Below are 56,607 nucleotides of genomic sequence, written 5' to 3'. Positions count from 1 at the left end.
GATCTTCGCGCGCGGGCTGGGCGTGTGGGACCGTTTCCCGGAGGCCGACCGTCACCAGCAGCTCCTCCACATGGCGACGCTGCTCGACGACCTTTATCCCACCTTCCGCCTGTTTCTCTATGACGGGCGGATGCGCTATTCGATCCCCTACACCATCTTCGGACCCTATCGCGCCGCCATTTATGTCGGCGACATGTATCTGGTGCTGAACGCCACCCAGCCAATCCGCACCCTGACCAGCCATTTCGACAATCTGATCCGCGCCGCAGACGTCAACGCTCATGAGGCGGCCAGCTTCACACGAAAGCTCGCGGAGATGCGATTTTGACCGGTTGTTTCTCGCGCCGACATTGACGCCACATAAAGAATTCTTTATATCTTTATCTCAGTTATTCTCCGGGAAGGCGTATTTCATCATGACCAATCCGATCGACGCGCTGCTTGCCGAAAAGGGCGTCCTGCTCGCCGATGGCGCCACCGGCACCAATCTGTTCGCCATGGGACTTGAAGCCGGCGAGGCCCCCGAGCTCTTGAACGAGACCGCGCCCGACACCATCACCAGCCTGCATCAGAACTTTGTCGATGCCGGCGCCGACATCATCCTGACCAACTCTTTTGGCGGCACCCGCCATCGGCTCAAGCTGCACCATGCACAGGACCGGGTCTACGCGCTGAACAAGCGCGCGGCCGAGATCGCAAGCGCCGTTGCAAAAAAGGCCGGCCGCAAGGTGATCGTGGCCGGCTCCGTCGGTCCGACCGGCGAGCTGCTGGTGCCGCTCGGCGCCATGACCTACGACGAGGCGGTCGAGGCCTTTGCCGAACAGATCGAGGGCCTGAAGGCTGGCGGCGCCGAAGTCGCCTGGATCGAGACCATGTCGGCGCCGGACGAGATCCGCGCCGCCGCCGAAGCCGCCATCCGCGTCGGCCTGCCCTATACCTATACCGGCTCCTTCGACACCGCCGGCCGCACCATGATGGGGCTGCTGCCGAAGGACATCCACGGTGTCGTCGACGGCCTGTCGCAGACGCCGCTCGGTGTCGGCGCCAATTGCGGTGTCGGCGCCTCCGATATTCTTGCTTCGCTGCTCGACATGACCGAGGCGAAGCCGGAGGCAACGGTGATCGTCAAGGGCAATTGCGGCATTCCCGAATTTCGCGGCGCTGAGATCTACTATTCCGGCACGCCCGAGCTGATGGCCGACTATGTGCGCCTCGCCGTCGATGCCGGCGCCAAGATCGTCGGCGGCTGCTGCGGCACCTCGTTCCAGCACCTCGCCGCCATGCGCAAGGCGCTCGATACACACATGAAGTCGGATCGCCCGACCGTCGAGCAGATCGTCGAACGTATCGGCCCGATGCGCAACAAGCAGGCGACAGCAAACGTCGCCGAGACCAGCGAAGCCCGCCGCGAGCGCCGCCGCGGACGCGCCTGATGCTTTCGGCTGCGCAGCATTCCGCGCGAAGCGGTGCTGCCACAAAAAAAGGCCGGCAAGGTTTCCCTCGCCGGCCTGCCTCACCCGCCCGTAGGCCGGCTCCCCCTATCAGAACGATCCCATCTGAAAGAAACCGGCCGTCATTGCCACTACCGGTTACCGCCGATCGCCGAGGCAAGGCGCACGAGCGAGAGGAACTCGGACCGGTACCCAAACGGGTCGGCTCCTCTGGCGGCGGTGGCAATCTCCGTGATCTTGTCGTAACCGAACTTCGCGGTCGCATCCTCGTCGCGCAGCTTCTGGCCGAAGGCAGCGATGGCAACGGAGAAACGCTGGTCGGTGCTGGCCTGGTCGAACGACGCCACCTCGTTGGCTGACGTCACCGGAGTGGTGATCAGCTTCGAAGTGTCCTCGTTCGGCAGCTTGTAGCGGATCTTGAGGAAGGCATACTCGTCGGCATTGGCGACACCGCCATTGTTCACCGAGGCCTGACCATAGCGCAGCTGATCAATCTGTTCGCCGCCGCTGCCCTTAGGCGTGATCTCGTAGATCGCGGTGATCGAATGGCCTGAGCCGATCTCGCCGGCGTCGACGCGGTCGTTGTTGAAATCCTCGCGGTTCAAGGCACGGGTTTCATAGCCGATCAGCCGGTACTCCGAGACCTTGTTCGGGTTGAACTCGACCTGGATTTTCACGTCCTTGGCGATGGTGAACAGTGTCGAGGAGGCATCCTCGACGAGCACCTTCTCGGCCTCCGCCAAAGTGTCGATATAGGCGGCGGTGCCGTTGCCGTTCTGAGCGATGGTCTGCATCATCTGGTCATTCAGATTGCCGCGGCCGAAGCCGAACACCGACAGGAACACGCCTGTCTTGCGCTCCTTTTCGATCAGCCGCTTCAGATCGTCGTCGTCGGTCTGGCCGACATTGAAGTCGCCGTCCGTGGCGAGCATCACACGGTTGATGCCGTCCTTAACGAAGGATTTCTGCGCCAGCCTGTAGGCTTCCTTGATGCCCGCCTCGCCCGCCGTGGAGCCGCCAGACGTCAGATTATCGATGGCGGCGAGGATCTTGTTCTTCTCCGAAGCCTTGGTGGGCTCCAGCACGGTGCCGGCATCGCCAGCATAAGTGACGATCGAGACGGTATCGTCGGGTCTTAGCTTGTTGACCAGCAGCCGGAAGGCCGACTGCAGGAGCGGCAGCTTGTCCTGCTCGTTCATCGACCCGGACACATCGATCAGGAAGACCAGATTGGCCTTGGGCTGCTCAGCTGGCTTCACGTCGAACCCCTTGATGGCGACATGCATCAATTTGGTGTGCTCGTTCCACGGCGTCGGCATGACGCTGACGATCGAGTTGAATGGCGTCGACGCGGAGTCCGGGCCTTTCCAGTCGTAGGGGAAATAGTTGATCATCTCCTCGACGCGCACCGTATCGGCCTGCGGAATAAAACCTTCTTTCAGCGAGCGCCGCACGAAGGAATAGGAAGCGGTGTCGACATCGATAGAGAAGGTCGAGACCGGGTCTTCCATTGCGGCATGCACCGGATTGGTCTTGAAATTCTCGACGCGATCGCGGTTTTCCTCTTGCGGAAGCATCTGGTCGGCCGGCGCAGCGGCAGGCTGCTGTGCCATCAGCTTGGAATCGGCAACCGTGCCAGGCATGCGTCCGACCCGCGCGCCGCCATCGACGGCCGGAGCCGCGGTGCGGGTGCCGTCATTCAGCACAAACTCGCCACTCTGCGCCGGTTCGGGAGCATTGCGGGTGAGCGCCTCCTGCTGCGTCAGCCCACCGACTGCGGTCGATTCCGCTTTCGGCGGCGATGTCGGCGCCACAAGCGCCTCGCCGACGTCGCGATTTTCACTGTCAGCATCCGCCTTCTTCTGCTTGTCCGCTTCGGCCACGACCGGCGGTTTGACGGTCGCCGGCTTGTCAGCCAGCGTTTCGGTGATCTTATCGTCCCCGCCGAATTCGGGCCCACCGAATTTGGATTCCCCGAGCATATAGATGGTGGCATATCCGGCGATCGGCAGGGCAACGAGCCCGGCAATGGCCGGCGTGGCGAAGAGTTTCTTTTGCATGATTTCGCTCCAGAGCTTTCGTGCTCGCTCTGTGAGACGAAGCCCGCTCACCGATCCTTGGGCGGCAGGTGAAGTTTTTTCGTCCATGTCATAGGCGCGCATGGCGGCATGGAAGGCACGCGCCTTTGCGTCCGCGTCCGGCGCCGGTGCCGCGATATCGCGCAGCCTGTTCAGTTGGTTGTCGTCGACCATGGTCACACTTCCCCGGCTGAACGCATCAGCGTCTTCAACCGTTTCTTCGCCTCATGGATGTGCCAGGAAACCGTCGTCTCCGAGATCGCCATCGCCTCGGCGGCGGCCGCGTGGCTCAGCCCTTCGCCATAGACCAGCAGCACCGCGTCGCGCTGCTTGTCAGGAAGCTTGCGCACCGCTGCCCAGAGCGCCTCGGCCGGATCTTCCGGCTCGACCGAGGTTCCCCCCGAAATCAGCGCATAGGCGCCATACGCCTCGGTCTTGGCAGTGTCGCGGGCGGTCTTGCGCATCACGTCACGCGCCGCATTCAGCGTCATGGCGTAGAGCCATGTCGTGAAGGCGCCGCTGCCATGATAGTCGCGGATCGCCCGGCCAAGCCGGACGCAGACTTCCTGGGCGATATCCTCGGCGTCGGCCTTTTTCCCGCACCAGCGATAGGCGGCGCGATAGACGAAACCGTAGTGCCTTTCGAGCAACTTGCCGAAAGCACCCCGATCTCCGCCCTTCGCCCGCCCGATCAGTTCAGCGTCGGAGGCTTCGCTTTCGTCCAGCATCATCGCCATCATTGCCTGTTGGACGAAGGCTAATGGCTGTTCCTTGGGGCGATGGAAAGAATTTTTTGGCGCGCCGTCACGTCGTAACGGTTGGCGTGCCCTGACCGAGCGTCTCCGCGAACAGCGTCGTCAGCCGCTTCCAGTGGCGCTCGGCGCCGGCTGCATCGAAGGCGCTGTGGTCCGGCACGCACCAGCCATGCGCCATGCCGGCATAGTTCTCTATCACATGGTCGACCTCAGCCGCGCGCAGCGCTTCGGCCAGCCGCGCCGCTTGTGCGGGCGGAAAGCTGCGGTCGACACCCGCAGTGCCGATATAGACCTTTGCCTTCACCGAGGCGGCCTTCCGGTGCGGACTGTCGGCAGCGTCACCAGCCAGATTGCCGCCGTGGAAACTGGCCGCCACAACGATGCGGTCGGGATGGCTGGCCGCCGCGTTCAACGCCCGCGCTCCACCCATGCAGTAGCCGACAATGCCGACCGGCCCGGTCAGGCCTTGGGCAGCAAGCGCATCGAGGAAAGCGCCGCTGTCGCGGATTGTCATCTCCTGGGTCGTGCCGCCGACGAGACCCGTGATGGCGGCCTTGCTCTTCTCTTCGCTGAACGCAGTCTTGGGATCGAAGGTGCCATAGGGCGCATTGCGGTAAAAAAGATCCGGCACCAGCACCGCGTAGCCCTCGTCCGTGAGCCGCTCTGCCATTTGATCGAGCGCCGGTCGCGGGCCGAAAGCGTCCATGTAGAGGATGATCGCTGCCTTGGCCGGGGCTGCCGAGCGGAGCAGCCCGGCTTTGGCCACGCCGTCGCTTGTCTTGATCTGCATCGCTTGCTTGGCCATCATCCGCTCCGTTGACGTGTGGTGCGATAGATATCTGCGCTGACCGTCGCGGCAAGCTGTAATGCAGCGAACTCCTTCAAGATTTCGTGCGGCATTCGGCGACGCTACAGACGCGCGAATGCTGCCATGTGAAAGGCCTGAACCTCGGCCGGATAGCGATAATCGGTGCCGTAAGGACAGGCGTTGCGATCAAGGCAGCCGCCGGTCCGGCAAGGTCCGCCGTTTTGCCCACGCACATGCGCCAGACAAGTTTCATGCACAAAACCATCCGCAGAATAAGCCACGACCGGACAGGATTTCAGGCAAGGTTTTTCCAAGCACGTATCGCAAAGGTGAATCACGTCGCGAGGTTCGTGGAGCGCAATCTCGTTTTCGAACAGCAGCGCGCCGCGATAGGCATGCCAGAGCCCGTATTGCGGATGCATGAGGATGCCGAGCGGCGACGGCTTCAGCCCCTCCGCCCGCATCGCCCATTGCTGGAACGGCAGATAAGGCCTGTCGGACGGCGACACCGCGCGTGCCCCGAATTTTTCGGCCACCGCGCCGATGACGTCGCGCGACCATGTGTCGAGCGGATTGGCGAAGGATTGTGATCGTTTCTCCAGCCAGCGCAGGAAGTGCGGCCAAGGTGCGGCACCCGCCTGCCCCACCAGCAGGACGGATCTGGCAGCAGCGCCGGAGAGACCGGAAGGTGTTTCCTCACCGCCCGCAAAATTGAAGCCGCCGCGCAGGATGAGGCCGTGGGCGGAAAGCGCAGCCGCAATGGTTTCGATCATGCTGCCCTCGAGGATCATCCCTTCTTGTCCGGGTCGGAGAAGGCGCTCCGCCAGACTTCTTTGTGGATGATGTCGGCGACTTTAGCCCCGCCTGATTCGGGCTCCTTTCAGGTGAAGGCGTCGGCCATCGACGCCTTCTTCCTGGCGATGAAGTCCTTCAGCCCGTCGTCGATGCCCGGGTCGAGATACGGCGCCTCGTAGCTCTCCAACCAGCGGCGGGCGAGCTCGTTGGCCCGCTGCGGCGCGGTTTTTTCGCCTTCGGCCAGCCACTGCTCGTAGGAATTGTTATCGGCGATGTTGGAACGGTAGAACGCGGTCTGGAAATTGGCCTGGGTGTGATCGCAGCCGAGATAATGGCTGCCCGGGCCGACCTGGCGGATGGCATCCATCGCCTGGCCATTTTCCGACAGGTCGACACCTTCGGAGAACTTCTGCGTCATGCCGAGCTGGTCGATGTCCATCACGAACTTTTCGTAGCAGGAGGCCAGACCGCCCTCGAGCCAGCCGGCCGAATGCAGCACGAAATTGGTGCCGGCGAGGATCGTCGAGTTCAGCGTGTTGGCGCTCTCATAGGCCGCCTGCGCATCGGGGATTTTTGAAGCACAAAGCGAGCCGCCCGTGCGGAACGGCAGGCCGAGCCGGCGGGCAAGCTGGGCGGCGCCATAGGAAACCAGCGACGGCTCCGGCGTGCCGAAGGTCGGCGCGCCAGACTGCATTGAGATCGACGAGGCGAAGGTGCCGAACAGCACCGGCGCGCCCGGCCGGATCAGCTGCGTGAACGACGCGCCGGCCAGCACTTCGGCCAAAACCTGCGTCAGCGTACCGGCGACCGTCACCGGGCTCATCGCACCGGCAAGGATGAACGGCGTGACGATGCAGGCTTGGTTGTGGCGCGAATAGACTTTCAGCGCTCCCAGCATGGTTTCGTCGAACACCATCGGCGAGTTGGCATTGATCAGGCTGGTCAGCACCGTGTTGTTCTCGACGAAATCGTCGCCGAACACGATCTTGGCCATTGCCACCGTATCTTCGGCGCGCTCGGGCGCAGTCACCGAACCCATGAACGGCTTGTCGGAATATTTGATATGGCTGTAGACCATGTCGAGATGGCGCTTATTGACCGGTACGTCGACCGGCTCGCAAACCGTGCCGCCCGAATGGTGGATCGACGGCGCCATATAGGCGAGTTTTACGAAATTCCGGAAATCCTCGATCGTCGCATAGCGCCTGACCCCGTCGAGATCGCGCACGAAGGGCGGTCCATAGACCGGCGCGAACACGGTCGCGTTGCCGCCGATCTGCACCGAGCGCTCGCCGTTGCGGGCGTGCTGGGTATAGACGGACGGAGCGGTCTTCAACAGCGAGCGGCAGAGGCCCTTGGGGAAATGCACGCGCTCGCCCTTGACGTCGGCGCCCGCCTCTTTCCAAAGCTGCAGTGCCTCGGCGTCGTCGCGGAAGATGATGCCAATCTCTTCCAGCACCGTGTCGGTGTTCTTTTCGATCAGCGCCAGCCCTTCCTCGTCCAACACTTCATAGACGTTGATCTTGCGCTTGATATAGGTGAGCTGTGTGCCGGGGCCGCCGCCCGAACGTGCAGCTCGTCGGGCTGCGGCGCCACCGCTGGCAGCGCGCCCGCGCCGTGCGTTTGACGCTTCCTGATCGACCGGCGCGTTCTCACTCATGATCGTTCTTCCCTGGCTCTTGTTCCGGCCTGAAATCCGTTTGCGGCCGCATATTGCGGTCTCTGGCCGGATCGTAGCCATGCACCCTATTCGAAACGGCCCGCCAGCGCCAACGCCTGTCGCAAAATCGACAAGAATTCTAAGAGATTTACGGTCGCTTTCCTTTTGCGGGAAGTCGCAAATCAGCTATGGACAACCGGCCCGCGCGGGTTAGGTATTGACGCGATATTTTTAAGCTGCCGCGATAGTTGTAGCCGGCAAGGAGCCTGAGAAAAAATGGCCGACGACGAGATCATCCTTTCGGAACTCTCCGACGACGAGTTGGTGCAGCAGATGCACGACGACCTTTACGACGGGTTGAAGGAAGAAATCGAGGAAGGCACCAACATCCTTCTCGAGCGCGGCTGGGCGCCTTACAAGGTTCTGACCGAGGCTCTGGTCGAAGGCATGCGCATCGTCGGCGAGGATTTTCGCGACGGCATCCTGTTCGTTCCGGAAGTGCTGCTATCGGCCAACGCGATGAAAGCCGGCATGTTCATCCTGCGTCCGCTGCTTGTCGCCACCGGCGCGCCGAAGCAGGGCAAGATGGTGATCGGCACCGTCAAGGGCGACATCCACGACATCGGCAAGAACCTCGTCGGCATGATGATGGAAGGCGCTGGCTTCGACGTCATCGACCTCGGCATCAACAATGCGGTCGAAAAATACCTCGACGCCATCGAAAAGCACCAGCCCGACATCATCGGCATGTCGGCCCTGCTGACGACGACCATGCCTTACATGAAGGTCGTCATCGATACGATGAAGGAAAAGGGCATTCGCGACGATTATGTCGTGCTGGTCGGCGGCGCACCGCTTAACGAGGAATTCGGCAAGGCCGTCGGCGCCGACGCCTATTGCCGCGACGCCGCGGTGGCGGTCGAGACCGCCAAGGACTTCATGAAGCGCAAGCACAACGTCCGCGCTTCGGCCTGAGCCAACAAATTCGGCTCCGACGAGAAAAGCCGCGCCTTGCAGTGCGGCTTTTTTATTCCCAAATGTTCGAAACCGTGCAAATCAGGGTTTCTTGACGGTATCGTCAACGGCCTTCGCAGTGGATTTGAGATCCTTACCGACGCCGCGCACCGTGTTGGCGCAAGCCGAAACAGCCAAGGCGCAGGCGAGAATAGCGATTGGCGCAACGCGGAACAATTTCATGATTGATGTCTCCCTCAGCATATAAATTTGCTGGACAGCAACGAAGATCGATTAGACTGGTTCCATGAGTACCGCGCGAAAACAACAATCCGATCAAGGCGACAAGCTGCTCGTCATCGCCTGCGGGATGATTGCGCGCGAAGTTCTGGCGGTCAAGGAGCAGCTCGGGCTCGACCATCTCGACCTGACCTGCCTGCCGGCGGAGTTCCATTTCTATCCGGACCGCATCCCGCCGGCCATGGACAAGGCTATCGAGAAGGCCAAGACCGACGGCTACAAACACATCTTCGTCGGCTATGCCGATTGCGGCACTGGTGGCCTGCTTGACCGCATCTGCGAGAAGCACGGCGTCGAGCGCATGGCCGGACCGCATTGCTTTGCCTTCTATCAGGGCATGGATGCCTATGCGAAGGTCGCCGATGACGACATGATGTCGTTCTATATGACCGACTTCCTATGCCGGCAATTCGATGCTTTCTTCATGAAGCCGCTCGGCCTCGACAAGCACCCGGAGCTGATCAAGGACTATTTCGGCAACTACGAGAAGCTGATCTATATCGCCCAGACCGACGATCCGGAGCTCGACAAGGTCGCCGAAAAGGCCGCGAAAATGCTCGGCCTCGCTTATGAGCGCCGCTCGACCGGCTATGGCGACCTGACGAAGGAGTTGGCCAGCGCTGCAGTCCTGGCTTGACGATAATTCTAGGTAACGCCCTCTTCAGCTTCTAGCCCGGCGAGCACATCGGCAAAGCTCGTCTTGCAGACGAAATCCAGCCGGTCCCTCGCACGCGAAGCATCGTAGATCCGGTCGATCGACGAAAACATCGTCCAGCCTTTCTTCGCGTAGAGCGCCGGATAATCCGGGAAATAGCGCGCCACGACCGACGGTGCGTCGGCGATCAATGCCGGGCAATCGTCGGGTTGGAACGGTGTTGGCGCCGAAATGATGAAGATGTCGAAGCCCAATTGCGGTGCTTTCTCCAAGGCGGCGATATGGGCATCGGCAGCATCCTCCACCGTGAGCCGGCGAAACAGCAGTTCATTTGCCTTGGTGTTGACGTCCGACTGTTCGATCACATGCGCCATGTCATCGGTTTCGGGGAAGAAACGGGCGGTGCGCAGCACAATCACCGGAAGGCCGAACTCGAGCTGGTAGAGGCGACAAAGATGTTCCGCCGCGAGCTTGGTGATGCCGTAGATGTTGCGTGGCTCGGGCGACGTGTCTTCCGTCAGCCATGCCGCCTTGCGCGCGCCGCCGGTAAAGCCGGCGCGTATAGCCTGGGAAATCATCAGCGACGTCGTCGACGTAAAGACGAAGCGCTGAACGCCGAATGCAGCGGCCGCGTCGAGCAGGTTGAGCGTGCCGCGCACATTCGTCTCGACGAAATCCTCGTTGCGATGATGTTCGATGTCAGGCTTGTGCAGCGCGCCGCTGTGGATGATGGCCTCGATACGGTTCTCCTTGACCGCGTGCATGACCAGGTCGCGATCGGCGACTGAGCCGACGATTCGCGTTTCCGAGGATGAGACGGGATCGAGGCCGGTGACATCATGGCCGAAGGCCCGCAGGCGCGGCGCCAAGGCGCTGCCCAGCCAGCCCGATGATCCAGTCAGCAAGATCCGCATTCGTTCCGCCTCGTTTCTGCTGTTGATGCTGTCAAGCATGGATGACAGAGCGCTGCGAAACATTAAGGTATGCGCCAGACAAGAAAACAGGCTGCTCGAAGCGGGAAACGCCACCAATGATCGCTCGCCTCATGTTTGCCGCAGCAGCTGTCCTCTGCTTGACCCTGCCCGCGTTCGCCGACGGCGAAGTGCAGAAGCTGATCACGACTGCCGACAAGGCGCGGCTCGACAAATATGGCGAGACGCGCAAGGCAGCGCTTGACGAGGCGAAGGCCGGCGACCCCGCCGAGGTCAAGCAGCTCGATGCGTTGTTGGCAAAGCCCCTGGTTTCCTTCTCCGACAAGGACCTGACTGGCAATTGGCAATGCCGCACCATCAAGGCCGGCGGGCTCAACCCGCTGGTCATCTATGGCTGGTTCAAATGCAAGGTGAGCGACGACGGTTCCGGCTGGAGATTGGAAAAGATCACCGGTTCGCAGCGCACCAAGGGCCGCTTCTTCGATGATGGCGAGAAACGCGCGATCTATCTTGGTTCCTTCTACGTCAACGACGATTCGGCAAAGCCCTACGGCAGCGGCCCGGAAAGCGATCAGGTCGGCTATGCCTTCCGCAACAGCGCCAGCGAATGGCGCATCGAGTTCCCGGCGCCCCACTACGAATCGAAGCTCGACATCCTCGAATTCAAGCGCTGAGCCCCGATCACCAAGGATTAACCCGGCCAGCCTAGCATTCGCGCGCAAAGAACAGGTCTTTGCGGGGTCGCGAAGCATGGCACGGTCGAAAACAAACCAACGGCCGATCGTCGTCGTCACCGAAGGCGGTCCGCATATCTGGGCGATCGTCAACGCCATCGCCGACCAACTCGGGCCTGTCAGCGTCATCCTGGAAACCCCTGAATCCAAAAAGCAATTGCTGCTCGGGCGGGCGCGGCGGCAAGGCTGGACCTCGGCCATCGGTCAACTCGGCACGATGATGCCGACCCGGCTCGGCAAACGGTTTTTCGCCGGCCATGCAGCACGCATCATCGCCGAACAGAAACTGCAAACCGAACCCAGGCCAGGGCAAAAGATCATCCACGTGCCTTCGGCCAATGCGCCGGAGTGCCTGCAGGCGATCGAGGACATCCCGGCCCGGCGTCGTGCTGCTTGCCGGCTGCCGCCTGCTGTCGAGGCAGACGCTGGCCGGGATGCCTTGCCCGGTCCTCAACTATCATGCCGGCATCGCGCCCAAATATCGTGGCATGAATGGCGGCTACTGGGCGCTGGCTTCCTGCGATGCGGAAAACTTCGGCACCACCGTGCATCTGGTTGACGCCGGTGTCGACACCGGCGGCGTGCTACGGCAGGCGCGCGGCAAACCGCAGCCGGGCGATACCATTTCAAGCTACGCGTTGCGGCAGGCGGCGTTCTCGCGCGACATCTGCGTCGAGGTGGTCAGGGATGTGCTGGCCGGCAAGCTCGGTACGGTCGATCCCGGCCTGCCTTCGAAACAATGGTATCATCCAACGATCTGGTTCTATCTCTGGACCGGGATAAGAAACGGCGTCTGGTGACACGCGCGCCGATTTACCGGACACCCACCCGCCGCTAACATTGCATCATGAGCGACATCGACCACCGCACCATCATTGCCGGCCTTTCGGTCGAGGAACGTCGCGACCTCACCGCCAGGCTTGACGGGCCAGGCATTGTCCGGCTGGCCGTCTATGGCGGGCTGGTTATCGTGCTGGGCGCGCTGATCGCCGCCCGCATTCCGTTCTGGCCGCTTCTCGTCTTGCCGCAGGGCATCTTGATCGTCTTCTTCTTCACGCTGCTGCACGAGACCATCCATGAAACGGCGTTCAGGACGGCGTCGCTCAATCGCGCTATCGCCACCGTGACCGGCTTCCTGATCCTGCTGCCGCCGGCATGGTTCCGCTATTTCCATTTCGCCCATCACCGTCACACGCACGACCCGGACAACGATCCCGAACTGATGGCCCCGAAGCCGGAAACCATCGGCCAATATCTGCGCTATCTGTCCGGCGGCCCCTATTGGATAGGCATGGCCCGCGTAGTCGCAACCAATGCGGCGGGCCGCAACCGCGACGGCTTCGTACCGGAAAAGGGCCGCAGTAAGGTGGTTGCGGAAGCACGGCTGTTCCTGATCGGCTATGCGGTGTTGCTGACCGCATCACTCGCCGTACAGTCGGCACTGCTGTTGTGGATCTGGATCGTGCCGGTGCTGGTCGGGCAGCCGTTTTTGCGGGCCTACCTGCTGGCCGAGCACGCGTTGTGCCCGCATGTCGCCAACATGCTCGAGAACACCCGCACCACCTTCACCACAAGGCTGGTGCGCTTCGTGGCTTGGAACATGCCGTACCATTCCGAGCACCATTCCTATCCGGCCGTTCCCTTCCACCGCCTGCCGCGCTTCCACCAGATTGTCGCGGAGCATTTGCGCACGACGGAACGGGGTTACGTGCGCTTTCACCGGAAACTTGTCGGCAGCTTCGATCGTCGCGCCGGCTGACCTGCGCTGAAACAGACATCGCTTTCATCGGCGGTCGTCGATTGCGTCGCTTTTGAAGGCGCCCGCGTCGTCCCATAACAAGCAGCCGAACAGCGCTTTCGGCAATGCTCGAAACCACTGCATCGGCCTAAAGATCGGAATCGATCTTCGGAGGGCACGATACAGCGGAGTTAAGTGGTAGAGCGTCGTTTGTGCGTTCGATTGGACGCGCGGGGCTCTACAGGAGCAGGAATTCATGGCCGATCTGATCGTCGTCTACTGGCGCGACATCCCCGCCCAAGTCATCGTCAAGAAGGGCCGGCAGAACGCCAAGCGCGAACTGCCGCTGCGCTTCACCGAGGCGATCGACATGTGCGCCATGCGCACCGGCGCCGGCGGCACCGACGACTATCTTGCCGAATGGCGCAAGGCAGAGCCCATCCCAGTCAGTGACGATCTTGAAGCCGAGGCCGAGAAGGCTCTTCAGGAGATCGATACCACATACGACCGCGAGCGGCTGGTCGCTCTGGTCAAGGCGGGCGGCAAAGAAAATGTCTGATCTCCAGCCAACGCCGGTGACGACGGCTCAAACCGGCCTGACCCAAGCGACCATCGTCAAGAAGGCGGCACCGAAATCCGACTACAAGCCGGCCGACGTGTCGCCGCAGCGGCGCGTGCAGCGCTCGTTTGCGGTGCGGCTTTGGTCGGTGCGGCATTCGCGGCTGCTTGAATGGTTCTACGCCAAATTCGCCGACATGTTCCTGGCTCTCCACCCCCTATGGAAGGGCATCGGCTACAGCCGTGTCGAAGGGCCGGTGAAATTCGTCGAAAAGCGCGTCAAGGGTTTCATGTTCGACTGCCGCATGTGCGGCCAGTGCGTCCTTTCCTCGACCGGCATGTCGTGTCCGATGAATTGCCCCAAGCAATTGCGCAACGGCCCTTGCGGCGGTGTCCGCGCCAACGGCAATTGCGAGGTCGAGCCTGATATGCCTTGCGTCTGGGTCAAGGCCTGGGAAGGCTCGCAAAACATGGTGCATGGCGACAAGATTTTTGACGTGCAGAAGCCGGTGGACCAGTCCTTGCGCGAAACCTCCGCCTGGCTGCGGGTCACCGCGCAGGCCGCAGCCGCCCGCAATGCGGCCCAGAATACTACGAACACCGGAGCGTCGGCATGATCGGCCGCCAGCCAGACGAGAATCCGGCCGGCATCCATCTGCCGCTCGATCCCCTGCCCGGCCACACCTCGCGCGGCCGGCTGGAGCGGGTCCTGCGGCGCGGCGAGTTCGCCGTGACGACCGAGCTCAACCCGCCCGATAGCGCCGATCCCGAGGACGTCTACAACCGCGCCAGGATCTTCAATGGCTGGGTCGACGCCATCAATGCCGTCGATGCTTCCGGCGCCAACTGCCACATGTCGTCGGTCGGCATCTGCGCGCTGCTGACCCGCATGGGCTATGCCCCGATCATGCAGATCGCCTGCCGCGACCGGAACCGCATCGCTATCCAGGGCGATGTGCTGGGCGGCGCGGCGATGGGTGTTGCCAACATGCTCTGCTTGACCGGCGACGGCGTGCAGGCCGGCGATCAGCCCGGTGCCAAGCCGGTGTTCGATCTCGACTGCATGTCGCTGCTCGAAACCTGCCGCATCATGCGCGACAATGGCAAGTTCCTGTCCGGCCGCAAATTGACGACGCCGCCGCAGCTTTTCCTTGGCGCGGCGATCAATCCGTTCGCGCCGCCGATCGATTTCCGTCCCCATCGGCTGGGTAAGAAGATCGCCGCCGGAGCGCAATTCGTGCAGAGCCAGTACTGTTTCGACGTGCCGATGTTCCGCACCTACATGCAGAAGGTCCGCGATCTCGGCTACACCGAGAAATGCTTCATCCTGTGCGGCGTTGGGCCGCTCGCCTCGGCCAAGACGGCCAAATGGATCCGCTCCAACGTGCCGGGCATCCACATTCCCGACTCGATCATCAAGCGCCTGGAAGGCGCCCAGGATCAGAAGAAGGAAGGCAAGCAGCTCTGCATCGACATAATCAATGAGGTGAAGGAAATTCCCGGTGTGTCCGGCGTCCATGTGATGGCCTATCGCCAGGAAGAATATGTCGCCGAGATCGTCGACGAATCCGGCGTGCTGAAGGGCCGCCAGCCGTGGAAGCGCGAAATCCGCCGCGACGACCAGCTCGTTGCCGACCGGCTCGACCACATCCTGCATGACGACCTCACCGAAACCCAGGTCGACATGGTCAAGACCGCGCATTGACGGCGCGAATTGTCAGCATTCGCTTGATCAGAAACAGATAACGATATAAAGAAATCTTTATATCACGATGGAGAGATTTCATGACCCGGACCATCGTCGCCTCGGCGACACGAGAAATCATCATCGGCTTCGACCAGCCCTTCTGCGTGATCGGCGAGCGCATCAACCCGACCGGCCGCAAAAAACTGGCGGCCGAAATGATCGCGGGCAATTTTGAGACCGTCATCCGGGATGCGCTGGAGCAGGCCGCCTGCGGCGCAACCATGCTCGACGTCAATGCCGGCGTCACCTCGGTCAACCCGAACGAGACCGAACCCGGCCTGCTGGTGCAGACGCTGGAGATCGTGCAGGGCCTGGTCGACCTGCCGCTGTCGATCGACTCCTCGGTGACCGCGGCGATCGAAGCGGCGCTCAAGGTTGCCAAGGGCCGGCCGCTGGTCAATTCCGTCACCGGCGAGGAGGAAAAGCTCGAGGCCATCCTGCCGCTGGTCAAGAAATACAACGTTCCGGTGGTCGCCATTTCCAACGACGAGACCGGTATTTCGATGGACCCCGACGTGCGCTTCGCCGTCGCCAAGAAGATCGTTCAGCGCTGCGCCGACTTCGGCATTCCGGCGCATGACGTGGTCGTCGACCCGCTGGTCATGCCGATCGGCGCGCTGGGCGATGCCGGCCGCCAGGTGTTTGCACTGCTGCGCCGGCTGCGTGAAGAGCTCAAGGTCAACACCACTTGCGGCCTCTCCAACATCTCCTTCGGCCTGCCGCACCGCCACGGCATCAACGCCGCCTTCATTCCGATGGTGATCGGCGCCGGCATGACTTCGGCGATCATGAACCCGGTGCGGCCGCAGGAAATGGAAGCCGTGCGCGGCGCCAACGTGCTGAACGGCACCGATGAGAACTGCACCAACTGGATCAGGACCTACAAGGACTACAAGCCTGCCGAAGGCGGCCAGGCCGTTGCCGCCCGGACGCAGGTCAACGCGCCGGGCGACGGCAACGGCAATGGCGGACGCCGCCGCGGCGGCCGCGAAGCGCGGATGGCCCGGGGTTGAGCCATGGCTTGGCCGACACGATATGGGGCCTAGAAGTGGGGAGAACCGAACCGTAGCGGCATCGCTGCCGTGGCCCAAGACCCGAACGGCGTAGAAAGTAAAGTCTGGAACGCATGAACTCTCCCGTCAACATCACCGATCCGCTCGTGCTGTTCATGCCGTCCGGCAAGCGCGGGCGGTTTCCGGTGGGCACACCGGTGCTGGATGCCGCGCGCCAGCTCGGCGTCTATGTCGAGAGCGTGTGCGGCGGACGCGCCACCTGCGGGCGCTGTCAGATCGAGGTGCAGGAAGGCAATTTCGCCAAGCACAAGATCGTCTCTTCCAACGACCACATCTCGCCCAAGGGCGCCAAGGAAGAGCGCTACGAACGCGTGCGCGGCCTTCCCGAACGGCGCCGCCTGTCCTGCTCGGCGCAGATCCTCGGCGACCTCGTTGTCGACGTCCCGCAGGACACCGTCATCAACGCCCAGACCATCCGCAAGGATGCCGACACCAGGGTCATCGCCCGCGATTCGGCAATCCACATGTGCTATGTCGAGATCGAAGAGCCCGACATGCACAAGCCGCTCGGCGATCTCGATCGCCTGAAGATCGCGCTGATGAAGGACTGGGGCCTCAAGAGCCTCGATTTCGATTTCCATCTGTTACCGCAGGTGCAAGGCATCTTGCGCAAGGGCAACTGGACAGCGACCGCCGCCATCTACAAGGACGCCGACAGCGAGACCGCACGGGTCATCGCTTTGTGGCCCGGCCTCAAGAACGAGGCGTACGGGCTTGCCTGCGATATCGGCTCGACCACCATCGCCATGCATCTGGTGTCGCTGCTGTCGGGCCGTGTCGCCGCCTCGTCGGGCACGTCGAACCCGCAGATCCGCTTCGGCGAGGATCTGATGAGCCGCGTCTCCTACGTGATGATGAACCCGGACGGCCGCGAAGGCATGACAGTCGCGGTGCGCGAGGCGATCTCGGGTCTCGTCGACAAGGTCTGCGCGGAGGGCAACGTCCAGCGCAATGACATTCTGGATTCCGTCTTCGTCGGCAATCCGATCATGCACCATCTGTTCCTCGGCATCGACCCGACCGAACTCGGCGGCGCACCTTTCGCGCTGGCGGTCTCGGGTGCCGTGCACATCAAGGCATCGGACATCGGCCTGAAGCTCAACCAGGGCGCCAGGCTTTATATGCTGCCTTGCATTGCCGGCCATGTCGGCGCCGACGCGGCCGCCGTGACGCTGTCGGAAGGCCCGCACCGCCAGGACGAGATGATGCTGATCGTCGATGTCGGCACCAATGCCGAGATCGTGCTCGGCAATCGCACGCGGGTCGTGGCGGCCTCGTCGCCTACCGGCCCGGCCTTCGAGGGTGCCGAAATCTCCGGCGGCCAGCGCGCCGCACCGGGTGCCATCGAGCGCGTCCGCATCGACCCTGAGACGCTGGAGCCGAAATATCGCGTCATCGGATCGGAACTCTGGTCCGACGCGCCAAGCTTTCTCGACAGCGTTCAGGCGACTGGCGTCACCGGCATTTGCGGCTCCGGCATCATCGAAGTGGTCGCCGAGATGTATCTCGCCGGCATCATCTCCGAGGATGGTGTCGTCGATGGATCGCTGAGCGCCCACTCTTCTCGCGTCGTCGCCAACGGCCGCACCTTCTCCTATGTGCTGAAGGAAGGCGAGCCCAAGATCACCATCACCCAGACCGACGTGCGCGCCATCCAGCTTGCCAAGGCCGCCCTTTATGCCGGCACCAAGCTTTTGATGGAAAAGCAGCACACCGATCATGTCGACCGCATCCACTTCGCCGGCGCCTTCGGCTCGTTCATCGATCCGAAATATGCCATGGTGCTGGGCCTGATCCCCGACTGCGATCTCGACAAGGTCTCGGCCGTCGGCAATGCCGCCGGTGCTGGAGCACGCATGGCGCTGTTGAACCGCGGATACCGCCGCGAGATCGAGGAAACCGTCAGCAAGATCGAAAAGATCGAGACGGCGCTGGAGCCGAAATTTCAGGAGCACTTCGTCTACGCCATGGCGCTGCCGAATAAGATCGACCCGTTCCCGAAGCTGTCGGCGGCGGTGAAACTGCCGCCGCGCAAGACGGTGAGCGAAGACGGTATTGCCGGCGACGCCGCCCCGCGGCGGCGTTCGCGCGAAGGCCACGCCGCGCGGCGCGGCCGAGGGTAGTGCGAATACCCTCAACCATTCCGGAATAGGGGCCTTCGGCGAAGCCGATCTCACCCTTGCCGACCCGGGCTGGGGAGATTGGATGTCGCTCGGCTTCCATCAACACCAACGCCGAAGGCTGCCAGATGCCAGGCAGCGCCCATGCATTTTCATTTGTATGCAAATGTTTCCAGATCAACCAGATCTGGAAACGAAAATGCGTTTTCGTGAAATCCGCCAGATACATACGCGGCGCATTTAACCGCATCGACGGCAGGTAGAGAACATCTCTTGTCCCGCCGCAACACTCAAGGGAGAGCACGATGTCGATGTTCGAAACCCTCGGCCGCTATGGTGCGGCCTTCATGAAAACACGCGAAGCGCGCAAGTCGCTGCGCATCCTGAACAGCCTGCCGCCTGAGATCCAGAAGGACATTGGCTGGCCGGTGTCGCCGCGGTCGAGCGAAAAGAAGCTTTCGGTTGGCTGGGGCATGCGGCGCGGATGAAATTCGCCGACAAATGCAAGCTGCTTGGCATTCGCCGGGGCCGCATTGCTGCCGCGGCGCTGAGCAGTGCAGCGGTGCACCTGAGACGCCAAAAGAACTTGCCTCTTTCAACGTAAGCCGGGATCACACCAGCGTGTTGAGACTGCGCAAATCTTGACATTTTGGACGAAGACACAATCTTCGAAGGTAGTAGGGGTTCTCTTAGTCGGCTCAGCCGAGTCCGTGTATCCGCATGCCCAGTTTCAAAAGCCACGTGGTGTCTTTCGTCCTCAGGTACAGCCGCAAGAAGGCGTTTTCCAGTCCGGAAAACCTGCAGCGCTGGATTGCCTATGCGCGCAAGACGGAAAACCACCAGCCGCCCGCATCGCTGCGGTCGCGCTTGGAAATCACGACCCGCGCCGTCGACGGCTTTCCCGTCTACGAGATCGCGCCCAAGGCAGGTGAACGAAGGCGGATACTCTACCTGCATGGCGGCGCCTACGTCTTTGAAATAACGCCCTATCATTGGCGGCTGATCGCCGACATGGCCGACCGTCTCGGGTTCGGTATCACCGTGCCGATCTATCCCATTGCTCCTGAACACGATTTCCACGCCATGTTCGGTATGGTCGGTGCCGTCTACCGCCAGATGTTCGGCGAAACCAGGGCGAATGACATCATCTTCATGGGTGATTCCGCCGGCGGCAACATGGCCGTCGTGCTGACCATGATGGCTGCGCAGGACGGCCTGCCCTTGCCATCACGCCACGTGCTGATTTCGCCCGGCCTCGACGTGTCGCTCGCCAACCCCGAAATGTTCGAGGCTGAACGCAACGATCCTTGGCTGGGCATTGCCGGCGGGCGCGAGGCGATCCGGCTTTACAGCGCCGGCATGGATCCCACCGACTGGCGCATCAGCCCGCTTTACGGCGACCTGTCGGTGTTGCCCAAAACGCTGCTCCTGACCGGCTCGCGCGATCTGCTGACACCCGACAATCTGATCTTCGCGGAAAAAGCACGTGCGGCTGGCGTCGAAATGGAGGTCGTTCACGAGCAAGGCATGTTCCATGTCTGGCCGTTGATCGACATGCCCGAGGCACGGCGCGCGCGAGACAGCATCGTGGCGTTCTTGACCAGCGACACCGATGGATATCAAATCAAGGCTGGCGAGTTGTCTTTGCAAAGGACAGCGCGCGACCTGCCCGCTCGCGACATGGTCGCGCCGCTCCGGTCGTAGTTCAGCTCAGAACTTCCCAGTTTCCCTGAACACCTCGAACGTCACGCGGATGTGGTCGGCGACCGCCTTCACCGGTGCGCTGGCATCCGGCGTCACCACCATGGCGAGGTTATAGGTGCCGATGTCAGGCATGCCGTCCTTCGGGCACAGCTCGACCATATCGTTGCCGAGGAACGACTTTGGCAGCGGCGCCACCGCAAGATCCGCCATGATCGCGGCGCGCTGGCCGGCCGTGTGCGCGCTCATATAGGCGATACGGTAGTTGCGGCCCTCACGGCCGAGCGCTTCGAGTGCCCCGGCCCGCCAGGCGCAACCCTCTTCCCACAATGAAACCGGCAGCGGCTCGCGCAGATGCGCACAGCCACCCTTGGCACCGGCCCAGACGATCGGCTCGGTCAGCAGCACTTCGGCGCCGAGCGCGCTGGTCTTGTAGGAGTTGGTGAGCAGCGTGATGTCGAGTGCCCGGTCGTCCATGCGCCGGCGCAGGTTGCTGCTCTGGTCGATGGTCACGTCGACCGCGATCGATGGGTGCGACTGTGCAAACCGCTTCAGCACATGCGGCAGCACACGTTCGCCGTAATCGTCCGGCGAGCCGAGCCGCACCACCCCGACAATGTCTGGAATGATGAACTTCGACACCACCTCGCGATTGATCGACAGCAGCCGGCGCGCATAGCCGAGCAGCATCTCGCCATCGGTGGTCAGCGTCACCGAACGCGCGTCGCGCGCGAACACCGAGCGGCCGAGAATGTCCTCCAACTTCTTGATCTGCATGGAGACGGCCGATGGCGTGCGGAAGACCGCGTTGGCCGCAGTGGTGAAGCTGCCGGTCTCGGCGATTGCAACGAAAGTGCGCAGAACATCCAGATCGAGCAGCGGCAGTGGGTGATTGAGTGGGGCGTTCATCGGAACCGACCTTCAATTTTTCTGATGCAAACCATCATTCCATTTCGTTTGATTGAACATCAGATTGGCTGGATAGTCAACTCCATCGAAGGCAGGCTGCATCGAAGTTGGTCCCGAAACAACCATGACACGGACCTGCAATCGACACGAAATGAAGCTGAAACAAACCCGGTGTACCGCCTGACGCTGCAAAGCGCCGGGACAATCCCGGCCCAACGCGAAGGAGAATGAGATGTCTATCCTGTCATCCATCGGTCGGATCGCGACCGAATTCAGCGAGGCCCGCGCGCGCTACCAGACGGAACGCGCCATCCGCGCGCTGCCGATCGAACTGCAGAAGGATATCGGCTGGCCCGAAGCTGCCGATGCCAAGACCGGCAGTCGCCATGGTGTGGGATCGTGGGCTGGAGCAAAGTAAACCGTGTGTATCAACAGCTGAAGGCCTGCCGCGCAGATCAGCCCGGCAGGCCTTTTTGTTTGTATTCAAATGATTTCCCGAGCCATGTCGCCGCAGCATGACGCATATGAGCAAGTTGCATAGAAGGCCGCGCCGGCAATCAACACGTTGTAAATAAACGTAAATCCTGGTCAGAATGCTCAAATATGTCGCATTCCGTGTCGCTTTTCATATCAAGTGCTTCGCTTTTGCGATTTAGTTTCCCCTCACGTAAGCCTATATCATCATCAACAAACGAGCTGCCCCACTCCATCAAGCGAAGGCGACCCGTCTGAGCAACCGAATGGAGATGATCATGAAGCTTTTTGCCCGCCTCTTTGCCCGCCGCGAAATGAACCTGACGACCGCGCTCGAGCGCCAGCGCCTCGCCAACACCATGCCCGGCCAGACCGGCGCCATGGCCGCCGCGCGCCTCGGCTTCGTCGCCTGAGACAGCAATCTTGACGGAAGCAGCCTAACGCTGCTTCGAAGTCGATCCAATGCCGCTTCGGTTTTGCCGAGGCGGCGTTTTCGTGTGCGACGACCGTATCCGCCACGTCGGTCAATCCGGCGGCATGTCGTGTCCTTCGCCGCATAGCGATTGCCCATTTGCGACCCATGTCGCAAATAAAGTCTTTCCGCTGCCGTCTAGCCAATTGACAGGAAACGTTTTTCCTGATGTCGCTATGCTGATCGCGACATCCTGTTCGCGCCATTGCAGCGTAAGGATCTACCCGTGAACGTCGTAAAACATCCGATTCGGCGATCGTTTGTATTCTTCCTGGTCCCCGATTTCACCATGATCGCCTTCGCGACAGCGCTCGATCCGTTGCGTTCGGCCAACCGCATGCTCGGCTATGAGGCCTATCGCTGGCGGCTCGCCAGCATAGACGGCAAGCCGGTGCGCGCCTCGAACGGCGTCGAATGCGCCGTCAACACCTCGCTGGAGGAAGAGCGCAAGAAAATGTCCGGACCGGACCGGCCGAGCATGGCCATCGTCTGCAGCGGCATCAATGTCGAGCGCTATCAGAACAAATCGGCCTTTGCCTGGCTGCGCGAGGAGTACAATCGCGGCGTTGCCGTTGGCGGCCTGTGCACCGGCGCGCATATCCTGGCCGCCGCCGGCCTGCTGTCCAACAAGCGCTGCGCCATCCATTGGGAGAACCTGCCGGGGTTTTCCGAGGCGTTCCCCAAGGCCAACGTCTTCGCCGACCTCTTCGAGATCGACCAGAACATCTACACCTGCGCCGGCGGCACTGCCGCGCTCGACATGATGCTGAAGCTGATCGGCGACGATTTCGACGAGAGCCTCGTCAACCGTGTGTGCGAGCAGGTGCTGACCGATCGCGTGCGCAGCCCGACCGACCGCCAGCGCCTGCCGCTGCGGGCGCGCCTTGGCGTGCAGAATTCCAAGGTGCTGACCATCATCGAACTGATGGAGGCCAATCTCTCCGAACCGCTGTCGCTGATCGAGATCGCCGACCATGTCGACCTGTCGCGCCGCCAGATCGAGCGCCTGTTCCGCACCGAGATGGGGCGCTCGCCTGCCCGCTATTATCTGGAGATCCGGCTTGACCGCGCCCGGCACCTGTTGATCCAGTCGTCTTTGCCGGTAGTCGAGGTGGCGGTCGCCTGCGGCTTTGTTTCCGCCTCACATTTCTCCAAATGCTATCGCGAGCTCTACGCCCGCTCACCTCAACAAGAACGCGTCGACCGCAAGCAGCTTCTGGCGGCTTGATCCAGCACAGTCAGCAGGGAGGAGCGCATTGAGTCATTGCGCTTCGGCCGTGCGCATTGCCTCGACGCGGATGTCTTCCGTCAGCCGCGCCTTCAGCGCCGAAAATTCCGGGCTGGTCTTCAGCGTGTAATGGCGCGGATGCGGCAGGTCGACGGCAACGTCCGACTTGATGCGGCCGGGCCGCGCCGTCATCACCACCACGCGTGACGCCATGAAGATCGCCTCCTCGATGTCGTGGGTGACGAACAGCACCGTTTTTTGCCGGCGCTCCCAGATGCCGAGAAGCAGCTCCTGCATCAGCCCGCGGGTCTGGTTGTCGAGTGCGCCGAATGGCTCGTCGAGCAGCAGGATCTCCGGATCGTTGGCCAGTGCCCGGGCAATCGCCGTGCGTTGCTGCATGCCGCCGGAAAGCTGCTTCGGCCAATGGTTCTCAAACCCTTTCAACCCGACGAGATCGACATAGGACGCGACGATGTCGCTGCGCTCGCGTTCGGCCATTCCGCGTTCGCGCAGGCCGAAGGCGATATTCTCGGCGACCGTCAGCCACGGGAACAGCGTATAGGACTGGAAAACCATGCCGCGATCGGGACCCGGCCGGTCCACTACCCTGCCGTCGAGCAACACGCGACCCTGGCTTGGAGCTTCGAGGCCGGCGACGATCCTGAGCAGCGTCGACTTTCCACAGCCGGACGGCCCGAGGATGGTGATGAAGTCGTTGGCGGCGATCGCCAGATCGATCGGCATCAGCGCCTGGACCGGCTGCCCGCCGCCGACACCGGCGAATGTGCGCGAGACGCCTTCGATGAGAAGCTTGCTCACGCCAAGCTCCACGGAAACAGCCAGCGGTTGAGCGCCTTGAAGGCGAAGTCCGACAAAAGACCGATCAGGCCGATGACGATTATGCCGAAGATGATCTGCCCCGTCGCCAGCCGCGACTGGCTGTTGATGATCATGTAACCGATGCCCGACGACGAGCCGATCAGCTCGGCGACGATGACATAGGTCCACGCCCAGCCGAGCACCAGCCGCAGCGTCTCGGCAATCTCCGGCGCATTGGCCGGCATGATCACCCGCCGCACGATGCCGTTGTCGGACGAGCCAAGCGTATAGGCCGCCTCGACCAGGTCGCGCCGTGTGCCGCCGACCTTGACCGCGATGATCAGGATAATCTGGAATACCGAGCCGACGAAGATCACCAGCAGTTTCTCGAGTTCGCCGACGCCCGCCCACAGGATGAGCAGCGGAATGAAGGCCGATGCCGGCAGATAGCGGGCGAAGGAGACGAACGGCTCCAGGAACGCCTCCACCGGCTTCCAGGCGCCCATCACGATGCCGAGCGGCACGGCAACGATGGCCGCCATCAGGAATCCGCCGAAGACGCGCCAGATGGTGATGAGGATGTCCAGCCAGAAGCGGTCCTCGACCAGCAGCCGCCAGCCGTCTCTCACCATCGACAGCGGATCGGCAAGGAAGATGCGATTGACGTGACCGCCAAGCGTGATCCAGGCCCAGAACGCCACGAACAGCACGAAGAACGAGATGCCGAGCACGGTTCGGAGACCCGGCGAGACCGGATGCAAGGGGCGCGGCATCGTCAACCGTCCTTTGATCTAAATGAAAAGCGGCGGCGCGGGGGCGCCGCCGCCGGGCGATAGTTCCTGCTGGTCAGTCCGCGACGGCGCTGGTGTCGACCAGCGTCGAGACGTCAGGCGCTTCCTTGATCAAGCCCATCTGCAGCAGCAGGTCGCCGGCAGTCTTGGAAAAATCCTGGAATTCCTTTGTGAAGAACTGCTTGTTTTCGGCCTTGTCGGCCCATTTCAGGTATTTGGCCGATTCCTCGAACTCCTTTGCCGACTGCTTCACGTCGGCGCCCATGGTCTCATAGGATTTCGCTGGATCGCTCTTGATCAGGTCGAGCGCCTCGAAGTAGCTGTCGGCAAGCGCCTTGGCCGCATCCGGATTGGCCTTGAGGAATTCCGGCGTGCAGCCGACCGTGTCGAGCACCATCGGATAGTCGAGAGTGGTCACCAGGATATGGCCCTGATCGGATTTTTCGCGCACTGCCGAAATGAACGGCTCATAGGTGACCGCCGCATCGTTCTGGCCGGCGAGAAACGCCTGTGCCGCCGCATCCGGCTCCAGGTTGACGACCGTCACGTCCTTGGTCGACAGGCCGTTCTTGTTGAGCACCCAGGCCAGCATGAAATAGGGCGACGTACCCGGCGCCGATGACGCGACCGACTTGCCCTTGAGGTCGGCGACCGTCTTGATGTCGTTGCGGGCGACGATGCCGTCGGCGCCGTAGGATTTGTCCAACTGGAATATCTGCTTCGTCGTCACGCCATTGGCGTTCCAGACCAGCCAGGTCTCGACCGTGGTGGCGGCGCATTGCAGGTCGCCGCTGGCGATGGCAAGCGGCCGGCTGGCTTGCGGCACCTTCTTCAAGGTGACGTCGAGGCCGTGCTTTTCGAAGATACCGGCCTGCTTGGCGAGTGTCAGCGGCGCAAAGCCGGTCCATCCACTGATGCCGATGCTGACAGATGTGGCGGCCGTGGCCGGCGCGGATAATCCAACGGCAAGCGTCAAGCTAGCGGCAAGAATTCCGATCCTGTTCATGTCGGTTCCCCTTTTTATCTGTTCGGATGGGGAATTGTGTCACAGACGCCCACAGGCTTGTCAATGAAGCAGATGCTGCACTGCGGTATGTCACCGCCGGCAGCAAACTTCGCCATTAGCGGCTGTTGTACATCCAGCTGCGGTCGCGCCACATTTTTTCGCCGACCAGGCAGTCGGTGACGGGTCTGTCCTGTGCCAGCACCACTGGCGGATGCGCCGCCTCTTCCGCCGCTCGCTGCGGCGAGGCCGGACCGGCAAGCTCCAGCACCAGCTTGCGGCGGATGGTCTCCGGAAACTGCGTCCAGTCATTGACTGGGATCATGAAGGAGCCTGGCCCGCCGATGACGCAGTCGCTGTAGTAACGGTCGAGATTGTTGACATCGTAAGCGCTGCTGAACCCGCCCCTGGTCATCAGCGGCAGGCCGTTGACGGTGATGCCCTGCTTGATCACGGCGTCGCGGGTGATGTCGACGGGCGCACCTTGGTTGTTGGGGCCGTCACCCGAAATGTCGATCACCCGCTTGACGCCCTCGAAGCCACTTTCGGCAAAGAGATCGCTGGCGAATTCCAGGGCGCCGGAGATCGAGGTGCGCCTGGCACTGGCCGGCGGATGAGCGGAAAGCTGCGCTGCCAGTCTCTCGGCGTCGGCACGGTTGGCGATGACCGTCCACGGCACCACGACCTGCTGCCAGGTCGCGCCTGCCCATTCGACATAGGTGACGGCGATCTTGCCGTGGGCGCCGTCGCCAATTGCCTGCAGCACATCGTGGTGCGTCAGCGCCGCCGCATAGCCGTGACGCTGTATTTCGAGCTCGTCCGGCGACATGGACAGGGATACGTCGACTGCCAGCACCAGTTCGACGTCGACCGGCTCGGCGGCGCGGGAGATTGCCGCCGGCCATAGCACCGACGCCAGCACGGCGGCACCCGAGACGAGATGTCTTGCATCGGCAAAAGCAGACATGCCGCCACGGTAGTCGAGAATCGCCGATCGACAAAGAGAAAAGCCCGGCTGAGAGCCGGGCTCATCCGGTCACATCTTTGCGACCGTCCCGATGCTCAGCTGCGCGGATTTAGATTCGCCGGGTCGTAGAGCGGCCTGTAGCCGACAGCGGCCACTTCGACCGGGTATTTCTCGCCGAAATATTCGGCATTCAGCTTGCGGCCCTCCTGGCAATACGCCCAGGGCAGGTAGGCGAGCGCGATATTCTTGCCGATGGTCGGGCCATAGGCCACCGAGGTCGTGAAGGATCTGCGGCCGAGCTCGTCGACGAGCGTTTCACCGGTTTCCGGGTCCATCACCGGCATCGTGCCGACCGGATAGCGGGGAACGCCGTTCGAATCGGTATTGTCCATCATGACAAGCGTGCAGAGCATGGCCGGTTGATGCGCCCGGGCGCGATATTCCAGATGCTTTGCCTTGCCACAGAAATCGGCCTCCTTGACCTTCGGGCGAGCAAGGTCGGCTTCCAGCAGATTGTATTCGGTCAAGAGATCCGCGTTTTGCAGGCGCAGGCTCTTCTCCATACGGCGGCTGTTGGCATAGGTCTCGACGCCAAAGGCCATCACGCCGGTCGACCGCAGCGCGTCCCAGACGGCCAGGCCGTCTTCGTATCGCATATGCAGTTCCCAGCCCTGCTCGCCGACATAGGAGATGCGGAAAGCGGTCACGTCCTTGCCGGCGATCCTGACGGGCTTGATCGCGGCAAAGGGAAAATTCTCCGGCGTCAGCCCTTCGGGGTTTTCCACGACTTTGCTTAATGTTGCCCGCGCGTTTGGACCCCAGATGCCGACAGTCACGTACTTCTCGGTCACGTCGGTGACGGTGACGTCGAAGCCTTTGTCTTCTGCCGTCCTGCGCATGTACTGGAAGTCGCGCGGTCCGGCATCGGCGCCGTCGATCACGCGGCAGCGGTCGGCCATGCGGATGACGGTCAGGTCGGCGCGCACCATGCCTTCCTCGTCGAGGAAATGGGTATAAATGCCCTTGCCGATATTGCCGTCGCCGCCGATCTTTGCCGCGCACAGCCATTCCATCAGCGCGACATGATCCGGGCCTTCCACGTCGTACATCGCGAAATGCGACAGGTTGACGATGCCGCAATCCTCGCTCATGGCGAGATGCTCGGCGTTGGAGACGCGCCAGAAATGGCGGTTGTCCCACTCGTTTTCACGCACTGGCACCCGGTTGCCGTATTTCTCGAGCAGGTGCTCGTTGGCGGCATAGCCATGGGCGCGCTCCCAGCCTCCGAGCTCCATGAAATAGCCGCCGAGTTCCTTCTCGCGCTCCCAGAAGGGCGAGCGGCGGACATTGCGGGCCTTGGAGAAGGGCTCGCGCGGGTGGACCGCCGGATTATAGACCTTCATCGCTGTTTCGGTGCAGCGGTCCCAGATGAACTGCTCTTTGGTCTGGTGCGGATAGAAGCGCGAATAGTCGATGGCGTGGTGGTCGATCGACGTCCGGCCGTCTGTCATCCAGTCGGCGATGAGCTTGCCCATTCCAGGACCGTCCTTGACCCAGATGGCAACGGCATACCAAAGGCCCCTGACCTTCTGGCTTTCGCCCATAGAGGGGCCGCCGTCCGCCGTCACCTGCAGCAGGCCGTTGAAGGAATGGCTCTCATTGTAGCCCAGCTCGCCCAGGATTGGCGTCAGCTCCATGGCGCGCTCGAGCGGCTCAAGTATCTGTTCCATGTCGAGGTCGCGCTGCGACGGCGAAAGCCGTGCCTCATTTTTCTCGAGAATATCGCGGGGATGGCAAAGGCGTGGATTGGTCTCTTCGTAATAGCCCCACTCGATCTGCCCGCCTTCGGCGGTCTTGGGATCGCCGGTATCGCGCATGTAAGCCGAGTTGCCCTGGTCGCGCAGCAGCGGCCAGCCGATCTCCTTGCCGGTGCCGGCGAACTCGGTGTACGGCCCGAAGAAGGTGAGCGGATGGTCGATTGGCATGACCGGCAGGTCCTCGCCCGCCATTTCCGCAATCAGCCGTCCCCAGATGCCCGTGCAGACCACGACATAGTCGGCGTCGATAGTGCCGCGGTCTGTCACCACGCCCTTGATGCGGCCGTTCTCGATGACGAGGGACTTGGCCGACGTGTTGGCAAACGCCTTGAGCTTGCCGGAGGCTTCCGCCTGGTCGACCAGCTTGCCGGCGACGGTCTGCGAGCGTGGGATGACGAGGCCGGCGTCGGGATCCCACAGGCCGCCCTGCACCATCTGCTCTTCGATCAGCGGGAATTTTTCCTTGATCTCGGTGGGATCGATCAGACGGGCGCGTGTGCCGAAGGCCTTCGCCGAGGCGATCTTGCGCTTGATCTCGGCCATGCGGGCGTCATCGCCGACGCGGGCGACTTCAAGGCCGCCGATGCGCGCATAGTGGCCCATCTTCTCGTAGAAATCGATGGAGTAGAGCGTCGTCCAGCACGACAGGAAATCATGGCTGGTCGTGTAGCAGAAGTCGGAGGCGTGCGCCGTCGAGCCGATATCGGTCGGGATGCCTGATTTGTCGATGCCGACAATATCGTCCCATCCGCGCTCGATCAGGTGATGGGCGACCGATGCGCCGACGATACCGCCCAGCCCGACGATGACGACCTTCGCCTTTTCCGGAAACCCTGCCATTGCCCGCGACTCCAAGATGCTATTGCGGCAGACTATAGGGCGGCGCAACGGCGTGCTTGCAGCCTGTTTGCGACATCGCCAAAAAAGCCCGCGCCACCAGCCCGTCGAATGCAGTAGATCGTCGCCCTCGCCATGCTCGGTACGAAGGCGCTGCAACAGCCCCCGGTCTGTGCAGCTTCGAAGAAAAGTGCTTCCCCTTCATCGCCAAGTGGCGATTACCGGAAGCAAATAAAAGGCCGGGCATTTGCCCGGCCTTCGAAGATCATGGCGCCTACTTTACTTGATGCGGGCGACGCCGCCCGAGATCTCGATCGTTTCCGAACCGGTCAGCGCTTCGAGGTCGCCATTCGGCAAGGTGACGAAGCAGCCGCTCGGGCAGAATTCCACGGTTTCGCCGGCGGCCAGCGCCAGCTCGGTCTTGCCGCCGCCTTCCGTCACGATCAGCGTGCGGGTCTCGGCGTCCTTGTTGACCGCGCTGGCGGCATGGGCCGAACCGCCCAAAGCCAGAAAAGCGATGGCGGCGACGAGAGACTTCCACATTTTGCAGTATCGGTGTTGCCACCGCCTCTGTTGCATTTCGCAAGGCATTCTCGCCGTTTGCATGTGAGCTTATATGCAATGCAAGCTGAACGGCAACTGAATGCCGCATTCATGCCGCAATTGGTTTCCGAAGGCTTGAAGGCAAGCTCCAAACAGCTAGTCAGGATCGGGTTTCCGCACCTTGCGCCCCGATTTAGCGAGACGTTTCGCCTCAGCCGCAGCCAAGGCCTTCACTTGCTCCCGCTCGGCGAATTCGGCCTCGATCTTGTCGTCGTCGATCGGCCACGCCTCATGCTTCTTGGTCTCGACGACGGCGCGCGGCGTCGACGGAATTTCGATATGCTCGCTGTCGAATACATCGAAGATGGCGAAGCGGATGTCGTTCTGCACGACGTTGCCGTTCAAAACGTCAGCCAGGAAGACACGGATTTCAAATTCGAGCGCGGCCGGCCCGAAATTTGTGAACAGCACGAAGGGTTCGGGATTTTTCAGTACCAGCGGATGGCCGCGCGCGATCTCCAACAGGACGGCATGCACGTGCTTGACGTCGCTGCCATAGGCAACGCCGACCTTGATGTCGATGCGACCGAGCTTGTTGCGGTGCGTCCAGTTGCCGACCGCATTGTTGATCAGGTTTGAATTGGGCAGGATCACCGATTGCCGCTGGAACGTCTCGATCTCGGTGGCGCGCACGCTAATCTTCTTGACCGTGCCGCTGATGTCGCCGGCGACGATCCAGTCGCCGACCTTGAACGGCCGCTCGGCCAGAAGGATCAGGCCCGAGACGAAGTTGGAGACGACATTCTGCAAACCGAAGCCGATGCCGAGAGACAGCGCGCCGGCGACCAGCGCGAGATTGGAGAGGTCGATACCGGCCGCCGAGATGCCGACCAGTGCCGCGACCGCGACGCCGGCATAGCCGACCGCAAGCCGGATCGAATTGCGCACGCCGGTGTCGACCCGACCGCGCGCCATCACCGAACCGTCGAGCCAGCCCTGGAACCAGCGCGTCAGGAAATAGCCGATAACGAAGACGACGACGCCAGAAAGGATGCCGGTGACCGAGATCGTCACCGAGCCGATGGTGAGGCCCGTCGCCAGCTTGTAGGCCCAGGCCTGGATGTCACCGGGCTGGAAGCCCCACATCAACAGGATCAGCGGCAGGAACACCAGCACGATCATGATGTTGATGGCAGCGCTGACGACCAGCCCGAGCTGGTCGAGCGCGGTCTCTTCATAGCTTGAATTGGTCGATAGCCAGCGGCCGATCGAGCTATTGGCGAAGCCGCCTTCCTCGCCGATCGCCCGCGCCGACAGGAAGCCGATATAGGCAGTGACCAGGATCGTGCCGGTGACCACGACCTGCACCGACACGAAAATGGCAAGGCCGATATAGCCGAGCAGCGCCGACGCGATAGTGAATAGCCCTAGCGCGAAGGCGGTGTAGCGCAGCCATGCCGGCCACGGGCGCCAGCTCCCGTCGGCAGCCTTGAACGGCTTCAGCAGGCCCATCAGGATCAGGATGACGCCCACCATGATGGTGGCGATAAAGCTTCTGGCGATGGTCAGCGATAGCGGCGAGTCCATCTTGTCGTTGACGACCGACAGGAAATAGTTGATGCCGATGGCGACGGCCATGGCGGTCGTCAGCCGCGCCAGCCAGCGCGCCGGGCCGGTTTCGACCGGGATCAGACGCCAGTTCGGCAGTCGCGGCTCCAGCGCCGCATTGGTCAGCCGGTTGACGCAAAACACCACCGCGATGACGGCAACCAGCGCATTCAGGAAGATGCCGATGTCGCCGCGCAAGACGTTGTAGTAATTGAAGAAGAAGATAGTCGAGACAAGGAAGACGCCAACCGCCAGCGTCGGCAGCAATGTCGACCAGAACGCCACCGACAGACGGCTGAGATAGGAGGGATCCTCGACGGAAGGATCGGCTTCGAAGACGCGGCCGAACAGGCGCCGCCCACCGACAAAAAGCACAGCAGCCAGCGCAAGCGCCATCAAGGTCGCGGCAAGAATGGCCTGGAACTTGAACTTGAAGGCGAAGCTCAGCCAGGACGACACCGCCTTGTAGAAACTGGTAAATTCGTCATTGGCATCGGAAATGACCTCGGGGCTCAATGCATCGGACAGCACGTAGCGCTTGGTGAGCTGATTGCGGAACAGCTCGCTGCGCATATTGCCGATCTTCTCGATCAGTCCGCTGATGCGGATCGACAGGGTTTGCGCCGTGGCGATGACAGCATTGATCTCGGCCTTTTCCGAGGCCAGCGCCTGGCGTTCGCTGGTCACGATATCGGGCTCGGCCGGCTGGCCCGCGGCCGGCGGCGGGCCAAGCTGCTCGAGCCGGCTGTTGATCTCGCTCAGCCGCGGCCGGAAAGCGAGCGCGCTGTTCAGCGAGGCACGCGACATTTCTTCCAGCTGCAGGCGAATATCGACAAGGCTGGCGTCGTCGTCGCCGTCCTGCTGGATCTTCTTTTCGAGATTATCGGTCTTTGTCGTCAGGTCCTGGAGAATCTTCTGCTGATCGCTGACTAGTCCCGCGGGCGCCTGGCCAAGTCCTTGCGCCACCGCTCGCAACGAAAGCGGCGCCGTGGCGACAAGCGCCAGGACCAGAACGAAACGGAGCAGTCGGAAAAGCATGATTGTCTGGCGACTCACGGGCGATAAGGCGTTCTAAAGGCCTGCTCTTGATAAAGACCGTCATATCTTGGGGCAAGCCGTCCCTGACGGCCCGTTTCGAAGTCGGCCTGTCGAAAAGCGATGGCGCAATCTTGGCTTTGCGTTGGCAGCCTGCTCTATAGTCTGCCGCAAAGCCTGAAATGGATGACAATAAGAATGGCGGAATATTCGGCCTTTTCGCTTCTCAAGAACGCGCTGACCGGAAACAAGGACTGGAAGCCGGCCTGGCGCAAGCCCGACCCGAAGGCGTCCTACGACGTGATCGTCATCGGCGGCGGCGGCCATGGCCTGTCGACCGCTTACTATCTCGCCAAGGAGCACGGCATCACCAATGTCGCGGTGCTGGAGAAGGGCTGGCTCGGTTCCGGCAATGTCGGCCGCAACACCACGGCGGTCCGTTCCAACTACCTCCTGCCGGCCAACACGCGCTTCTACGAACATTCGATGAAGCTATGGGAGAACCTGTCGCATGACCTCAACTACAACGTCATGTTCTCGCAGCGCGGCTGCCTGAACCTCGCCCACACACCTGCCCAGCTCGACGACTATGCCCGGCGCGGAAACGCCATGCGCCATCTCGGCGTCGACGCCGAACTGATGACCACGGCGGAGATCGCGCGCCTGGTGCCGGCACTGGACGTCTCGGCCACGGCGCGCTTCCCGATCGTCGGCGGCCTGATGCAGCGGCGCGCCGGTACCGCTCGCCACGATGCAGTCGCCTGGGGCTATGCGCGCGGCGCTGACCGCCGCGGCGTCGACATCATCGAAAACTGCGAGGTCACCGGCTTCCTGCGCGACGGCGACCGCATCACCGGCGTCACGACGACGCGCGGCGAAATCCGCGCCAGGAAGGTGGCGGTCGCGGTGGCCGGCAGCACCGGGCGGGTCATGCAGCTCGCCGGCATCGAGACAATGCCGATCGAGAGCCATGTACTGCAGGCCTTCGTCACGGAATCGCTAAAACCGTTCATCAACACGATCCTGACCTTCGGCATGGGCCATTTCTACATGTCGCAGTCGGACAAGGGCGGCCTTGTCTATGGCGGCGACCTCGACGGCTACAACAGCTACGCCCAGCGCGGCAGCCTGCCGATCGTTGACGAGGTGATGAGCGAGATGCTGGCGCTGTTCCCGGGGCTCGCCCGCGTCCGCATGCTGCGCTCGTGGGGCGGCGTCTGCGACATGTCGATGGACGGCTCACCAATCATCACCACCGGCCCGTTGCCGGGCATGTATCTCAATTGCGGCTGGTGCTATGGCGGCTTCAAGGCGACGCCGGCTTCCGGTTGGTGCTTTGCCTGGACCATCGCCAAGGACGAGCCGCACGATCTCAACGCGGCTTTCACGCTCGACCGCTTCTACCGGGGCCTGGTGATCGACGACAAGGGCCAGGGCGCCACGCCCCGGCTGCATTAGGTTAGAGATCCATGCTCATCACGTGCCCCTATTGCGGCCCGCGCGACGTCATCGAGTTCACCTATCAGGGTGACGGCAACCGCCAGCGCCCACAGCCCGCCTCGCAAAACCTCGACGCCTGGAACGCCTACGTCTACGACCGGCTGAACCCGGCCGGCGACCACAATGAGATCTGGCAGCATTCCGGCGGCTGCCGCGCCCATCTCAGGCTAGTGCGCAACACGCTGACGCACGAGATTTCCAGCACCGCCTTCGCGCGCGGCGACCACAGCTCGGTGGCGCGGCACAGGGCTGAGGACAAGTCATGAGTCCGCGCCGCACCGAGGCCGGCGGCCGCATCGACCGGCTGCGAACCATCCGTTTCACTTTCGACGGCGCGCCCTATACCGGCAATGCCGGCGACACACTGCCTTCGGCGCTGCTGGCCAACGGCGTCACCCTGTTCGGGCGTTCGTTCAAATATCACCGCCCACGCGGCGTGCTGACATCAGGCGTCGAGGAGCCGAACGCGCTGGTGACCGTGTTGAGGGGCGAGGTTCGCGAGCCGAACATCCCCGCCACCATGGTCGAAATCTATGACGGACTGACGGCGGTCAGCCAGAACCGCTTCCCCTCGCTTGCCTGGGACGTCAACGCCATCAACCAGCTCGGCGGCAAGCTGCTGTCGGCCGGCTTTTACTACAAGACCTTCATGGGACCAGTGATCGGTCCACTGAAAGGCACGCGCTTCTGGATGTTTTGTGAGCATTTCATCCGCCGTGCCGCCGGCTTGGGCAAGGCGGGCATCGCTGCCGATACGGCGCGCTACGAACGCATGAACGCATTTTGCGATGTGCTGGTGGTCGGCTCCGGCCCGGCCGGGCTGATGGCCGCCAGGGCGGCCGCCGATCAGGGCGCTCGCGTCATCCTTGCCGAGCTCGAGCCGCATTTCGGCGGCTCCGCCAACTGGTCGGGCGAGACGATCGACGGCATGCCAGGGGCGGACTGGGCGGCGCGGGCCGCGGGCCAGCTCGAAGGCCGTGACAATGTCCGCCTGCTGCCCCGTACCACGGTGTGGGGCTATTACGACGGCAACACGCTGGCCGCGCTCGAACGCGTCACCGACCACAAGGAAACGCCCGGCAAGGGCGAGCCACGCCATCGCTACTGGGCGATCCGCGCCAAATCGGTGGTGCTGGCCACCGGCTCCCTGGAGCGTCCGCTGGTATTTCCGGGTAATGATCGGCCAGGCGTGATGCTGGCGCATGCGGCAGAGCGCTATGCCAATGAATATGGCGTGCTGCCGGGCGACAGGATCGCGCTGTTCACCAACAATGACAGCGCCTATCGCGCGGCACTTGCGCAGAAGAAAGCCGGTGCCGTGGTGGTCGCCATCGTCGACGTGCGCCCGGAGCTTTCGAGCGAGATGCGCAAGCTCGCCGGCGAGGCCGAGGCCGAGATCTTTTCCGGCCACGCGGTGATCGCCACCGAGGGCGGCAAGGCGCTTTCCGGCTTCAAGGTGCAGCGCTTCGACATGGCCAATGGCGCGCTTTCCGGCGACGCGCGCAGTATCCACGCCGACTGCCTGCTGATGTCTGGCGGCTGGTCACCGACCATCCATCTGGCCAGCCAGGCCGGCGCCAAGGCGGAATGGAACGCCGCGAGACAAGCCTTCCTGCCGCCAAAGCCAACACGGCAATGGATCGGCGCCGGCGCCCTCACCGGAAGTTTCTCCACCGCCGAGGCGATCGCCGAAGGCCGCGCCGCCGGCCTTTCCGCTGCGGGCGCAACCGCCACGCCGGCGGCCTTGCCTGCCGTTGAGGCAGCACCTGGCGATCCCGATCCGGCGCCGGTGTTCGAGATCAAGGCCAAGGGAAAGAGCTTCGTCGACTTCCAGCATGACGTGACAGCGGACGACGTGCGGCTGGCGCATCGCGAAGGCTTCGTCTCGGTCGAGCACCTGAAGCGCTACACCACGCTCGGCATGGCGACCGACCAGGGCAAGAGCTCCAACATACCCGGCCTCGCTATCATGGCCGAGGCGCTGGGCAAGCCGATCCCGGAGGTCGGCACGACCCGCTTTCGCCCGCCCTTTTCGGCGGTATCGATCGGTTCGCTTGCCGCCGAACGCTTCGGCGATCTGAGGCCCGAGCGGCTGACGCCGATGCATGACTGGCACGTCGCCAATGGCGCCACCATGTATTCGGCCGGCCTCTGGTATCGGCCGATGATCTACGGCCATCCCGGCGAAACGATCGAGCAGGCCTATGTGCGCGAAGCGAGAGCCACGCGCGAGAGCGCCGGCATCGTCGATGTCTCGACACTGGGCAAGATCGCCGTGCAAGGCCCGGACGCGGCGGAATTCCTCGACCGCGTCTACACCAACATGTTTTCGACGCTGGCCGTCGGCAAGGCCCGCTACGGGCTGATGCTGCGCGAGGACGGCCTCGCTTTCGACGACGGCACCACGTGGCGTCTCGGCGAGCAGGATTTCCTGATGACAACCACCACCGCCAATGCCGGCAAGGTGATGCAGCATCTGGAGTATTTCCTCGACGTGATCTGGCCGGAGCTGAAGGTCCACGTCACCTCGGTGACCGATCAATGGGCCGGTGCCGCCATCGGCGGGCCGAAGGCAAGGCAGATATTGGCCGCTTGCGTCACCGGCACCGCCGTCGACAATGCTGCCCTGCCCTTCATGGGCATCGTGCACGGCGAGATTGCTGGCGTGCCGGTGATGATCTGCCGACTATCATTCTCCGGCGAGATGGCCTTCGAGGTCTATTGCGGCGCCGGTTACGGCTCGCATGTCTGGGAGGCGCTGATCGAGGCCGGCAAGCCGTTCGGACTGGTGACCTACGGCCTGGAGGCGCTGGGCACCATGCGCATCGAGAAAGGCCACGTCACCGGCGCCGAGATCGACGGCCGCACCACGGCGCGCGACCTGCATCTCGACTGGATGCTGTCGAAGAAGAAGCCGTTCATCGGTTCGGCGATGATGGACCGCGAGGGGCTGATCGCGCCCGACCGCCTGGAACTCGTCGGCCTTGTTTCGCTCGATAACCAGCCGCTCAACGGCGGCGCGCACATCGTCGAGGAGCTTGACGAAGCCAATCCGCACGGCTCGCTTGGCCACATCACCGCCTGCTGCTATTCGCCGGCTCTCGGCAAATATATCGCACTTGCCCTGGTCAAGGGCGGCAAGGCGCGGCACGGTTCGCGCGCCTATGTCTCCGACCCGTTGCGCAACCGGTTCGGGCCGGTCGAGATCGTCTCCAACCACTTCTTCGATCCGGACGGGAGCCGCATGCATGGTTGAGCGCCAATCACCGCTTGAGCCGATGCTGCATCCAGGCTCGCATGGCAATTTCGAGCACGGTGTCGAAATCATCCTCTCCGAAACCAGGCCGGGTTCGATCCTGCAGCTCGCAGCTTGGCCCGGCGAGGAGAAGACGTTGATGGCCGGCATCCATGCGGTCACCGGCCTGACTTTGCCCGACGGCGCCGGCGGCGGTGTCACGGACGGCGTTAGGTCGGTGTTCGGCTTTGCGCCGGGAAAGTTCACAATGGTCGATGAAGCCGAGGGATTGGCATCGGCCTTTGCCAATGTCATCACTCCGGCCATCGGTACGGTGACCGACCTTTCGCATGGCCGCACCGCAATCCGCATCGCCGGGCCGAAGGCCGAGTGGGTTTTAGCAAAATTCTTCGCCATCGACTTCGCGCTGCCGGCCTTCCCGATCGGCGCCGGCCGCTCGACCGTGCATCACGATGTCTTCGCCCAGATCCAGCGCACCGACACCGATCAGTTCGACATCTATGTGTTTCGCTCGTTTGCCCGCTCGTTCTGGAAGGCGCTCTGCCACGCCAGCGAAGAAGTCGGCTACGAAGTACAGTAGACCCGAGAAGGCGCGTCGTCACTTTATCTGGCGAACGTCACCCACTCTTCCGGCGGCGCGCGGTCGGTGCGGAAGGCATTTTCGGGCTTGGACGTGTCTTCATGGCCGAGCGCCATGCCGCAGACGACGATCTCCTCGTCGGGGATGTTGAGCACCGGCCTGATCTGCCGGTGATAGGGCGCGAAAGCAGCCTGCGGACAGGTGTGCAGGCCCCTGCCCCGCGCCGCGACCATGATGTTCTGCAGGAACATGCCGTAGTCGATCCACGACCCCTTGTTCAGCCGCCGGTCGATGGTGAAGATCATGCCGACCGGCGCATCGAAGAAGACGAAGTTGCGGTCGTGCTGCGCGCGCATCCTGTCGACCTCGCGCCGGCCGATGCCGAGCACGCCGTAGAGACCGAAGCCGTTGGCCCGCCGCCGCGTCAGATAGGGTTCGAAGAACTGGTCGGGATAGTAGCGATATTCGTCCCACTCCGCCTTTTCGGCGCGGATGCCCGAGCTGAGGATGGCGTCGGTGATGCGCTGCTTGATTTCGCCCTTGGTCACATAGACCCGCCAGGGTTGCATGTTGGTGCCTGAAGGCGCGCGCGCAGCAATGGCAAGAATATCGCGGATGGTGTCGTCGTCGACCATATCGGGCAGGAAAGCGCGTACCGACCGGCGCGAGGTGATCGCGTCATCGACGATCGCCGTCGCAATCCGGGAGTTGTTTTCCAGCATAGGCCGTCCCTTTGCGCAGGATCTCGAAAACCGGCATTCCGGAAAGGATCATGCGCCGACTAGAAGTGATGGAGCATCCTTGCGCGTCTTTTTTTGAACGCCCGATACCCTATCCGCCTCGACCGGACGCCCCCACTCACCGCTCGTGCGCCGAGCCTTTGCCCGAACCGTCAAAATGGCGCAAGTAAATCTTCTGGGTTCATGAAATTCCTCTTGATTTTTTCATGAACCTGCCGTCACATGAAATTTGTCTGGAATTTTTCATCAAGAGAATAAATTTGCCCTCGACCGCCGCCAGATCGGAACAGGACAACGGCGAACGGCTGCTGGCCGGAGACATTCGCGCGTTGCGCAAGGCGCGCGGCCTGACGCTTGCCGAAATCGGGCTGAAGCTCGGCCGTTCGGTCGGCTGGGTCAGCCAGGTCGAGCGCGGCCTGTCGATCCCGTCGCTCGGCGATCTCAGGGCCTTTGCTGAATTGTTCGGCGTGCCGGTCAGCCTGTTCTTCAGCCATGACGTGCCCGTCGAGACCGAACGCGGCGTGGTCGTGCGCGCCGGCAGCCGGCGCGTGCTTGGCACAAGCGATTCCGGCCTGGTGGAGGAGCTGCTGTCGCCCGATCTCGGCGGTAGCTTCGAGATGCTGCGTTCGGTCTTCGCGCCGGGTGCCGAGCTGAACACCGAGGCGCGCCGGCCGACCGAGGAAGCCGGCTACGTCGCTTCCGGCAGCTTCGATATCGAAATTGCTGGCGTCTGGCACCGGCTCGGCGAAGGCGACTCCTTCCGCTTCGACGGCAAGCCGTTCCGCTGGCGCAATCCTGGAGCGGAACCGGCTGTGGTCATCTGGGTGGTTTCGCCGCCTGTCTATTGATCTGGGAGAAGAATATGGCCGGTTTGCCGACCACGGCACGCGTGGTGATCATCGGAGGCGGTGCCGTCGGCGCCTCCTCGCTCTACCATCTCGCCAAAGCGGGCTGGACCGACTGCGTGCTTCTGGAGAAGAACGAGCTGACCTCCGGCTCGACCTGGCATGCCGCCGGCAACGTGCCGACCTTCTCCTCATCATGGTCGCTGATGAACATGCAGCGCTATTCGACCGAGCTCTATCGCCGGCTGGCCGACGAGGTCGGCTATCCCATGAACTACCACGTCACCGGCTCGCTCAGGCTGGCCCATAGCACCGAGCGCATGCAGGAATTCCAGCGCGCCAAGGGCATGGGCCGCTACCAGGGCATGGACATCGACGTGGTCGGCCCAGACGAGATCAAGCGCCGTTACCCCTTCATCGAGACGCATGAGCTGAAAGGCGCGCTGTACGATCCGAGCGACGGCGACATCGATCCGGCGCAGCTGACCCAGGCGCTGGCCAAGGGCGCGCGTGACATGGGCGCGAAAATCATCCGCTTCTGTCCGGTCACCGGCGTGCGCCGCGAGAACGACGAGTGGGTGGTCGAGACGCCGCAAGGCGAGATCCGCTGCGAGATCGTCGTCAACGCCGCCGGCTACCGCGCCGCCGAGGTCGGCAGGATGTTCGGCCGCGAGGTGCCGATGATGGTGATGAGCCATCAATATATCCTGTTCGAGGAAATCCCCGAACTGGCCGCATGGTCGAAGGAACAGGGCAAGAAGCTGCCGCTGCTGCGCGACGTCGATACGTCCTACTATCTGCGCCAGGAAAAGAACGGCATGAATCTCGGCCCCTATGAGCGCAATTGCCGCGCCCATTGGGTCGGCCACAACGACCCGATGCCCGACGATTTCTCGTTCCAGCTGTTTCCCGACGACCTCGACCGGCTGGAGCACTATCTGGCCGATGCCGTCGCCCGCGTGCCGATCCTCGCCACCGCCGGCCTGTCCAAAGTCATCAACGGGCCGATCCCCTATGCGCCGGACGGCAACCCGCTGATCGGGCCGATGCCCGGCGTGCCGAACGCCTTCGAGGCCTGCGTCTTCACCTTCGGCATCGCCCAGAGCGGCGGCGCCGGCAAGGTGCTGGCCGAGTGGGTGACCGAGGGCCAGACCGATTGGGACATGTGGTCCTGCGATCCGCGCCGTTTCACCGCCTTCGCCTCGGCCCCGGACTATTGCGTTGCCAAGGGCATGGAGATTTACGGCAACGAATACGCCATCCAGTTCCCGCGCCATGCCTGGCCGGCTGGGCGCGACCGCAAGCTGTCGCCGCTCCACGGCCGCATCAAGGCGCTCGGCGCCTGCTTCGACGCCTATAATGGCTGGGAACGCGCCACCTGGTATGCACAGGCAGGCGACGATGTCTCTGAAGAATCCACGCTGACCTTCCGCCGCGACGGGCCGTGGCAGCATCGCGTGCGCGAAGAATGCCTCGCCGTCCGCGATGCCGCCGGCATTTTGGACCTGCCGGGTTTTTCCCGCTTCAATCTCGATGGTCCAGGTGCCGCCGAGTGGCTCAGCCGGCAGGCCACCGGCCTGGTGCCGAAACCCGGCCGCATCGGCCTCGTCTATTTTGCCGACGACAAGGGCCGCATCGTCACCGAAATGTCGGTCGTCCGTCACGACGAAGACCTGATGACGCTGATCACCGCCGCGGTGGCGCAATGGCATGATTTCGAATGGCTGAAATCGCGCATGCCAAAGGACGCGACGTTCAAGTTGACCGACCGGACAGAGGAGTATTCGACCCAGATCCTCGCCGGCCCCAACTCGCGAGACATCCTTGCCGAACTCTGCGCGGCCGACCTCACTCTGCCATGGCTGACCCATCAAGAGACATCGATCGCTGGCCGCTGGGCAAAGCTGGTGCGGGTGTCCTTCGCCGGCGAGCTCGGCTGGGAAATCCACAGCAAGATCAACGATACCGCCGCCATCTTCGACGCCGTCTGGGCGGCAGGGCAGAAGCACAGCCTGAAGCCGTTCGGCATGTACGCGCTGGATTCGCTGCGGCTCGAAAAAGGCTACCGTACCTGGAAGGGCGACCTGTCGACTGACTATTCGATCCTGCAGGGCGGGCTGGAGCGCTTGGTCAGATGGGACAAGCCCGACTTCCGCGGCAAGACGGCGCTGCAGAACGAGAAGCAGCAGGGCGTCGAGAAACGTTTCGTCACGCTGGTCATCGAAAATCCCGGCGATTGCGACGCGCCCTATATGTCGACGCTGTGGCATGACGGTCGGATCGTCGGCGAGACGACATCCGGCGGCTGGGGTCATCGCGTCGACCAGTCGATCGCGCTCGGCATGCTGCGCGCCGACCTCACCGAGCCGGGAACGGCTATAGAGGTCGAGATCTTCGGCGAGCGGTTCAAGGCGGTCGTGCAGAAGGATGAGCCGTTATGGGATCCAAAGAACGAGAGGCTCAGAGCATGAAGAAAGTCATCCTCACCGATGGCGGCATGGGCCAAGAGCTGGTCCGTCGCAGCAGCTCCGAGCCGACGCCGCTATGGTCGGCCAGGGTGTTGATCGACGAACCGGATCTGGTGCGGGACCTGCATGCGGAATTCATCCGCGCCGGCGCCCGCGTCATCACCATCAACACCTATTCCGCAACGCCCGAGCGGCTGGCGCGCGAGGGTGCCGAAGAGCTGTTCAAGCCGTTGCAGAAGCGCGGCGTCGAGCTTGCAAGGCAAGCCCGCGACCAGGCCGGCGACGCGGCCATCGCCGGCTGCCTGTCGCCCCTGTTCGGCAGCTATGCGCCAGCGCTGACCATCTCCTTCCAGGAGACGCTCGACATCTATCGCCGCATCGTTGCCGAGCAGGCGGACGGCGTCGATCTGTTTCTGTGCGAAACCATGGCGTCGGCCGAAGAGGCGCGCGCGGCCGTCACCGCGGCATCGGAAAGCGGCAAGCCGGTCTGGGTGTCGTGGACGCTCGCCGACCACGGCGCGCCACGCCTGCGCAGCGGCGAAACCATTGCGGCGGCGTCGGGCGCTCTCGACGGCCTGCCGGTTGCAGCTAGACTGATCAATTGCTGCCGGCCTGAAGCGGTCAGCGCTGCCCTGCCCGAACTGGTCGCGCTTGGCGGCCCGGTCGGCGCCTATGCCAACGGCTTCACCTCGGTCGAGGCGCTCAAGCATGGCGGCACCGTCCACGTGCTGCATGCGCGCCACGATCTTGATCCGGAGGCCTATGGCGATCAGGCGATGGGCTGGGTCGAGGCCGGCGCCGACATCGTCGGCGGCTGCTGCGAAGTCGGACCCGCCCACATCGCCGCCTTGCGCGACCAGCTCAAACAGGCCGGTTATGAAATTTCGGGAGTAGCGTAATGCCCAGGCCATCATCGCGCATTTCCGGCATCGTGCCTTCGGGCAAGGATGGCTGGGAGGTTCATTCCGCTGCCTGGGCGCGCAAGCAGGCCGGCGAGGACATCATCATGCTGTCGGTCGGCGACCATGATTTCGATACGTCGAGCGAAACGATCGAAGCCTGCGTGACGGCGGTTCGCGCCAGCAACCACCACTACACCCCGCTTGCCGGCGTTCCGCGCCTGCGCAAGGCGATGGCGGCGGCCTCGACGCTCTGCACCGGGGTTGCGACCAGCCCCGACCAGGTCATCGCCACGCCGGGCGGGCAGGCAGCGCTCTACGCGGCGGTGCAGGCCGTTCTCGACCAGGGCGACCATGCCATCGTCGTCGCGCCCTATTACGCCACCTACCCCAACACCTTCAGCGCGGCGGGCGCCGAGTTCACCGTCGTCGAGACACCCGCCGAGGACAGCTTCCAGCCGCGCGCCGCCGACATTCGCGCGAGCCTTCGGCCGAACACCCGCGCCATCCTCATCAACACGCCGAACAACCCGACGGGTGCCGTCTATTCGCGAGAGCGCCTGGAAGAACTGGCGCAGATCTGCCGCGAGCATGACCTCTGGCTGCTGTCGGACGAGGTCTACTGGACGCTGGGCGGCGGCGAGCACATTTCGCCGCGCTCATTGCCTGGCATGGCCGAACGCACTCTGGTCATCAATTCGATGTCCAAGAGCCACGGCATGACCGGCTGGCGCATGGGCTGGCTGACCGGACCCGAACAGATGATCTCGCTGCTGACCGACCTCAATCTGGTGATGACCTACGGCCTGCCTGCCTTCATCAGCCTCGCCTGCGCCGAGGCGCTGGAAAACGGCTACGGCGTCAAGGAGATCGCCGAACGCTATGCCGCGCGGCGCACCGTCGTTCTCGATGCCATGCGCGGCATGAACAACGTCACCGTGCGCGGTTCAGAAGGCGGTATGTATGTCATGCTTGATATATCCGCCATCGAGCCGGACGACGAGAAATTCGCCTGGGCTTTCCTCGACCAGGAAAAGGTCGGCGTCATGCCCGGCTCGAGCTTCGGCGAGGCCGCCGCCGGCCATATCCGCGTCAGCCTCTGCCAGCCTGAGCCGGTGCTGATGGAAGCTGCCACGCGCTTGCGCCGCTTCGCTTCCAGCTATCGCCGCGAGGCCGCATGACCACCCTGCCCGCCAAAACCATCCCCACCAAGGCAAGGGCGGTCATCATCGGCGGCGGCGTCTCCGGCTGCTCGGTCGCCTATCATCTGGCCAAGCTCGGCTGGACCGACATCGTCCTGCTCGAGCGCAAACAGCTGACATCGGGCACGACATGGCACGCCGCCGGCCTGATCGGCCAGCTGCGCGGCTCGCAGAACATGACGCGACTGGCGAAATACTCGGCCGATCTCTACGTCAAGCTCGAGGCAGAGACCGATGTCGGCACCGGCATGCGCCAGGTCGGCTCGATCACCGTGGCGCTGACCGAGGAGCGCAAGCACGAGATCTATCGGCAGGCGTCTCTCGCCCGCGCCTTCGATGTCGACGTGCGCGAGATTTCGCCTGATGAAGTCAAGGAGATGTATCCGCATCTCAATGTATCCGATGTGGTCGGCGCCGTGCATCTGCCGCTCGACGGCCAGTGCGACCCGGCCAACATCGCCATGGCACTGGCCAAGGGGGCGCGCCAGCGGGGTGCGACGATCGTCGAGAATGTGAAGGTCACCAAGGTCCATACCAGGGCCGGCCGCGTCACCGGCGTGTCCTGGGCGCAAGGCGGCGAGCAAGGCGTGATCGAGGCCGACATCGTCGTCAACTGCGCCGGCATGTGGGCGCGCGAACTTGGCGCCCAGAACGGCGTCACCATCCCGCTGCATGCCTGCGAACATTTTTACCTCGTGACGGAACCGATCCCCGGGCTCTCCCGCCTGCCGGTGCTGCGCGTGCCGGATGAGTGCGCCTACTACAAGGAAGATGCCGGCAAGATGATGCTCGGCGCCTTCGAGCCGGTGGCCAAGCCCTGGGGCATGAACGGCATAAGCGAGGATTTCTGCTTCGACCAGTTGCCCGAGGCCATGGATCATTTCGAGCCGATCCTCGAAATGGGCGTCAACCGCATGCCGATGCTGGCAACCGCCGGCATCCACACCTTCTTCAACGGCCCCGAAAGCTTCACCCCGGACGACCGCTACTATCTCGGCGAGGCGCCGGAGCTTTCCGGCTACTGGATGGCGACCGGCTACAATTCGATCGGCATCGTCTCCTCCGGCGGCGCCGGCATGGCGCTGGCGCAATGGATCAATGACGGCGAAGCGCCGTTCGACCTCTGGGAGGTCGACATCCGCCGCGCCCAGCCGTTCCAGAAGAACCGCCGCTATCTCAAGGAGCGCGTCTCCGAAACGCTCGGCCTGCTCTATGCCGATCATTTTCCCTACCGGCAGATGGCAACGTCGCGAAACGTGCGGCGTTCGCCGCTGCACGAACACCTGAAGGCGCGCGGCGCCGTGTTCGGCGAGGTCGCCGGCTGGGAGCGCGCCAACTGGTTTGCGCGCGAGGGCCAGGAGCGCGAATACCGCTATTCGTGGAAACGGCAGAACTGGTTCGACAACCAGCACGAGGAACATCTAGCGGTCAGGAACGGCGTCGGCCTGTTCGACATGACCTCATTCGGCAAGATCCGCGTCGAAGGCCGCGACGCCTGCGCTTTCCTGCAAAGGCTCTGCGCCAACGACATGGACGTGGCGCCGGGCAAGATCGTCTACACCCAGATGCTCAACCAGCGCGGTGGCATCGAGAGCGATCTCACCGTCTCGCGGCTGTCCGAAACGGCCTTCTTCCTCGTCGTGCCCGGTGCCACGCTGCAGCGCGACCTGGCCTGGCTGAGAAAACACCTTGCCGACGAGTTCGTCGTCATCACCGATGTGACCGCTGCCGAAGCCGTGCTTTGCCTGATGGGCCCGGATTCGAGACAGCTGATTCAAAAGGTCAGCCCCAACGATTTCTCAAACGAGAACAACCCGTTCGGAACGTTTCAGGAGATCGAAATAGGCATGGGCCTGGCCCGCGCCCACCGCGTTACCTATGTCGGCGAACTCGGCTGGGAGCTTTATGTCTCGACCGACCAGGCTGCCCATGTCTTCGAGGCGATAGAAGAGGCCGGCACCGATGTCGGCCTGAAGCTCTGCGGCCTGCACACGCTGGATTCCTGTCGCATCGAAAAAGCGTTTCGGCATTTTGGCCACGACATCACCGACGAGGACAATGTGCTGGAGGCCGGCCTCGGCTTCGCAGTGAAAACGGCCAAGGGCGACTTTCTCGGCCGCGATGCGGTGCTGAAGAAGAAAGAAACCGGCCTGTCACGCCGCCTGGTGCAGTTCCGCCTGAACGACCCCGAGCCCCTGCTCTTCCACAATGAGGCGATCCTGCGCGACGGCACGATCGTCGGCCCGATCACCTCGGGCAATTACGGCCATCATCTCGGCGGCGCGATCGGGCTTGGCTACGTGCCCTGCCAAGGCGAGAGCGAGGCGGATGTGCTGGCGTCGTCCTACGAAATCGAGATCGCCGGCGAGCGCTTCGCCGCCGAGGCCTCGCTCAAGCCGATGTACGATCCCAGGTCGGAACGGGTGCGGATGTAAGCTCTTCTTCCTTCTCCCCGTTTACGGGGAGAAGGTGGCCCGAAGGGCCGGATGAGGGGCGGCGCCAGGGTCCGGAAAGCTTGCGCTGCCCCTCATCTGCCTGCCGGCATCTTCTCCCCGTAAACGGGGAGAAGGACGCTGATCACGCGGCTCAGTCCCCCGCGTCAGAACGCGTCCATCTTGGCCGCGACCTTCGCGATGAACCTCGCCCGTTTCTCATCGGTCGACAGGTTCATTGAATAATGCGCGAGATAGGAGACCGACCCGCCAGGCTTGATGGTGGCGCGCAGCACCCGATTGACCAGCTTGCGCGGCGGGTCGCCCATCAGCATGGCGCGGAATCTGCTGCCGCCATACGTGGTGACCGCCACCATCTTGCGAATATTGTGCAGCGACGGCTGCACCTTGCCGTCGACCAGCTTGAACGACACGCCAGGTAGGAAGACGCGATCGAAAAAGCCTTTCAGAATGGCCGGATAGCCGAAGTTCCACACCGGAAACGACAGCACCAGCGCCTCGGCCCGCAACAGGCGCTCGACATAAGGCGCCGCCGGATCGCCGGCACTGCGCGCGTCGTGATAGGACAGCCGTTCGGCCCGCGTCAGCCTGGGATCGAAACCCTCGGCATAGAGATCGCAATCGTCGACCACATGGCCGGCCGCCTTCAGCCGCTCGACGATCGTCCGGTGCAGATCGGCGTTGAAGCTGGTCTCCACAGGATGAGCATAGAGGACGAGGACGTTCAACCCGCCTTCTCCAGCCCCTTGAACAGGAACGACTTGCCCGAGCGATAATCGTAGTCCGGATTCTCCCAGGCGATCATCTTGCCGGGATTGAGCAGCCCTTGCGGGTCGGTCTCGCGCTTGAAGGCGAGCTGCACCTCGTCCGTCCGCTTCATGCCGCCCTCTTCCAGCGTGTAGCGGTGCGGGTTGAAAATCCAGCAGCCATTGTCCTCGTGGATCCGGATGATCTCGTCGAGGCGCTCCGCCGTGGTGAAACGGACCAGCGGCAGCCCGGCAGTGCCGATGGCGCCGTCAAAGCGGATGAATTCGAGATGCGCCGGCACCTCGTCGCCGAAGCGGTCGACCATCGCTTTGACGTGGCCGAGGTGGTCCGGCGACGGGTAGCGGGTCTGCAGATAGGTGATCGTCGGATCGACCCGGATGGCGCGCAGCGTCGTGTGGTTCCAGGTCAGTTCATAGGCCGGCGGCAGCCCCTTGAGATCGGCCTCCTTGTCGGCACGAAAGACGATCTCGCCCTTGCTGCGCGCCGTGAAGGCGAGGAAGGCATCCATCGCAGGCGGCGCGATCATCAGGACGACAATGCTTTGGCCGCGCCGGAAAAACCTTTGGTGCCGTTTGAAATAATCGTAGGGGATCGGCGCGGCGATTGGCGTGATCAGTTTCGCCAGGATGCCGTCCTGGACGGCGAGATCATTGCCGAAGCCGGCTGCATCCATGAAATCGTCGAAGCCGACGATAACGTCGATCCAGTCATAGCTGGCGGTCAGCGGCATCTCGACTTCGGTGATGATGCCGTTGGTGCCGTAGGCGTGCATCACCTTCAGCACGTCCTCGCCGGTGAGCTCCATGACACGCGGCTCCGCCTCCATCGTCACGGTCCTCAGCCGTATGACGTTGCCGAGGTCGCGCAAGCCGCCCCAGCGGATCGAACCGACGCCGCCCGAGCCGCCGGCAACGAAGCCACCAATCGACGCGGTGTTGTAGGTTGACGGCGACATGCGGAGCTCCTGGCCGGAATGCGCCCGCGTCGCTTTGTCGATGTCGGCCAGAACCGCACCCGGTCCGGTCACCACGCGGCCCGGCGCGATCGTCTTGACCGCGTTCATTTCGGCAAGGTTGAGCACGACGCCGCCGGACAGGGGCATCGCCTGCCCATAATTGCCGGTGCCGCTGCCGCGCGGCGTCACCGGCACACCATGTCGGTGGCAGGCGGCGAGCACGCGGACGACCTCATCTTCCGTTTTCGGCGTCACGATCAGGTCGCCGGTGACGTGCTCGAGCTGCTGCTTCAGCACCGGGCTATACCAGTAGAAGTCACGGCTCTTCTGCTGGACGATCGCCGGATGGTCGTCGATCCTCAAACCGTCCAGGTCGCGCTTCAGCCCGGCAATATCCATCATTCCACCATCAAATCATCGAGTTCGGCATAATCGGGCAGCTGGCGTTCGATCGCTTGCCCGCCGCGCACGACGATGCGATCCGATTCGGGCCGCGACAGCAATTCCGTCCAGCTTCGCCCCCTGAAGACGACGAAATCGGCCGGCCCGCCGGCGGCAAGCGTGCCGAAGCCGTCGAGCCGCATCACCTTGGCCGGTGTCGCGGTCACCGCTTGCGGCCAGTCGGCCACCGGATGGTCGAGATGCAGGATACGTGTCGCCATGCGGTAGACCTCCAGCATGTCGAGATCACCATAGGCATAGAACGGGTCGCGCGTATTGTCGGAAGCGACGGCGACGGCAATGCCGCGCGCCTTCATCTCGTGCAGCAGCGTCACCCCGCGCCAGCGTGGCGTCGTCTTGTCGCCGCGCCGGTCCTGCAGATAAAGATTGCACATCGGCAGCGACACCACCGCCAGGCCGGCCTTGGCGACCTTGTCCAGCGTGTCGAGCACGTCGAGATCGGGCTGGCGTGCCAGCGAGCAGCAATGGCCGACCATGATTTTTCCCTCAAAGCCGTTCCAGAGGGCTGCTTCGGCGATCTTCTTCAGCGAGATCGCCGAGACATCGTCGGTCTCGTCGGCATGGAAATCGAGGTCGAGGCCATGCTTGATCGCCTGCGCAAACACCTGGTCGAGCAGTTCTTCGAGATCCGGCACCATATAGGTGACGACGCCGAGCACTCCCTTGGCACCAGCCACCCGTTTGGCCAGCCTCTCGAACCATTTCCTGTCGCGCACGCCCTCGATGCCGAGCAGGCAGGCCGCCTGCAACTCGATGCGGCCGCGCCATTTCTCCCGCATCGTCTCGAACACCGGCCAGGAGATCTCTTCCTGCGGAGCAACGCTGTCGAGATGGGTGCGCAGCGCCCTGGTGCCGTGCGCATAGGCCGAGCGCAGCGAGAAATCCATGCGACGGGCGACGTCGTCGGCGCTCCAACGCGCCGCGCGATCGGCGCCGGTCGCGTTCAATGCACCCATGAAAGTGCCGTCGGGATTGGGTTTTCGAGGCCAGATATGGCCCTTATCGATATGGGTGTGGCAGTCGACGAAGCACGGCATGACGATGCGGCCGGCGAGATCGAGGGCGTCCGCAGGTGTTCTGGACTGGCGATGCGCCGCAATGCTGGAAATCCTGCCCTCCGCGATAGCGATATCGGCGAGTGCAAGACCGTCGGCGTCGAAGGCAGCCGCAAGCCCCGGCGTCAGGGAGGTGTGAAGCCGGACGTTGGTGAGGACATACGAACCGCCCTGGGGAATGCTGCTGGCTTGCGGCACCGTCATCGCTCCTGTTTCAGCGCGCTTTCGTGCCAGCGCCGCAAAACGAGATGCGAGATCAGCGACAGCACCAGGAAGATCAGAATGCCGGTGAGCGAGATTAGAATCAGCGCCGCGAACAGCCTTGGCGCGTTGAGCCGGTAGCCGGCCTCGATGATGCGTGAGGCGAGGCCAGACGACTGGCCGGTGGCGCCGGCGACGAACTCTGCCACCACCGCGCCGATCAGCGACAGGCCGCCGGCGATCTTCAGCCCGCCGAGGAAATAAGGCATTGCCGCCGGCAGCCGCAGATAGCGCAATTGCTGCCAGCGGGTCGCACCGTTGAGCTTGAACAAATCGCGCAGATTGCGGTCGACGGAGTTGAGGCCGAGCGTGGTGTTGGAGAGGATCGGGAAGAAGGCGACGATCCAGGCGCAAAGCAGCAGCTTTGTTGTCTGATCGTTGACATAGATATTGATCAGCGGAAAAATCGCGACGATCGGCGTCACCTGCAGCACGATGGCGAACGGAAAGAACGACATCTCCACCCATTTCGACTGCGCGAACAGCACCGCCAGCCCGACGCCGCCGACTACGGCGAGAAGCAGGCTGAAGAATGTGATCTTAAGCGTCACCAGCAGCGAGGAGAACAGCAGCCCGGCATCGTCATGCAGCGTCTGCAGCACCACGCCGGGGCGCGGCAGGATGTATTTCGGGATATCGTTCCAGACGCAGATGCGGTCCCACAGCCAGATCGCCAGGATCATGATCGCCAGCGGCAGTAGCCATCTGCCGATGCGCTCGAAGCGCTCCTGACGGAGGCGGCGCGCCTCCTCCGAGTCGAGCGCCAGGACTTGTTGTTCAATGGCCGTCATGATGCGGTCCGACAGTTGAGTTGATGGCGCCGATCAGCACGTCGGATGCCTGGCGGCAGAGCGCGGCATAATCGGGCGAGGTGCGAAACGCCTCGTCGCGTGGATAGGGCGCATCGACACCAAGCTCGGCAAACACCCGGCCCGGCCGTGCGGCCATGACGACGACGCGGTTGGAGAGGAAAACGCTTTCGAAGACGCTGTGGGTGACGAAGACGACGGTAAAACGCTCATCCTGCCATAGCTCCAGCAGATCGTTGTTGAGCTTGAAGCGGGTGATCTCGTCGAGTGCCGCGAACGGCTCGTCCATCAGCAGAATGCGCGGTTTGGTCACCATGGCGCGGGCGATCGAGACGCGCATCTTCATGCCGCCCGACAGTTCGCGCGGCACGGCATTCTCGAAGCCGGTCAGGTGGACCCGCGCCAGCATCTCCATTACCGCCGGCGCCGCCTTGGCCCGCGACACACCCTTCAACCGCAGCGGCAGCCAGACATTGTCGAAGACATCGGCCCATGGCAGCAGCGTCGGCTCCTGGAAGACGAAGCCGATATTCGAACGGTCGAAGGTGCCGCTGCCGCGCCAGTCGAGCACACCGGAGGTCGGCGTCGACAGGCCGGCAATCAGCCGCAGCGCCGTCGATTTGCCGCAGCCCGACGGTCCGAGCAGGCTGAGGAAATCGCCTTCCCGGATCGTCAGCTCGACATTGCTGAGCGCGGCGACGCCGTTGGAAAAGACCTTGCCGACGCCGCGCAGCGCCAACAGCGTCGGCCCCGATACACTTCCCGGCTGTTGCGCCACTTTCTCCAGCTTCACGGCTTACTTCTTCAGGTCGAGCCCGACGCTCTTGTTGACGAAGGCCAGCGTGTAGGCCTTCTTGATGTCGATGCCCGCCGGCGAGACCTTGGCCTTGACCATCTTGTCGTAAAAACTCTGGATGCGCGCGTCGGTCATGGCGCCGATGCCGAGCTTTCCGCTGTCGCCTGAATCGACCACGCCGAACTTCTTCAGCTGCTCGATCGAGAAGGCGATCTGCTCATCTGTCATGTCCGGATTTTCCTTCTTGATCATCTCGTTGGCGGCCTTGTTGTCGCCGTAGAGATAATTGTACCAGCCCTTGGCCGACCCATCGACAAAGCACTGGACCACCTCGGGCCGCTTGTCGATCGTCTCCTGCATGGTCTCGACCGTCGTCGCATATGTGTCCCAGCCATAGTCGGCCAGCAGGAACTGGTTCGGCGTGAAACCGCCCTGCTTCTGGACGGCGAATGGCTCCGAAGTGACGTAACCCTGCTGGATCGACTTCTTGTTGGCAATGAACGGCGCCGGGTTGAAGGTGTAGGGCACGCGCTTGGCGGCATCGAAGCCCAATTCCGTCACCATCCACTGGAAGAAGGTCTGCGTGCCCTCGTCACCCAGGATGTACTGGTCGGCGTTCTTCAGATCCTCCCATTTGTCCAGCCCCTGGCCGGGCTGGGACATGATGACCTGCGGATCCTTCTGGAAGTCGGCGGCCACGACGCGCATCGGTATGCCTTGCTGCACGGCATCGAAGGCCGACAGCAAATTGCCGCCCATGTAAAAATCGATCTTGCCGGCCAGCAACAGCGGTCGGCCGCTGACCTGTGGGCCGCCCTGCATGATCGTCACGTCGATGCCGCAGGCCGCATAGGTGCCGTCCGCCACGGCCTGGTAGTAACCGCCATGCTCCGGCTCGGCCAGCCAGTTGGTGCCGAAGGTGACTTTTTCGTTCGCTGCCGCGGCAAGCGTGCCTGCGCCAAGCAGCACGATCACGCCCGCCGAAATCTTGAGTTTTCCGTACATCCACACCACCCTTTGTTCGCTCCGGCGCGTCACGCGCCGGGCTCGACACCATTGTTTCAAGAAGCAAGACACATGCCACCGGCTTCTTGTGCCGGGATCGCCCGCTTGCGAATGAGCCGCACGCCAAGACCGGACGGGTCATGCTGTACGGAAGGCATCGTGCCTATTTTTTGAACGCCTGTCCATAATCGCCCTCGTGACATGCACGACCATCTTGATGGCCGCATCGATCCGGCCTTAGAGCGACGTGCGTCCACTTGGACGCACAAAGTACGCTCTAAAACTTTGAATCTTCGCATCTGCTTTCCGAAAATCGATCCCGATTTTCGGGCCGATGCGATAGGCTGCCGTGAACGGAGATTGCCATGTTTAAATTTCTCACGCCGAAGTCGATCAAGCCGCCCTTCGCCCGCTACAGCCATGGCGTCGAGGTGCCGCCCGGCAAGCGGCTGGTGCTGTGTTCGGGCCAGGTCGCCATCACGGCGGACGACCAGATCCCCGAGGAGGCCGGCGCACAGGCCGAGCTCTGTTTCCAGAACATATCGGCGATTCTCGGCGAGGCCGGGCTCGGCCTGTCCGACATCGTCCGCATCAACGCCTACGTCACAGATCGCGCCTTCCTGCGACCCTATATGGAGGTTCGCGACCGGCTGTTCGCCAGCCCGGCGCCGGCCTCGACGCTGATGATCGTGTCCGGTTTCGCCCGGCCGGAATTCAAGGTCGAGATCGAGGTCATTGCGGCGGGATGATCGACAGCCGATCGTTCCCGCGTTAGGTCTGGGCTTGTCGGTTCAAGGGGCATGAAATGATCGCTGCAAAAAAACGCGTATGGTGGGGTGACTACCGCACCACCGAATATGCGACCATCGATCCAGAGGCGACTATCGCCATTCTGCCGGTGGCTGCGATCGAGCAGCACGGCCCGCATCTGCCGGTCTCGACCGACACTTCGATCATGAACGGCATGCTGGAAACGGTGATCGCGCGCCTGCCCGGCGATCTCGACATCCGCATCCTGCCGGTCCAGGCGGTGGGCAAGTCGAACGAGCACTTGCATGCGCCCGGCACGCTTACGCTGCCGGCGGCGACGTTGATCGAAGCGTGGACCGAGCTTGGCCTGTCGATCGCGCGCGCCGGCATCCGCAAGCTGATCGTCGTCAATTCGCATGGCGGCAATGAGGAGATCATGGGCATCATCACCCGCGAATTGCGCGTGCGGGCAAAGATGCTGGCGGTAAAGACCAGCTGGCAGCGTTTTGGCCGGCCGGCCGGCATGTACACCGAGCTCGAAGACCGCCACGGCATCCATGGCGGCGACGTCGAGACCTCGCTGATGCTGCATTTCCGGCCCGACCTCGTCGATATGGGCAAGGCCGACAATTTCGTTTCCAAGGTCGCGCGCGCCGAAAAGGAATTTTCGCTGCTGCGCCACACCGGAACGCACGCCTTCGCCTGGATCGCCAGCGACCTCAACCCGAACGGCGTTGTCGGCGACGCCAGCATTGCGACCGCCGAAAAGGGGCGGCTCACCGCCGAGCATCAGGCCGACGGCTTCATCAGCCTGGTGACGGACGTGCGCAGGGCCAGGCTTGCAGATTGGTTGGCTTAGGAGGCTATCCGCCAGCGTCGCGCCGCCCCTCACCTGCCTGCCGGCATCCTCGCCCCGTAAACGGGGCGAGGGACGCCATCATCGGCGGTTTCGCCAATCGCCAGCGTTGAGAAAAGGCGCCAGCGTTGCTGTCAGCCCCTTCTCCCCCGTCACTATACTGGGAGAAGATGCCGGCAGGCAGATGAGGGGCAGCGCCGATATCGGAAATACCTGCCGCGATCGCAGCACGATTAGGACGCGGTTGCTTGGTGGCTTTGATGAGTCAAATAACTGCCCACAAAACTAGAAATCAAGCATCGATCTTCAACGCAAACGGCGCGCCTTCAAACGCCTCGGCGCCGCGCCCGATCGCCTCGATGGCGCGGCTCATGCGGCCGTCGCGCTCGAGCAGTGCGTCGGCAATTGCGATCAGCCGCGGATTGGGCGTCGCGGTGGGCGACAGCGCGCGCAGCGTCTCGGCCAATTCGGCCTCGTCGCGCTTCGGCGCCAGCGCTGCCGCGATGATGTAGGCCGAGGCGGTCGAACGGCTGATGCCGGCATAGCAATGCACGACCAGCGGCCGCGAGCGATCCCATTGGCGGGCGAAATCGAGCAGGTTGCGGACATGCTCCTCGCCCGGCATGGTCATGCCCTCCTGCGCCACCGCAATGTCATGCATGACCAGATGCAGATGGTTTTCCCTGGTGATCGAGGACGGTCGCATCACCTCCGTTCCGGCAGCGAGCAGCGAAAGCAGCCGCTCGGCGCCGGTCCTTGCCACCGTTTCCTCGATTTTTGCCAGGGAACAAACATGGATCATCGCGAAATCTCCTTGGCCCCATCGTCGCTCCGCGCGGCCCAGCCGGCAAGCGCTGATTCGAGCCGCCGCCATTCTTCGTCGGTTCCGGGCAGGCCGGCGCGCAGCACATCCGGCCGGCCGGAGAAATGCCGAAGCAGGATGCCGCATTGGCCGAGCACCGAAAACAGGCCGGCGGCGTCCGCCAGGCGAAGATAGCGGAACAACGTGGTGCCACCGGCGACAGGCACGCCGAAGCGGCCGAACAGCGCATCGAGCCGCGCGGCATCCTCGGCCAGACGGCGCCGCATCCCGGCCTGCCAGCCGACGTCGGCAAGCGCCCTTATGCCATATTCGAGCGCCGGCCCGGCAACCGCCCACGGCCCGAATTGCGCCTCCAGCCGTTCGACCGTCAGCGCATCGGCCAGTGCAAAGCCAAGCCGCAGACCGGCCAAGCCGAAGAACTTGCCGAACGAACGCAGCACGACGATGCCACCCTGGTCGACGTCGCCGGCCAAGCTTTCGCTGCGCGGGCCGACATCCATGAAGGCCTCGTCGACCACCAGCAGCCCGCCTCTGGCGCGCAATTTCGCGGCAAGGCGAAGCAATCTTTCGCGCTCGACGACGCGCCCGTCCGGGTTGTTGGGATTGACGACGACGGCAAGGTCGGCCGCCGCCAAGGCTTCGAAATCATCGACTTCAGCCGCCGCATGGCTGGCGATCGCCGCTGCCCGCCGATGCTCGGCATAAGTCGGCCCGAGCACCAGCGCCTTGCCTGGGCTGACCAGCGAGGCGACGCGCGGCAACAGGATCTGCGTGCCGGGCGCCGCTGCGACGTTTGCCGCCGAAGGTGCGCCATAGGCGCTTGCCGCGACCGCGGCCAATTCACGGGCACGCGCGGCTTCCGGCAATCGCGACAGGGCGGTGGCGGGCAAATCGAAAAGCGGGTAGGAGTGCGGATTGATCCCGGTCGAGAGGTCGACGAAAGGCAGTGGCGCGTGAGGGAAAAGTGCCCTCGCCCGGCCAAGGCTTCCGCCGTGGTCCACTGCCGCCGTCACTCCATCAAGAGACTTCATGTCGATCCTGATCACTTTCCTGTCGCTAGCCATCGAACTTGTACTCGGCTACCCGGCCCGGCTCTTCGATGCCATTGGCCATCCCGTCACCTGGTTCGGCAGGCTGATATCCTTTCTCGACCGCAGGCTCAACCGCGCCACTGATTCCGACGCCCACCGTCGCCGCTGGGGCGTCGTCGCGCTGCTGGTGATCGTGCTGGTGCCGGCCGCCCTCGCCTTCTGGGTCGAAGCCATGCTTTGGAGCTTTCCTCTCGGCTTGTTGATCACGGCAATCCTGGCGACTTCGCTGCTGTCGCAGAAGAGCCTGGCCGAGCATGTCGAAGCGGTGGCCGACGCACTCGAAACCGGCGGACTGGACATGGGCCGCATTGCCGTCTCGCGGATCGTCGGCCGCGACCCGGAAAAGCTCGACAGGGCCGCTGTCTGCCGCGCCGCGATCGAAAGCCTGGCCGAGAATTTTTCCGACGGCGTCGTCGCGCCGGCCTTCTGGATCGGCGTTGGCGGGCTGGCCGGCGGCGTCGCCTACAAGGC

The 56,607-nt window shown here is 63.0% G+C and carries 53 protein-coding genes and 1 pseudogene (1 of these 54 only partly in view); 30 read left to right on the top strand and 24 right to left on the bottom strand.

All coding sequences use genetic code 11. The features are described 5' to 3' along the window. Positions 1-328, top strand: partial view of a helix-turn-helix domain-containing protein gene (locus NKJ94_RS23195; protein WP_352528189.1) — the 3' end only. It extends 515 nt beyond the left edge of the window; only the last 328 of its 843 coding nucleotides appear in the window; its start codon lies off the left edge, out of view; the stop codon is at positions 326-328. A gap of 88 nt (positions 329-416) precedes the next feature. Further along, the gene (gene bmt / locus NKJ94_RS23190) at positions 417-1,433 is read left to right on the top strand and encodes a betaine--homocysteine S-methyltransferase (protein WP_352528187.1); all 1,017 of its coding nucleotides are present in this window, start codon (positions 417-419) and stop codon (positions 1,431-1,433) included. Between the two features lie 149 nt (positions 1,434-1,582). Here bmt and NKJ94_RS23185 read toward each other — a convergent pair whose 3' ends face one another. The 5 genes from NKJ94_RS23185 to NKJ94_RS23165 all read right to left on the bottom strand — a co-directional run bounded on the left by NKJ94_RS23185 (position 1,583) and on the right by NKJ94_RS23165 (position 7,547). Next, positions 1,583-3,703: a vWA domain-containing protein gene (locus NKJ94_RS23185; protein ID WP_352528185.1), complete on the bottom strand. Its 2,121-nt coding sequence runs from the start codon at positions 3,701-3,703 to the stop codon at positions 1,583-1,585. Positions 3,704-3,705: 2 nt separating this feature from the next. Then, the gene (locus NKJ94_RS23180) at positions 3,706-4,266 is read right to left on the bottom strand and encodes an RNA polymerase sigma factor (protein WP_352528215.1); all 561 of its coding nucleotides are present in this window, start codon (positions 4,264-4,266) and stop codon (positions 3,706-3,708) included. 67 nt (positions 4,267-4,333) lie between these two features. Further along, positions 4,334-5,089, bottom strand: coding sequence for a dienelactone hydrolase family protein (locus NKJ94_RS23175; protein ID WP_352528213.1), 756 nt, complete (start codon positions 5,087-5,089; stop codon positions 4,334-4,336). A 104-nt stretch (positions 5,090-5,193) separates the two neighbouring features. After that, positions 5,194-5,865: a hypothetical protein gene (locus NKJ94_RS23170; RefSeq protein WP_352528183.1), complete on the bottom strand. Its 672-nt coding sequence runs from the start codon at positions 5,863-5,865 to the stop codon at positions 5,194-5,196. A 107-nt stretch (positions 5,866-5,972) separates the two neighbouring features. Beyond that, positions 5,973-7,547 carry a trimethylamine methyltransferase family protein gene (locus NKJ94_RS23165; RefSeq protein WP_352528181.1) on the bottom strand — a complete coding sequence of 525 codons (1,575 nt, stop codon included), beginning with the start codon at positions 7,545-7,547 and terminating at the stop codon, positions 5,973-5,975. Between the two features lie 276 nt (positions 7,548-7,823). On the opposite strand from NKJ94_RS23165, the gene NKJ94_RS23160 reads away from it, so the two are divergent. After that, entirely contained in the window at positions 7,824-8,522 is a 699-nt protein-coding gene (locus tag NKJ94_RS23160) for a cobalamin B12-binding domain-containing protein (RefSeq protein WP_023676506.1), read from the top strand. Between the two features lie 81 nt (positions 8,523-8,603). On the opposite strand, the gene NKJ94_RS23155 is transcribed toward NKJ94_RS23160, so the two are convergent. Then, positions 8,604-8,744: an EncA/B family entericidin gene (locus tag NKJ94_RS23155; RefSeq protein ID WP_292654758.1), complete on the bottom strand. Its 141-nt coding sequence runs from the start codon at positions 8,742-8,744 to the stop codon at positions 8,604-8,606. Positions 8,745-8,808: 64 nt separating this feature from the next. On the opposite strand from NKJ94_RS23155, the gene NKJ94_RS23150 reads away from it, so the two are divergent. After that, positions 8,809-9,438, top strand: a complete 630-nt coding sequence (locus NKJ94_RS23150; RefSeq protein ID WP_352528179.1) for a DUF1638 domain-containing protein — start codon at positions 8,809-8,811, stop codon at positions 9,436-9,438. Positions 9,439-9,446: 8 nt separating this feature from the next. Here the strand turns inward: NKJ94_RS23150 and NKJ94_RS23145 are convergent, their stop codons facing one another. Next, the gene (locus NKJ94_RS23145; RefSeq protein ID WP_352528177.1) at positions 9,447-10,370 is read right to left on the bottom strand and encodes an NAD-dependent epimerase/dehydratase family protein; all 924 of its coding nucleotides are present in this window, start codon (positions 10,368-10,370) and stop codon (positions 9,447-9,449) included. A 116-nt stretch (positions 10,371-10,486) separates the two neighbouring features. Here NKJ94_RS23145 and NKJ94_RS23140 point away from each other — a divergent pair, with 116 nt between their 5' ends. The 10 genes and pseudogenes from NKJ94_RS23140 to NKJ94_RS23095 all read left to right on the top strand — a co-directional run bounded on the left by NKJ94_RS23140 (position 10,487) and on the right by NKJ94_RS23095 (position 20,062). Continuing rightward, complete coding sequence (locus NKJ94_RS23140) at positions 10,487-11,062, top strand: DUF4893 domain-containing protein (protein WP_352528175.1); 576 nt, start codon at positions 10,487-10,489, stop codon at positions 11,060-11,062. A 76-nt stretch (positions 11,063-11,138) separates the two neighbouring features. Beyond that, positions 11,139-11,922 (top strand): annotated as a pseudogene (locus NKJ94_RS23135) (formyl transferase). A 47-nt stretch (positions 11,923-11,969) separates the two neighbouring features. Next, positions 11,970-12,881 (top strand): fatty acid desaturase family protein, encoded by a 912-nt coding sequence (locus NKJ94_RS23130; RefSeq protein ID WP_352528173.1) that lies wholly within the window; start codon positions 11,970-11,972, stop codon positions 12,879-12,881. A 235-nt stretch (positions 12,882-13,116) separates the two neighbouring features. Continuing rightward, on the top strand, positions 13,117-13,419 hold the full coding sequence (locus NKJ94_RS23125) for a virulence factor (RefSeq protein WP_352528171.1): 303 nt from the start codon (positions 13,117-13,119) through the stop codon (positions 13,417-13,419). Beyond that, positions 13,412-14,035, top strand: a complete 624-nt coding sequence (locus tag NKJ94_RS23120; protein ID WP_352528169.1) for a methylenetetrahydrofolate reductase C-terminal domain-containing protein — start codon at positions 13,412-13,414, stop codon at positions 14,033-14,035. The genes NKJ94_RS23125 and NKJ94_RS23120 overlap by 8 nt, the downstream gene beginning before the upstream one ends. Beyond that, positions 14,032-15,123, top strand: coding sequence for a methylenetetrahydrofolate reductase (locus NKJ94_RS23115; RefSeq protein ID WP_352528167.1), 1,092 nt, complete (start codon positions 14,032-14,034; stop codon positions 15,121-15,123). Before NKJ94_RS23120 ends, NKJ94_RS23115 begins: the two co-directional genes overlap by 4 nt. Positions 15,124-15,203: 80 nt before the next feature. After that, the gene (locus tag NKJ94_RS23110; protein ID WP_023719929.1) at positions 15,204-16,178 is read left to right on the top strand and encodes a methyltetrahydrofolate cobalamin methyltransferase; all 975 of its coding nucleotides are present in this window, start codon (positions 15,204-15,206) and stop codon (positions 16,176-16,178) included. A gap of 113 nt (positions 16,179-16,291) precedes the next feature. Next, on the top strand, positions 16,292-18,361 hold the full coding sequence (locus NKJ94_RS23105; RefSeq protein ID WP_352528165.1) for an ASKHA domain-containing protein: 2,070 nt from the start codon (positions 16,292-16,294) through the stop codon (positions 18,359-18,361). Between the two features lie 302 nt (positions 18,362-18,663). Then, positions 18,664-18,846: a hypothetical protein gene (locus NKJ94_RS23100; RefSeq protein ID WP_352528163.1), complete on the top strand. Its 183-nt coding sequence runs from the start codon at positions 18,664-18,666 to the stop codon at positions 18,844-18,846. Positions 18,847-19,078: 232 nt separating this feature from the next. Next, a complete protein-coding gene (locus tag NKJ94_RS23095) occupies positions 19,079-20,062 on the top strand; it encodes an alpha/beta hydrolase (RefSeq protein WP_352528161.1) in 984 nt (327 codons plus the stop codon). Between the two features lie 6 nt (positions 20,063-20,068). Here NKJ94_RS23095 and NKJ94_RS23090 read toward each other — a convergent pair whose 3' ends face one another. Then, entirely contained in the window at positions 20,069-20,968 is a 900-nt protein-coding gene (locus NKJ94_RS23090; RefSeq protein WP_352528159.1) for a LysR substrate-binding domain-containing protein, read from the bottom strand. Positions 20,969-20,992: 24 nt separating this feature from the next. Here NKJ94_RS23090 and NKJ94_RS23085 point away from each other — a divergent pair, with 24 nt between their 5' ends. The 4 genes from NKJ94_RS23085 to NKJ94_RS23070 all read left to right on the top strand — a co-directional run bounded on the left by NKJ94_RS23085 (position 20,993) and on the right by NKJ94_RS23070 (position 23,142). Next, positions 20,993-21,199: a hypothetical protein gene (locus NKJ94_RS23085; RefSeq protein WP_352528157.1), complete on the top strand. Its 207-nt coding sequence runs from the start codon at positions 20,993-20,995 to the stop codon at positions 21,197-21,199. A 1-nt stretch (position 21,200) separates the two neighbouring features. Further along, positions 21,201-21,386, top strand: coding sequence for a hypothetical protein (locus NKJ94_RS23080; RefSeq protein ID WP_352528155.1), 186 nt, complete (start codon positions 21,201-21,203; stop codon positions 21,384-21,386). A 334-nt stretch (positions 21,387-21,720) separates the two neighbouring features. Next, the gene (locus tag NKJ94_RS23075; RefSeq protein ID WP_013894968.1) at positions 21,721-21,855 is read left to right on the top strand and encodes a hypothetical protein; all 135 of its coding nucleotides are present in this window, start codon (positions 21,721-21,723) and stop codon (positions 21,853-21,855) included. Positions 21,856-22,203: 348 nt separating this feature from the next. Further along, the gene (locus NKJ94_RS23070) at positions 22,204-23,142 is read left to right on the top strand and encodes a GlxA family transcriptional regulator (RefSeq protein WP_352528211.1); all 939 of its coding nucleotides are present in this window, start codon (positions 22,204-22,206) and stop codon (positions 23,140-23,142) included. A gap of 33 nt (positions 23,143-23,175) precedes the next feature. Here NKJ94_RS23070 and NKJ94_RS23065 read toward each other — a convergent pair whose 3' ends face one another. From NKJ94_RS23065 to NKJ94_RS23035, 7 genes are all read right to left on the bottom strand, one after another. Continuing rightward, the gene (locus tag NKJ94_RS23065; RefSeq protein WP_352528153.1) at positions 23,176-23,961 is read right to left on the bottom strand and encodes an ABC transporter ATP-binding protein; all 786 of its coding nucleotides are present in this window, start codon (positions 23,959-23,961) and stop codon (positions 23,176-23,178) included. Continuing rightward, positions 23,958-24,734, bottom strand: coding sequence for an ABC transporter permease (locus NKJ94_RS23060; protein ID WP_352528151.1), 777 nt, complete (start codon positions 24,732-24,734; stop codon positions 23,958-23,960). The genes NKJ94_RS23065 and NKJ94_RS23060 overlap by 4 nt, the downstream gene beginning before the upstream one ends. 73 nt (positions 24,735-24,807) lie before the next feature. Beyond that, positions 24,808-25,758, bottom strand: a complete 951-nt coding sequence (locus NKJ94_RS23055; RefSeq protein ID WP_352528149.1) for an ABC transporter substrate-binding protein — start codon at positions 25,756-25,758, stop codon at positions 24,808-24,810. Positions 25,759-25,873: 115 nt separating this feature from the next. After that, positions 25,874-26,722 carry a DUF1194 domain-containing protein gene (locus tag NKJ94_RS23050; protein ID WP_352528147.1) on the bottom strand — a complete coding sequence of 283 codons (849 nt, stop codon included), beginning with the start codon at positions 26,720-26,722 and terminating at the stop codon, positions 25,874-25,876. A gap of 95 nt (positions 26,723-26,817) precedes the next feature. Beyond that, positions 26,818-29,379 carry a GcvT family protein gene (locus NKJ94_RS23045; RefSeq protein WP_352528145.1) on the bottom strand — a complete coding sequence of 854 codons (2,562 nt, stop codon included), beginning with the start codon at positions 29,377-29,379 and terminating at the stop codon, positions 26,818-26,820. 276 nt (positions 29,380-29,655) lie between these two features. After that, positions 29,656-29,919 (bottom strand): hypothetical protein, encoded by a 264-nt coding sequence (locus NKJ94_RS23040; protein WP_352528143.1) that lies wholly within the window; start codon positions 29,917-29,919, stop codon positions 29,656-29,658. Between the two features lie 156 nt (positions 29,920-30,075). Continuing rightward, positions 30,076-32,565: a mechanosensitive ion channel domain-containing protein gene (locus NKJ94_RS23035; RefSeq protein ID WP_352528141.1), complete on the bottom strand. Its 2,490-nt coding sequence runs from the start codon at positions 32,563-32,565 to the stop codon at positions 30,076-30,078. Between the two features lie 195 nt (positions 32,566-32,760). On the opposite strand from NKJ94_RS23035, the gene NKJ94_RS23030 reads away from it, so the two are divergent. The 4 genes from NKJ94_RS23030 to NKJ94_RS23015 are packed head-to-tail and all read left to right on the top strand — an operon-like array spanning position 32,761 to position 37,898. Further along, positions 32,761-34,020, top strand: coding sequence for a sarcosine oxidase subunit beta (locus NKJ94_RS23030; protein ID WP_352528139.1), 1,260 nt, complete (start codon positions 32,761-32,763; stop codon positions 34,018-34,020). 11 nt (positions 34,021-34,031) lie between these two features. Continuing rightward, positions 34,032-34,328, top strand: a complete 297-nt coding sequence (locus NKJ94_RS23025; protein WP_352528137.1) for a sarcosine oxidase subunit delta — start codon at positions 34,032-34,034, stop codon at positions 34,326-34,328. Then, entirely contained in the window at positions 34,325-37,318 is a 2,994-nt protein-coding gene (locus tag NKJ94_RS23020) for a sarcosine oxidase subunit alpha (protein WP_352528135.1), read from the top strand. The genes NKJ94_RS23025 and NKJ94_RS23020 overlap by 4 nt, the downstream gene beginning before the upstream one ends. Beyond that, the gene (locus tag NKJ94_RS23015; protein ID WP_352528133.1) at positions 37,311-37,898 is read left to right on the top strand and encodes a sarcosine oxidase subunit gamma; all 588 of its coding nucleotides are present in this window, start codon (positions 37,311-37,313) and stop codon (positions 37,896-37,898) included. The genes NKJ94_RS23020 and NKJ94_RS23015 overlap by 8 nt, the downstream gene beginning before the upstream one ends. A gap of 23 nt (positions 37,899-37,921) precedes the next feature. Here NKJ94_RS23015 and NKJ94_RS23010 read toward each other — a convergent pair whose 3' ends face one another. Then, a complete protein-coding gene (locus tag NKJ94_RS23010) occupies positions 37,922-38,620 on the bottom strand; it encodes a nitroreductase (protein ID WP_352528131.1) in 699 nt (232 codons plus the stop codon). 278 nt (positions 38,621-38,898) lie between these two features. Between NKJ94_RS23010 and NKJ94_RS23005 the strand changes: the two genes are divergently transcribed. The 5 genes from NKJ94_RS23005 to NKJ94_RS22985 are packed head-to-tail and all read left to right on the top strand — an operon-like array spanning position 38,899 to position 46,487. Next, complete coding sequence (locus NKJ94_RS23005; RefSeq protein ID WP_352528129.1) at positions 38,899-39,486, top strand: helix-turn-helix domain-containing protein; 588 nt, start codon at positions 38,899-38,901, stop codon at positions 39,484-39,486. 14 nt (positions 39,487-39,500) lie between these two features. Next, positions 39,501-41,954: a GcvT family protein gene (locus tag NKJ94_RS23000; protein WP_352528127.1), complete on the top strand. Its 2,454-nt coding sequence runs from the start codon at positions 39,501-39,503 to the stop codon at positions 41,952-41,954. Beyond that, the gene (locus NKJ94_RS22995; RefSeq protein WP_352528125.1) at positions 41,951-42,850 is read left to right on the top strand and encodes a homocysteine S-methyltransferase family protein; all 900 of its coding nucleotides are present in this window, start codon (positions 41,951-41,953) and stop codon (positions 42,848-42,850) included. Before NKJ94_RS23000 ends, NKJ94_RS22995 begins: the two co-directional genes overlap by 4 nt. Next, positions 42,850-44,031 (top strand): pyridoxal phosphate-dependent aminotransferase, encoded by a 1,182-nt coding sequence (locus NKJ94_RS22990; protein WP_352528123.1) that lies wholly within the window; start codon positions 42,850-42,852, stop codon positions 44,029-44,031. Before NKJ94_RS22995 ends, NKJ94_RS22990 begins: the two co-directional genes overlap by 1 nt. After that, entirely contained in the window at positions 44,028-46,487 is a 2,460-nt protein-coding gene (locus tag NKJ94_RS22985; protein ID WP_352528121.1) for a GcvT family protein, read from the top strand. Before NKJ94_RS22990 ends, NKJ94_RS22985 begins: the two co-directional genes overlap by 4 nt. 164 nt (positions 46,488-46,651) lie before the next feature. Here NKJ94_RS22985 and NKJ94_RS22980 read toward each other — a convergent pair whose 3' ends face one another. From NKJ94_RS22980 to NKJ94_RS22955, 6 genes are read right to left on the bottom strand one after another with little or no spacing between them, the layout of a single operon-like run. Then, positions 46,652-47,233, bottom strand: a complete 582-nt coding sequence (locus NKJ94_RS22980) for an NAD(P)H-dependent oxidoreductase (RefSeq protein ID WP_352528119.1) — start codon at positions 47,231-47,233, stop codon at positions 46,652-46,654. Then, entirely contained in the window at positions 47,230-48,630 is a 1,401-nt protein-coding gene (locus NKJ94_RS22975; RefSeq protein WP_502904214.1) for an FAD-binding oxidoreductase, read from the bottom strand. Before NKJ94_RS22975 ends, NKJ94_RS22980 begins: the two co-directional genes overlap by 4 nt. After that, a complete protein-coding gene (locus NKJ94_RS22970; RefSeq protein WP_352528117.1) occupies positions 48,627-49,949 on the bottom strand; it encodes a cytosine deaminase in 1,323 nt (440 codons plus the stop codon). The genes NKJ94_RS22975 and NKJ94_RS22970 overlap by 4 nt, the downstream gene beginning before the upstream one ends. Next, positions 49,946-50,797, bottom strand: a complete 852-nt coding sequence (locus NKJ94_RS22965) for an ABC transporter permease (protein WP_352528115.1) — start codon at positions 50,795-50,797, stop codon at positions 49,946-49,948. Before NKJ94_RS22965 ends, NKJ94_RS22970 begins: the two co-directional genes overlap by 4 nt. After that, positions 50,784-51,608, bottom strand: a complete 825-nt coding sequence (locus NKJ94_RS22960) for an ABC transporter ATP-binding protein (RefSeq protein WP_352528113.1) — start codon at positions 51,606-51,608, stop codon at positions 50,784-50,786. The genes NKJ94_RS22965 and NKJ94_RS22960 overlap by 14 nt, the downstream gene beginning before the upstream one ends. Before the next feature lie 3 nt (positions 51,609-51,611). Beyond that, positions 51,612-52,616, bottom strand: coding sequence for an ABC transporter substrate-binding protein (locus NKJ94_RS22955; RefSeq protein WP_352528111.1), 1,005 nt, complete (start codon positions 52,614-52,616; stop codon positions 51,612-51,614). A 365-nt stretch (positions 52,617-52,981) separates the two neighbouring features. Here NKJ94_RS22955 and NKJ94_RS22950 point away from each other — a divergent pair, with 365 nt between their 5' ends. Together NKJ94_RS22950 and NKJ94_RS22945 are read left to right on the top strand one after the other, a co-directional pair. Further along, on the top strand, positions 52,982-53,365 hold the full coding sequence (locus NKJ94_RS22950; protein WP_352528109.1) for a RidA family protein: 384 nt from the start codon (positions 52,982-52,984) through the stop codon (positions 53,363-53,365). Between the two features lie 56 nt (positions 53,366-53,421). Next, entirely contained in the window at positions 53,422-54,225 is an 804-nt protein-coding gene (locus NKJ94_RS22945) for a creatininase family protein (RefSeq protein WP_352528107.1), read from the top strand. A gap of 289 nt (positions 54,226-54,514) precedes the next feature. Here the strand turns inward: NKJ94_RS22945 and NKJ94_RS22940 are convergent, their stop codons facing one another. Beyond that, on the bottom strand, positions 54,515-55,024 hold the full coding sequence (locus NKJ94_RS22940; protein ID WP_352528105.1) for a tyrosine phosphatase family protein: 510 nt from the start codon (positions 55,022-55,024) through the stop codon (positions 54,515-54,517). After that, positions 55,021-56,076 (bottom strand): threonine-phosphate decarboxylase CobD, encoded by a 1,056-nt coding sequence (cobD, locus tag NKJ94_RS22935; protein WP_352528103.1) that lies wholly within the window; start codon positions 56,074-56,076, stop codon positions 55,021-55,023. The genes NKJ94_RS22940 and cobD overlap by 4 nt, the downstream gene beginning before the upstream one ends. Between cobD and NKJ94_RS22930 the strand changes: the two genes are divergently transcribed. Beyond that, positions 56,075-56,607, top strand: a 533-nt coding sequence (locus tag NKJ94_RS22930; protein ID WP_352528101.1) for a cobalamin biosynthesis protein CobD/CbiB, incomplete at its 3' end; no start/stop codon positions are given. The genes cobD and NKJ94_RS22930 overlap by 2 nt on opposite strands.

The sequence above is a fragment of the Mesorhizobium sp. M0060 genome (assembly GCF_040323155.1).
Taxonomy (GTDB): Bacteria; Pseudomonadota; Alphaproteobacteria; order Rhizobiales; family Rhizobiaceae; genus Mesorhizobium.
The sequence above is the reverse complement of the archived record's forward strand: the minus strand, read 5'-3'. Positions and strand labels throughout refer to the sequence as shown.

Excerpts from the sequence above, each read along its gene's own strand:
- NKJ94_RS23100 (WP_352528163.1), top strand. The coding sequence starts at position 18,664 with ATGTCGATGTTCGAAACCCTCGGCCGCTATGGTGCGGCCTTCATGAAA.
- NKJ94_RS23000 (WP_352528127.1), top strand. The coding sequence starts at position 39,501 with ATGGCCGGTTTGCCGACCACGGCACGCGTGGTGATCATCGGAGGCGGT.
- NKJ94_RS22965 (WP_352528115.1), bottom strand. The coding sequence starts at position 50,797 with ATGACGGCCATTGAACAACAAGTCCTGGCGCTCGACTCGGAGGAGGCG.
- NKJ94_RS23105 (WP_352528165.1), top strand. The coding sequence starts at position 16,292 with ATGAACTCTCCCGTCAACATCACCGATCCGCTCGTGCTGTTCATGCCG.
- NKJ94_RS23140 (WP_352528175.1), top strand. The coding sequence starts at position 10,487 with ATGATCGCTCGCCTCATGTTTGCCGCAGCAGCTGTCCTCTGCTTGACC.
- NKJ94_RS23115 (WP_352528167.1), top strand. The coding sequence starts at position 14,032 with ATGATCGGCCGCCAGCCAGACGAGAATCCGGCCGGCATCCATCTGCCG.
- NKJ94_RS22995 (WP_352528125.1), top strand. The coding sequence starts at position 41,951 with ATGAAGAAAGTCATCCTCACCGATGGCGGCATGGGCCAAGAGCTGGTC.
- NKJ94_RS23180 (WP_352528215.1), bottom strand. The coding sequence starts at position 4,266 with ATGGCGATGATGCTGGACGAAAGCGAAGCCTCCGACGCTGAACTGATC.
- NKJ94_RS23030 (WP_352528139.1), top strand. The coding sequence starts at position 32,761 with ATGGCGGAATATTCGGCCTTTTCGCTTCTCAAGAACGCGCTGACCGGA.
- NKJ94_RS23045 (WP_352528145.1), bottom strand. The coding sequence starts at position 29,379 with ATGGCAGGGTTTCCGGAAAAGGCGAAGGTCGTCATCGTCGGGCTGGGC.
- NKJ94_RS23095 (WP_352528161.1), top strand. The coding sequence starts at position 19,079 with ATGCCCAGTTTCAAAAGCCACGTGGTGTCTTTCGTCCTCAGGTACAGC.
- NKJ94_RS23120 (WP_352528169.1), top strand. The coding sequence starts at position 13,412 with ATGTCTGATCTCCAGCCAACGCCGGTGACGACGGCTCAAACCGGCCTG.
- NKJ94_RS22940 (WP_352528105.1), bottom strand. The coding sequence starts at position 55,024 with ATGATCCATGTTTGTTCCCTGGCAAAAATCGAGGAAACGGTGGCAAGG.
- NKJ94_RS22975 (WP_502904214.1), bottom strand. The coding sequence starts at position 48,630 with ATGATGGATATTGCCGGGCTGAAGCGCGACCTGGACGGTTTGAGGATC.
- NKJ94_RS23145 (WP_352528177.1), bottom strand. The coding sequence starts at position 10,370 with ATGCGGATCTTGCTGACTGGATCATCGGGCTGGCTGGGCAGCGCCTTG.
- NKJ94_RS22970 (WP_352528117.1), bottom strand. The coding sequence starts at position 49,949 with ATGACGGTGCCGCAAGCCAGCAGCATTCCCCAGGGCGGTTCGTATGTC.
- NKJ94_RS22990 (WP_352528123.1), top strand. The coding sequence starts at position 42,850 with ATGCCCAGGCCATCATCGCGCATTTCCGGCATCGTGCCTTCGGGCAAG.
- NKJ94_RS22945 (WP_352528107.1), top strand. The coding sequence starts at position 53,422 with ATGATCGCTGCAAAAAAACGCGTATGGTGGGGTGACTACCGCACCACC.
- NKJ94_RS23020 (WP_352528135.1), top strand. The coding sequence starts at position 34,325 with ATGAGTCCGCGCCGCACCGAGGCCGGCGGCCGCATCGACCGGCTGCGA.
- NKJ94_RS22950 (WP_352528109.1), top strand. The coding sequence starts at position 52,982 with ATGTTTAAATTTCTCACGCCGAAGTCGATCAAGCCGCCCTTCGCCCGC.
- NKJ94_RS22955 (WP_352528111.1), bottom strand. The coding sequence starts at position 52,616 with ATGTACGGAAAACTCAAGATTTCGGCGGGCGTGATCGTGCTGCTTGGC.
- cobD (WP_352528103.1), bottom strand. The coding sequence starts at position 56,076 with ATGAAGTCTCTTGATGGAGTGACGGCGGCAGTGGACCACGGCGGAAGC.
- NKJ94_RS23130 (WP_352528173.1), top strand. The coding sequence starts at position 11,970 with ATGAGCGACATCGACCACCGCACCATCATTGCCGGCCTTTCGGTCGAG.
- NKJ94_RS23015 (WP_352528133.1), top strand. The coding sequence starts at position 37,311 with ATGGTTGAGCGCCAATCACCGCTTGAGCCGATGCTGCATCCAGGCTCG.
- NKJ94_RS23165 (WP_352528181.1), bottom strand. The coding sequence starts at position 7,547 with ATGAGTGAGAACGCGCCGGTCGATCAGGAAGCGTCAAACGCACGGCGC.
- bmt (WP_352528187.1), top strand. The coding sequence starts at position 417 with ATGACCAATCCGATCGACGCGCTGCTTGCCGAAAAGGGCGTCCTGCTC.
- NKJ94_RS23175 (WP_352528213.1), bottom strand. The coding sequence starts at position 5,089 with ATGGCCAAGCAAGCGATGCAGATCAAGACAAGCGACGGCGTGGCCAAA.
- NKJ94_RS23160 (WP_023676506.1), top strand. The coding sequence starts at position 7,824 with ATGGCCGACGACGAGATCATCCTTTCGGAACTCTCCGACGACGAGTTG.
- NKJ94_RS22985 (WP_352528121.1), top strand. The coding sequence starts at position 44,028 with ATGACCACCCTGCCCGCCAAAACCATCCCCACCAAGGCAAGGGCGGTC.
- NKJ94_RS23035 (WP_352528141.1), bottom strand. The coding sequence starts at position 32,565 with ATGCTTTTCCGACTGCTCCGTTTCGTTCTGGTCCTGGCGCTTGTCGCC.
- NKJ94_RS23185 (WP_352528185.1), bottom strand. The coding sequence starts at position 3,703 with ATGGTCGACGACAACCAACTGAACAGGCTGCGCGATATCGCGGCACCG.
- NKJ94_RS23050 (WP_352528147.1), bottom strand. The coding sequence starts at position 26,722 with ATGTCTGCTTTTGCCGATGCAAGACATCTCGTCTCGGGTGCCGCCGTG.
- NKJ94_RS23125 (WP_352528171.1), top strand. The coding sequence starts at position 13,117 with ATGGCCGATCTGATCGTCGTCTACTGGCGCGACATCCCCGCCCAAGTC.
- NKJ94_RS23075 (WP_013894968.1), top strand. The coding sequence starts at position 21,721 with ATGAAGCTTTTTGCCCGCCTCTTTGCCCGCCGCGAAATGAACCTGACG.
- NKJ94_RS23070 (WP_352528211.1), top strand. The coding sequence starts at position 22,204 with ATGATCGCCTTCGCGACAGCGCTCGATCCGTTGCGTTCGGCCAACCGC.
- NKJ94_RS23025 (WP_352528137.1), top strand. The coding sequence starts at position 34,032 with ATGCTCATCACGTGCCCCTATTGCGGCCCGCGCGACGTCATCGAGTTC.
- NKJ94_RS23170 (WP_352528183.1), bottom strand. The coding sequence starts at position 5,865 with ATGATCGAAACCATTGCGGCTGCGCTTTCCGCCCACGGCCTCATCCTG.
- NKJ94_RS23110 (WP_023719929.1), top strand. The coding sequence starts at position 15,204 with ATGACCCGGACCATCGTCGCCTCGGCGACACGAGAAATCATCATCGGC.
- NKJ94_RS23040 (WP_352528143.1), bottom strand. The coding sequence starts at position 29,919 with ATGTGGAAGTCTCTCGTCGCCGCCATCGCTTTTCTGGCTTTGGGCGGT.
- NKJ94_RS23090 (WP_352528159.1), bottom strand. The coding sequence starts at position 20,968 with ATGAACGCCCCACTCAATCACCCACTGCCGCTGCTCGATCTGGATGTT.
- NKJ94_RS23155 (WP_292654758.1), bottom strand. The coding sequence starts at position 8,744 with ATGAAATTGTTCCGCGTTGCGCCAATCGCTATTCTCGCCTGCGCCTTG.
- NKJ94_RS23060 (WP_352528151.1), bottom strand. The coding sequence starts at position 24,734 with ATGCCGCGCCCCTTGCATCCGGTCTCGCCGGGTCTCCGAACCGTGCTC.
- NKJ94_RS23080 (WP_352528155.1), top strand. The coding sequence starts at position 21,201 with ATGTCTATCCTGTCATCCATCGGTCGGATCGCGACCGAATTCAGCGAG.
- NKJ94_RS23085 (WP_352528157.1), top strand. The coding sequence starts at position 20,993 with ATGCAAACCATCATTCCATTTCGTTTGATTGAACATCAGATTGGCTGG.
- NKJ94_RS23010 (WP_352528131.1), bottom strand. The coding sequence starts at position 38,620 with ATGCTGGAAAACAACTCCCGGATTGCGACGGCGATCGTCGATGACGCG.
- NKJ94_RS23055 (WP_352528149.1), bottom strand. The coding sequence starts at position 25,758 with ATGAACAGGATCGGAATTCTTGCCGCTAGCTTGACGCTTGCCGTTGGA.
- NKJ94_RS23150 (WP_352528179.1), top strand. The coding sequence starts at position 8,809 with ATGAGTACCGCGCGAAAACAACAATCCGATCAAGGCGACAAGCTGCTC.